The organism is Burkholderia sp. AU39826 (genome assembly GCF_020419965.1).
Lineage (GTDB): Bacteria > Pseudomonadota > Gammaproteobacteria > Burkholderiales > Burkholderiaceae > Burkholderia > Burkholderia semiarida.
Genome location: NZ_JAIZQG010000004.1, coordinates 1 through 56,201 on the forward strand (window position 1 = coordinate 1; position 56,201 = coordinate 56,201).

Annotated in this window: 51 protein-coding genes and 2 pseudogenes (1 of these 53 running past the window's edge); 28 read left to right on the plus strand and 25 right to left on the minus strand. The window is 67.0% G+C overall.

Annotation, left to right across the window (positions count from 1 at the left end):
* From LGM42_RS33030 to LGM42_RS11110, 6 genes and pseudogenes are all read right to left on the minus strand, one after another.
* Window positions 1–885: pseudogene (locus LGM42_RS33030) on the minus strand (hypothetical protein); the annotation flags it as partial.
* A 289-nt stretch (window positions 886–1,174) separates the two neighbouring features.
* On the minus strand, window positions 1,175–2,224 hold the full coding sequence (locus LGM42_RS11090; protein WP_059576889.1) for a HoxN/HupN/NixA family nickel/cobalt transporter: 1,050 nt from the start codon (window positions 2,222–2,224) through the stop codon (window positions 1,175–1,177).
* Between the two features lie 133 nt (window positions 2,225–2,357).
* Window positions 2,358–4,469, minus strand: coding sequence for an elongation factor G (fusA, locus tag LGM42_RS11095; protein WP_059576886.1), 2,112 nt, complete (start codon window positions 4,467–4,469; stop codon window positions 2,358–2,360).
* 215 nt (window positions 4,470–4,684) lie between these two features.
* A complete protein-coding gene (locus LGM42_RS11100; protein ID WP_226232235.1) occupies window positions 4,685–5,185 on the minus strand; it encodes a DUF192 domain-containing protein in 501 nt (166 codons plus the stop codon).
* 160 nt (window positions 5,186–5,345) lie between these two features.
* Window positions 5,346–5,558, minus strand: a complete 213-nt coding sequence (locus LGM42_RS11105) for a hypothetical protein (RefSeq protein ID WP_006398520.1) — start codon at window positions 5,556–5,558, stop codon at window positions 5,346–5,348.
* Between the two features lie 282 nt (window positions 5,559–5,840).
* Window positions 5,841–6,419, minus strand: a complete 579-nt coding sequence (locus LGM42_RS11110) for a pseudouridine synthase (RefSeq protein WP_059576881.1) — start codon at window positions 6,417–6,419, stop codon at window positions 5,841–5,843.
* Window positions 6,420–6,695: 276 nt separating this feature from the next.
* Here LGM42_RS11110 and icd point away from each other — a divergent pair, with 276 nt between their 5' ends.
* Both icd and LGM42_RS11120 read left to right on the plus strand, forming a co-directional pair.
* On the plus strand, window positions 6,696–7,952 hold the full coding sequence (gene icd, locus LGM42_RS11115) for an NADP-dependent isocitrate dehydrogenase (protein WP_006478026.1): 1,257 nt from the start codon (window positions 6,696–6,698) through the stop codon (window positions 7,950–7,952).
* A 282-nt stretch (window positions 7,953–8,234) separates the two neighbouring features.
* Window positions 8,235–10,463 carry an NADP-dependent isocitrate dehydrogenase gene (locus LGM42_RS11120; protein WP_226232236.1) on the plus strand — a complete coding sequence of 743 codons (2,229 nt, stop codon included), beginning with the start codon at window positions 8,235–8,237 and terminating at the stop codon, window positions 10,461–10,463.
* Window positions 10,464–10,586: 123 nt separating this feature from the next.
* On the opposite strand, the gene LGM42_RS11125 is transcribed toward LGM42_RS11120, so the two are convergent.
* The gene (locus tag LGM42_RS11125; protein WP_006490888.1) at window positions 10,587–10,811 is read right to left on the minus strand and encodes a hypothetical protein; all 225 of its coding nucleotides are present in this window, start codon (window positions 10,809–10,811) and stop codon (window positions 10,587–10,589) included.
* 599 nt (window positions 10,812–11,410) lie between these two features.
* Here LGM42_RS11125 and LGM42_RS11130 point away from each other — a divergent pair.
* The 3 genes and pseudogenes from LGM42_RS11130 (at window position 11,411) to LGM42_RS33210 (ending at window position 15,183) form a co-directional block, all read left to right on the plus strand.
* The gene (locus LGM42_RS11130) at window positions 11,411–13,018 is read left to right on the plus strand and encodes a multicopper oxidase family protein (RefSeq protein WP_226232237.1); all 1,608 of its coding nucleotides are present in this window, start codon (window positions 11,411–11,413) and stop codon (window positions 13,016–13,018) included.
* Window positions 13,019–13,452: 434 nt separating this feature from the next.
* Window positions 13,453–14,166: pseudogene (locus LGM42_RS33205) on the plus strand (hypothetical protein); the annotation flags it as partial.
* 6 nt (window positions 14,167–14,172) lie between these two features.
* On the plus strand, window positions 14,173–15,183 hold the full coding sequence (locus LGM42_RS33210) for a YadA family autotransporter adhesin (RefSeq protein ID WP_319001451.1): 1,011 nt from the start codon (window positions 14,173–14,175) through the stop codon (window positions 15,181–15,183).
* A gap of 272 nt (window positions 15,184–15,455) precedes the next feature.
* Here LGM42_RS33210 and LGM42_RS11140 read toward each other — a convergent pair whose 3' ends face one another.
* Complete coding sequence (locus tag LGM42_RS11140; protein WP_004196460.1) at window positions 15,456–15,659, minus strand: cold-shock protein; 204 nt, start codon at window positions 15,657–15,659, stop codon at window positions 15,456–15,458.
* A gap of 547 nt (window positions 15,660–16,206) precedes the next feature.
* Here LGM42_RS11140 and clpS point away from each other — a divergent pair.
* The 3 genes from clpS to LGM42_RS11155 all read left to right on the plus strand — a co-directional run bounded on the left by clpS (window position 16,207) and on the right by LGM42_RS11155 (window position 20,301).
* Window positions 16,207–16,521: an ATP-dependent Clp protease adapter ClpS gene (gene clpS / locus LGM42_RS11145; protein ID WP_006398529.1), complete on the plus strand. Its 315-nt coding sequence runs from the start codon at window positions 16,207–16,209 to the stop codon at window positions 16,519–16,521.
* Window positions 16,518–18,818, plus strand: coding sequence for an ATP-dependent Clp protease ATP-binding subunit ClpA (clpA, locus tag LGM42_RS11150; RefSeq protein ID WP_059576869.1), 2,301 nt, complete (start codon window positions 16,518–16,520; stop codon window positions 18,816–18,818). Before clpS ends, clpA begins: the two co-directional genes overlap by 4 nt.
* A 103-nt stretch (window positions 18,819–18,921) precedes the next feature.
* Window positions 18,922–20,301, plus strand: coding sequence for an amino acid permease (locus LGM42_RS11155; RefSeq protein ID WP_226232239.1), 1,380 nt, complete (start codon window positions 18,922–18,924; stop codon window positions 20,299–20,301).
* Between the two features lie 31 nt (window positions 20,302–20,332).
* Here the strand turns inward: LGM42_RS11155 and dut are convergent, their stop codons facing one another.
* The 5 genes from dut to LGM42_RS11180 form a co-directional block, all read right to left on the minus strand.
* On the minus strand, window positions 20,333–20,779 hold the full coding sequence (gene dut, locus LGM42_RS11160) for a dUTP diphosphatase (protein ID WP_060966753.1): 447 nt from the start codon (window positions 20,777–20,779) through the stop codon (window positions 20,333–20,335).
* Window positions 20,780–20,832: 53 nt separating this feature from the next.
* Complete coding sequence (gene coaBC, locus LGM42_RS11165) at window positions 20,833–22,044, minus strand: bifunctional phosphopantothenoylcysteine decarboxylase/phosphopantothenate--cysteine ligase CoaBC (protein WP_059576862.1); 1,212 nt, start codon at window positions 22,042–22,044, stop codon at window positions 20,833–20,835.
* Between the two features lie 67 nt (window positions 22,045–22,111).
* Window positions 22,112–22,612, minus strand: a complete 501-nt coding sequence (gene lspA, locus LGM42_RS11170; protein ID WP_226232240.1) for a signal peptidase II — start codon at window positions 22,610–22,612, stop codon at window positions 22,112–22,114.
* Window positions 22,613–22,614: 2 nt separating this feature from the next.
* A complete protein-coding gene (gene ileS, locus LGM42_RS11175) occupies window positions 22,615–25,452 on the minus strand; it encodes an isoleucine--tRNA ligase (RefSeq protein ID WP_059576856.1) in 2,838 nt (945 codons plus the stop codon).
* Between the two features lie 102 nt (window positions 25,453–25,554).
* Window positions 25,555–26,547, minus strand: a complete 993-nt coding sequence (locus LGM42_RS11180; RefSeq protein ID WP_059576853.1) for a bifunctional riboflavin kinase/FAD synthetase — start codon at window positions 26,545–26,547, stop codon at window positions 25,555–25,557.
* 122 nt (window positions 26,548–26,669) lie between these two features.
* Here LGM42_RS11180 and purN point away from each other — a divergent pair, with 122 nt between their 5' ends.
* The 6 genes from purN to nadC all read left to right on the plus strand — a co-directional run bounded on the left by purN (window position 26,670) and on the right by nadC (window position 33,682).
* Window positions 26,670–27,332 carry a phosphoribosylglycinamide formyltransferase gene (gene purN / locus LGM42_RS11185; protein WP_059646210.1) on the plus strand — a complete coding sequence of 221 codons (663 nt, stop codon included), beginning with the start codon at window positions 26,670–26,672 and terminating at the stop codon, window positions 27,330–27,332.
* Window positions 27,329–28,594, plus strand: coding sequence for an RsmB/NOP family class I SAM-dependent RNA methyltransferase (locus LGM42_RS11190; RefSeq protein WP_060966758.1), 1,266 nt, complete (start codon window positions 27,329–27,331; stop codon window positions 28,592–28,594). The genes purN and LGM42_RS11190 overlap by 4 nt, the downstream gene beginning before the upstream one ends.
* Before the next feature lie 18 nt (window positions 28,595–28,612).
* Complete coding sequence (locus LGM42_RS11195; protein WP_226232241.1) at window positions 28,613–29,995, plus strand: mechanosensitive ion channel family protein; 1,383 nt, start codon at window positions 28,613–28,615, stop codon at window positions 29,993–29,995.
* 214 nt (window positions 29,996–30,209) lie between these two features.
* Complete coding sequence (locus LGM42_RS11200; protein ID WP_059576842.1) at window positions 30,210–31,406, plus strand: acyl-CoA desaturase; 1,197 nt, start codon at window positions 30,210–30,212, stop codon at window positions 31,404–31,406.
* Between the two features lie 261 nt (window positions 31,407–31,667).
* Window positions 31,668–32,804 carry a quinolinate synthase NadA gene (gene nadA, locus LGM42_RS11205; protein WP_059646652.1) on the plus strand — a complete coding sequence of 379 codons (1,137 nt, stop codon included), beginning with the start codon at window positions 31,668–31,670 and terminating at the stop codon, window positions 32,802–32,804.
* The gene (gene nadC, locus LGM42_RS11210; protein ID WP_060311852.1) at window positions 32,801–33,682 is read left to right on the plus strand and encodes a carboxylating nicotinate-nucleotide diphosphorylase; all 882 of its coding nucleotides are present in this window, start codon (window positions 32,801–32,803) and stop codon (window positions 33,680–33,682) included. The genes nadA and nadC overlap by 4 nt, the downstream gene beginning before the upstream one ends.
* Before the next feature lie 95 nt (window positions 33,683–33,777).
* Here nadC and nadB read toward each other — a convergent pair whose 3' ends face one another.
* From nadB to radC, 4 genes are all read right to left on the minus strand, one after another.
* The gene (gene nadB, locus LGM42_RS11215; protein WP_059576836.1) at window positions 33,778–35,364 is read right to left on the minus strand and encodes an L-aspartate oxidase; all 1,587 of its coding nucleotides are present in this window, start codon (window positions 35,362–35,364) and stop codon (window positions 33,778–33,780) included.
* A gap of 161 nt (window positions 35,365–35,525) precedes the next feature.
* Window positions 35,526–35,693, minus strand: coding sequence for a 50S ribosomal protein L33 (gene rpmG / locus LGM42_RS11220; protein ID WP_006478046.1), 168 nt, complete (start codon window positions 35,691–35,693; stop codon window positions 35,526–35,528).
* A gap of 17 nt (window positions 35,694–35,710) precedes the next feature.
* Window positions 35,711–35,944: a 50S ribosomal protein L28 gene (rpmB, locus tag LGM42_RS11225; protein WP_004186391.1), complete on the minus strand. Its 234-nt coding sequence runs from the start codon at window positions 35,942–35,944 to the stop codon at window positions 35,711–35,713.
* A 237-nt stretch (window positions 35,945–36,181) separates the two neighbouring features.
* A complete protein-coding gene (gene radC / locus LGM42_RS11230; RefSeq protein ID WP_059646221.1) occupies window positions 36,182–36,955 on the minus strand; it encodes a RadC family protein in 774 nt (257 codons plus the stop codon).
* A 135-nt stretch (window positions 36,956–37,090) separates the two neighbouring features.
* On the opposite strand from radC, the gene LGM42_RS11235 reads away from it, so the two are divergent.
* The 7 genes from LGM42_RS11235 to LGM42_RS11265 all read left to right on the plus strand — a co-directional run bounded on the left by LGM42_RS11235 (window position 37,091) and on the right by LGM42_RS11265 (window position 43,309).
* Complete coding sequence (locus tag LGM42_RS11235; RefSeq protein WP_006488950.1) at window positions 37,091–37,546, plus strand: FKBP-type peptidyl-prolyl cis-trans isomerase; 456 nt, start codon at window positions 37,091–37,093, stop codon at window positions 37,544–37,546.
* 2 nt (window positions 37,547–37,548) lie between these two features.
* Window positions 37,549–38,529, plus strand: coding sequence for a 4-hydroxy-3-methylbut-2-enyl diphosphate reductase (gene ispH / locus LGM42_RS11240; RefSeq protein WP_059576830.1), 981 nt, complete (start codon window positions 37,549–37,551; stop codon window positions 38,527–38,529).
* Between the two features lie 268 nt (window positions 38,530–38,797).
* A complete protein-coding gene (locus tag LGM42_RS11245; RefSeq protein WP_226232242.1) occupies window positions 38,798–39,442 on the plus strand; it encodes an amino acid-binding protein in 645 nt (214 codons plus the stop codon).
* Window positions 39,443–39,653: 211 nt separating this feature from the next.
* Window positions 39,654–40,604, plus strand: coding sequence for a branched-chain amino acid ABC transporter permease (locus tag LGM42_RS11250; RefSeq protein WP_006478051.1), 951 nt, complete (start codon window positions 39,654–39,656; stop codon window positions 40,602–40,604).
* 19 nt (window positions 40,605–40,623) lie between these two features.
* Window positions 40,624–41,793, plus strand: a complete 1,170-nt coding sequence (locus tag LGM42_RS11255) for an ABC transporter permease subunit (protein WP_059576825.1) — start codon at window positions 40,624–40,626, stop codon at window positions 41,791–41,793.
* A 23-nt stretch (window positions 41,794–41,816) separates the two neighbouring features.
* Complete coding sequence (locus LGM42_RS11260) at window positions 41,817–42,593, plus strand: ABC transporter ATP-binding protein (RefSeq protein ID WP_059576822.1); 777 nt, start codon at window positions 41,817–41,819, stop codon at window positions 42,591–42,593.
* On the plus strand, window positions 42,593–43,309 hold the full coding sequence (locus tag LGM42_RS11265; RefSeq protein WP_060311854.1) for an ABC transporter ATP-binding protein: 717 nt from the start codon (window positions 42,593–42,595) through the stop codon (window positions 43,307–43,309). The genes LGM42_RS11260 and LGM42_RS11265 overlap by 1 nt, the downstream gene beginning before the upstream one ends.
* 182 nt (window positions 43,310–43,491) lie before the next feature.
* Here LGM42_RS11265 and LGM42_RS11270 read toward each other — a convergent pair whose 3' ends face one another.
* The 3 genes from LGM42_RS11270 to LGM42_RS11280 form a co-directional block, all read right to left on the minus strand.
* Window positions 43,492–43,947, minus strand: coding sequence for a GNAT family acetyltransferase (locus LGM42_RS11270; protein ID WP_059646226.1), 456 nt, complete (start codon window positions 43,945–43,947; stop codon window positions 43,492–43,494).
* Window positions 43,948–43,960: 13 nt separating this feature from the next.
* Window positions 43,961–45,145 carry an acetylornithine transaminase gene (locus tag LGM42_RS11275; protein WP_059576815.1) on the minus strand — a complete coding sequence of 395 codons (1,185 nt, stop codon included), beginning with the start codon at window positions 45,143–45,145 and terminating at the stop codon, window positions 43,961–43,963.
* A gap of 296 nt (window positions 45,146–45,441) precedes the next feature.
* The gene (locus LGM42_RS11280) at window positions 45,442–46,473 is read right to left on the minus strand and encodes a CDP-6-deoxy-delta-3,4-glucoseen reductase (protein ID WP_226232243.1); all 1,032 of its coding nucleotides are present in this window, start codon (window positions 46,471–46,473) and stop codon (window positions 45,442–45,444) included.
* 107 nt (window positions 46,474–46,580) lie between these two features.
* Between LGM42_RS11280 and LGM42_RS11285 the strand changes: the two genes are divergently transcribed.
* Window positions 46,581–47,615, plus strand: a complete 1,035-nt coding sequence (locus LGM42_RS11285) for an NAD-dependent epimerase/dehydratase family protein (RefSeq protein ID WP_059576812.1) — start codon at window positions 46,581–46,583, stop codon at window positions 47,613–47,615.
* On the opposite strand, the gene LGM42_RS11290 is transcribed toward LGM42_RS11285, so the two are convergent.
* The gene (locus LGM42_RS11290; protein WP_011546000.1) at window positions 47,598–47,786 is read right to left on the minus strand and encodes a hypothetical protein; all 189 of its coding nucleotides are present in this window, start codon (window positions 47,784–47,786) and stop codon (window positions 47,598–47,600) included. The two genes, LGM42_RS11285 and LGM42_RS11290, sit on opposite strands and share 18 nt — an antisense overlap.
* A 106-nt stretch (window positions 47,787–47,892) precedes the next feature.
* Entirely contained in the window at window positions 47,893–48,609 is a 717-nt protein-coding gene (locus tag LGM42_RS11295) for a 16S rRNA pseudouridine(516) synthase (RefSeq protein WP_226232244.1), read from the minus strand.
* A gap of 114 nt (window positions 48,610–48,723) precedes the next feature.
* Between LGM42_RS11295 and copC the strand changes: the two genes are divergently transcribed.
* The 4 genes from copC to LGM42_RS11315 all read left to right on the plus strand — a co-directional run bounded on the left by copC (window position 48,724) and on the right by LGM42_RS11315 (window position 51,716).
* Complete coding sequence (gene copC, locus LGM42_RS11300; protein WP_059576805.1) at window positions 48,724–49,098, plus strand: copper homeostasis periplasmic binding protein CopC; 375 nt, start codon at window positions 48,724–48,726, stop codon at window positions 49,096–49,098.
* A 66-nt stretch (window positions 49,099–49,164) separates the two neighbouring features.
* Complete coding sequence (locus LGM42_RS11305) at window positions 49,165–49,665, plus strand: DinB family protein (protein ID WP_059576802.1); 501 nt, start codon at window positions 49,165–49,167, stop codon at window positions 49,663–49,665.
* 179 nt (window positions 49,666–49,844) lie between these two features.
* Complete coding sequence (locus tag LGM42_RS11310) at window positions 49,845–50,618, plus strand: SDR family oxidoreductase (RefSeq protein ID WP_226232245.1); 774 nt, start codon at window positions 49,845–49,847, stop codon at window positions 50,616–50,618.
* Window positions 50,619–50,786: 168 nt separating this feature from the next.
* Entirely contained in the window at window positions 50,787–51,716 is a 930-nt protein-coding gene (locus LGM42_RS11315; protein ID WP_226232246.1) for a LysR family transcriptional regulator, read from the plus strand.
* Between the two features lie 73 nt (window positions 51,717–51,789).
* Here LGM42_RS11315 and LGM42_RS11320 read toward each other — a convergent pair whose 3' ends face one another.
* Window positions 51,790–52,677 carry a LysR family transcriptional regulator gene (locus LGM42_RS11320; protein ID WP_226232247.1) on the minus strand — a complete coding sequence of 296 codons (888 nt, stop codon included), beginning with the start codon at window positions 52,675–52,677 and terminating at the stop codon, window positions 51,790–51,792.
* A 106-nt stretch (window positions 52,678–52,783) separates the two neighbouring features.
* On the opposite strand from LGM42_RS11320, the gene LGM42_RS11325 reads away from it, so the two are divergent.
* Window positions 52,784–53,674: an alpha/beta fold hydrolase gene (locus tag LGM42_RS11325; protein ID WP_226232248.1), complete on the plus strand. Its 891-nt coding sequence runs from the start codon at window positions 52,784–52,786 to the stop codon at window positions 53,672–53,674.
* 30 nt (window positions 53,675–53,704) lie between these two features.
* Here LGM42_RS11325 and LGM42_RS11330 read toward each other — a convergent pair whose 3' ends face one another.
* On the minus strand, window positions 53,705–54,604 hold the full coding sequence (locus LGM42_RS11330; protein ID WP_226222723.1) for an SDR family oxidoreductase: 900 nt from the start codon (window positions 54,602–54,604) through the stop codon (window positions 53,705–53,707).
* A 43-nt stretch (window positions 54,605–54,647) separates the two neighbouring features.
* Window positions 54,648–55,385, minus strand: a complete 738-nt coding sequence (locus LGM42_RS11335; RefSeq protein ID WP_059576789.1) for an SDR family oxidoreductase — start codon at window positions 55,383–55,385, stop codon at window positions 54,648–54,650.
* Between the two features lie 120 nt (window positions 55,386–55,505).
* Between LGM42_RS11335 and LGM42_RS11340 the strand changes: the two genes are divergently transcribed.
* Window positions 55,506–56,201, plus strand: the 5' portion of a protein-coding gene (locus LGM42_RS11340; RefSeq protein WP_124861226.1) for a LysR family transcriptional regulator. It continues 207 nt past the right edge of the window; the window shows 696 of its 903 coding nt (coding positions 1–696); it begins with the start codon at window positions 55,506–55,508; the stop codon falls past the right edge of the window.

The window sequence follows — 56,201 nt, forward strand, 5'->3', positions numbered from 1 at the left end:
ACCGCCACCGCCACCGCCACCGCCACCGCCACCGCCACCGCCACCGCCACCGCCACCGCCACCGCCACCGCCACCGCCACCGCCACCGTGACCACCGCCGTGACCGCCGCCGTGACCGCCTCCGTGACCGCCGCCGTGACCGCCACCACCGCCGTCACCGTGGCCACCGCCACCCGAAGTACCGCCACCCGAAGTACCGCCACCCGAAGTGCCGCCACCCGAAGTGCCGCCACCCGAAGTGCCGCCACCCGAAGTACCGCCACCCGAAGTGCCGCCACCCGAAGTGCCGCCACCCGAAGTACCGCCTCCCGAAGTACCGCCACCCGAAGTGCCGCCACCCGAAGTGCCGCCACCCGAAGTACCGCCACCCGAAGTGCCGCCACCGGAAGTACCGCCACCCGAAGTACCGCCACCCGAAGAGCCGCCACCCGAAGAGCCGCCCCCTGAACCGCCGTTGCCCGACGCGTTGCCGCCGCGGCCCGTGCCGCCCGGGCTACCTGAGGTTCCCCCCGTCGTTCCGCCGACACCGGCAGGTCCGACGGCGCCGTTCCCGTTGTTTCCGCCGCTACCGTTCCCGTTGCCACTGCCGCTACCTGTCCCACCGCCATTCCCGCCGCCGCTGCCGCTCGCGCCGGGACCGCCATTACCGGCGCCCCGGCCGGCATAGACGTGCGCCGCGCATCCAGCCGGATCGGCGGCGCACGGCGAGGCGTTCTCGACCAGCGTCATGATGGTGTCCGCACTGGCGTTCGTGTCGGACGCGGAGTCGGGTGTCGTGTTCTGTGCGACGGCATACGAGCAGCAGCACGCCAACGCGGCTGCGGCCAGCAAGGTTGCACGAGGGCGCCGTCCCGCCGCGCGGAACGGTTGTGTCGTTTTATGCATCATGGCCTCCCCATGCGCGCGATGCCTCGTTGCCGCGCGACGATTTACGTGTAGTGCAGGGGGCTCAGAAGATTCGTTGTCCTATCGTCGGCCGATGGCGTTCGGGCCGGCGCTTGACGCCAGCCGCGGACGCGGATCGGCACGCGGGCCCGCCGTGCGGATCCCACTCTGCGAGATTCGTGCCATCGGCCGCTCAGGGCCGTGACGAAAGGCGTGCGCAGTCGCGCGAGCGCGCATGCAGCACCGTTGGGAGGCGTTTTGTTTCCGGAATGAAACGTAGGGGCGTCGTTCAGCGCGCCGGCGCGTCGGCCGCGCGTTGCCAGCGGTGGAACAGGATCGACGCGATCCAGCAGAAGAGGAACAGCGCGACGATGCCGTAGCCGATCGAGCCGAAGCGTTCGCCGATCGCATCGAGCGTGTCGCGCACGGGGCCCGACAGCGCCAGCTTGTCGGCCAGCAGGCCGGCCGCCTCGATCCCGCCGATCGCCAGCGCGACGGCCGCCGACACGAACGTGATGCTCGCGTTGTAGAGCAGCTTGCGCTGCGGATCGTCCATCGCCCAGCCGTATGCCCGGATCATCAGCACGTTGTCGGTCGAGTCGATCAGCGTCATGCCGGCAGTGAACAGCGCCGGAAACAGCATGACCGTATAGACCGGGAGGCCCTGGCTCGCCTGCGCGGCTGCGATCGCGAGCAGGCCGATTTCGGTTGCAGTATCGAAACCTAGCCCGAACAGCACGCCGACCGGGTACATGTGCCAGCTCTTCGACACGAACCGGAACAGCGGGCGCAGCAACCGCGATACGAGTCCGGCGGGACGATGGTCGTGCGCGCCGTCGTGCGTATGCCCGGATGCGCCGCGATAGCGTCGCCACACGTCGCGCAGGATCATCAGGTTCACGCACGCGAGCACCAGCAGGAAGGTGGCCGATACGGCCGTGCCGATCGTGCCGCCGATTTCGCGAAATGCGTCGAACCGGTCGCGCAGCGCGAACGCGGTCAGCGCGATGCCGAGCGTCGCGACGATCACGATCGTCGAATGGCCGAGCGAGAAGAACAGGCCGACGCTCACCGGACGCTGGCCGTCCTGCATCAGCTTGCGCGTCGCGACGTCGATCGCGGCGATGTGATCCGCGTCGACCGCATGACGCAGCCCGAGCCCGTACGCGATCGCCGCGGTGCCGAGCAGCAGCGGATGGTCGCGCAGCACCGCGAGCGCCCACAGCCAGACGGCGACGTTCGCGGCGATCAGGCCGGCATAGAGGGTCAGCAGGCGGCGCAGGGCAGGGGTGGGGGTGGGCGGCATCGGGCGGGTTCCATCTGACGAATCGCCATCCATTGTGGCACGCGAAAAAAAGCTCGGCGCGCCGATCAAAAAGGGCCGCGATTCGCCGTGTGCGCCGGACGAAAAAAAGCCCGTCCGGAACCGGACGGGCTTCGCGTACCCGCGACCGCGCGCGGGTGAGCAGTGCTTACTTCGTCTTCGCGTTGATCACGGCTTCCGACACGTTCGCCGGCGTTTCCGCGTAGTGCTTGAACTCCATCGTGTACGTCGCACGGCCTTGCGTGGCCGAGCGCAGCGACGTCGAATAGCCGAACATCTCCGCGAGCGGCACTTCGGCGCGCACCAGCTTGCCGCCGCCGCCCGCGATGTCCTCCATTCCCTGCACGATGCCGCGCCGGCTCGACAGGTCGCCCATCACGTTGCCCATGAAGTCCTCGGGCGTCTCGACCTCGACGGCCATCATCGGCTCGAGCAGCACGGGCTTCGCCTTGCGCATCGCCTCCTTGAACGCCATCGAGCCGGCCATCCGGAATGCGTTTTCGTTCGAGTCGACGTCGTGGTACGAACCGAACGTCAGATGCACCTTCACGTCGACGACCGGGTAGCCCGCGAGCACGCCCGACTTCAGCGTGTCCTGGATACCCTTGTCGACCGCCGGGATGTATTCACGCGGAATCACGCCACCCTTGATCTCGTCGAGGAACTCGTAGCCCTTGCCCGGGTTCGGCTCGAGCGTGATCACCGCGTGGCCGTACTGGCCGCGACCGCCCGACTGCTTGACGAACTTGCCTTCGACGTCGGCCGCCGTCGTGCGCACCGTTTCGCGATAGGCGACTTGCGGCTTGCCGACCGTCGCCTCGACGCCGAACTCGCGCTTCATCCGGTCGACCAGGATTTCGAGGTGAAGCTCGCCCATCCCCGAAATGATCGTCTGGCCGGACTCTTCGTCGGTCTGCACGCGGAACGACGGATCTTCCTGCGCGAGCCGGTTCAGCGCGAGGCCCATCTTTTCCTGGTCGGCCTTCGTCTTCGGCTCGACGGCCTGCGAGATCACCGGCTCCGGGAATTCCATCTTCTCGAGGATGATCGGCTTGGCCGGATCGCACAGCGTGTCGCCGGTGGTCGCCTCCTTCAGGCCGACGGCCGCCGCGATGTCGCCCGCGCGCACTTCCTTGATTTCCTTGCGCTCGTTCGCATGCATCTGCAGGATCCGGCCGAGCCGCTCCTTCTTGTCCTTCGTCGCGTTGAGCACCGTGTCGCCCGACTCGACGACGCCCGAATACACGCGGAAGAAGATCAGCTGGCCGACGAACGGGTCGGTCATGATCTTGAACGCGAGCGACGAGAACGGCTCGTCGTCGCTCGGGTGGCGTTCCGCCGGCTTCTCCGGATCGGCGAAGTCGTGCCCGAGAATCGCGGGCACGTCGACGGGCGACGGCAGGTAGTCGATCACCGCGTCGAGCATTGCCTGCACGCCCTTGTTCTTGAACGCGCTGCCGCACAGCATCGGCACGATCTCGTTGGCGATCGTGCGCTGGCGCAGCGCGGTCTTGATCTCGTCCTCGGTCAGCGATTCATGGTCGTGCAGATACTTCTCGAGCAGTTCCTCGCTCGCTTCGGCCGCGGCCTCGACCATCTTCTCGCGCCATTCGTGCGCGAGATCGACGAGGTTCGCGGGGATGTCCTCGTACGTGAATTTCACGCCCTGGCTTTCGTCGTCCCACACGATCGCCTTCATCTTCACGAGATCGACGACGCCCTGGAAATGGTCCTCCGCGCCGATCGGAATCTGGATCGGCACGGCGACGCCCTTCAGGCGCTCGCCGATCTGCTTCTGCACGCGGAAGAAGTCCGCGCCGATCCGGTCCATCTTGTTGACGAACGCGATGCGCGGCACCTTGTACTTGTTCGCCTGGCGCCACACGGTCTCGGATTGCGGCTGCACGCCGCCGACCGAGTCGTAGACCATGCAGGCGCCGTCGAGCACGCGCATCGAGCGCTCGACCTCGATCGTGAAGTCGACGTGCCCGGGCGTATCGATGATGTTGATCCGGTGTTCCGGATAGTTGCCGGCCATGCCCTTCCAGAAGGCCGTGGTCGCCGCCGACGTGATCGTGATGCCGCGTTCCTGCTCCTGCTCCATCCAGTCCATCGTGGCCGCGCCGTCGTGCACTTCACCGATCTTGTGGCTCACACCGGTGTAAAACAGGATGCGCTCGGTCGTCGTGGTCTTGCCGGCGTCGATGTGAGCGCTGATCCCGATGTTTCGATAGCGCTCGATGGGGGTTTTGCGGGGCACGTGAACCTCCTGGTGGTTCGGATCGTAAGGGGGCCGGCTGCGCCGGCCCGGACTGGAACAAGCGAGATTTAAAGGATAGCGCTTGTCCGTGGCTTTTGCAGATGCGGGCAGCGTGTGCCGAATCAAGGCGGGCGCCGCGGGCGGGCGAAAAAAAAGCCGGCGCGCTGCGAGCGGCCGGCTCGGGTCGACGCGCGGCGCCGCCGCGGCATGGTCGGTTACTGCGGCTTGGGCAGCCCGTCGAGCTTCATGCCCGGCTTGATGCCCTTCGCGGCGAACCATCCCTTGCTCATCTCGAGCGCATAGACGCCGTTGTTGCGCGGGCAGTGGTTGTCGGTCGTCTCGGCCTTCATCTCGTCGATGTCGGTGATCGTGCCGTCCGCGCGGATGAACGCGATCGACAGCGGAATCAGCGTGTTCTTCATCCAGAAGCAGTGCACGGCGTTCTCGTTGAAGACGAACAGCATGCCTTCGTTCGGCGCGAGCTGCGAACGGTACATCAGCCCCTGTTCGCGGTCGGCGTCGTTCGCGGCGACGGCCGCGTCGATCACGTACATGCCGGCGCGCAGCTTCACGCGCGGGAACTCGCTCGGCTGCTTGGCGCCGGGCGGCACTTGCGCGCCGGCGGCCTGCATGCCGAGCGCGAGAACGGCGAGCGCGGCGGGAAACACGGCGGCGCGCGCATGGCGGCCGAGCGACGGGCGCAGGGAGAATGGCACAGCATGGCTCCTGTCTGGAAAGCAAGACCCGCATGGTACGCGATGCGCGGCGGCGGGCACAAAAAAGAAAAAGGCAGATCGCCTTGCGGTGATCTGCCTTTCAACGCCGTAAGAACGGCAGGACTGCGTGTTCTTGACTGCGTTATTACAGCTTGCTTACTTAGTTCGAAGCAGCTGCCGGAGCTTCGGCTTCGCTAGCTGCCTTCTTCGCAGCGTGGTGCTTCTTGGCGTGGTGCTTCTTGGCAGCCTTGTGCTTTGCCGGTGCCGAAGCAGCTGCCGGAGCAGCAGCCGAAGCAGCTTCCGGAGCCGATGCTTGTGCGAAAGCAGCCGTTGCGAAGAGACCAGCGACCAGAGCGGCGATCAGTTTGTTCATGTTGTGTTCCTCAGCTTTAGTTAATTAACCAAATGACCCGGCAATAGGAGTCATGTCGTCTAACGGTGCCATCCACCTTTCGGTTGACAGACGCTTCGAGAAATTTCTCTTTGCGCTGCGGGCGCCGAATCGTATTCGAATAAAACGTCGCTTTCGTGACGCAAACACGGGGTTCGGCTGCCAATGCCGGATAGCTAAGGTTGGCATCTGCGTGGTTTAACGCGCGATCTGCGCGCGCGGTTGACGAAAAAGACGACGAAAAATTCGCGCGCCCTGGATTCGCTACCCGGCGGCCGCGAAACCGTCCCACGGCGCGCGCGGCGGCAGCGCGATTGTTTCGCCCGGCGCAATGCCGAGCGCGAATATATCGAGCGCGCCGATGCCGACGCGCACCAGGCGCAACGTCGGAAAGCCGACGGCCGCCGTCATCCTGCGCACCTGTCGGTTCTTGCCCTCGGTGATCGCGAGCTCGATCCACGTGGTCGGGATCGCGGCGCGGTAGCGGATCGGCGGGTTGCGCGGCCACAGCGTGTCGGGCGGCTCGATGAATTCGGCGCGGCACGGGCGCGTCACGTAGTCGCCGAGATCGACACCGCGCGCGAGCGCCTTCAGGTCGGCCGGCCCCGGCGCGCCGTCGACCTGCGCCCAGTAGCGCTTCACGAGCTTGTGGCGCGGCTCCGCGATGCGCGCCTGCAGCGCGCCGTCGTCGGTGAGCAGCAGCAGCCCCTCGCTGTCCGCATCGAGCCGGCCGGCCGCGTACACGCCGGGCGTTTTTACCCAGTCGCCGAGCGACGGCCGCGTCTCGTGCGCGGAAAACTGGCAAATCGTGCCGAACGGCTTGTTGAGGGCGATCAGGTTCATGGCAGGGCGCCCGCCCGGCGCCCGTACGGAGCGGGGGCGGGCGGTCTATGGCAAATGGCGGAATCTTAATGCATAATACGGAACGGCAAGTCCTCTGTCTTATATAAGACATAAGTGAGGTCTTGATACGCAGTGCCGCGGTTCGCGCCGAAGTGCCCGGTTGGGGCGCTAGAATAGCGGCTCGCTGTTGCCGTCACGGGGTGGCCATGCCGCGCCCCCGCCGCGCGCGCAGCTTCGACCAGCATCACCTGCTCAGCCACGTCACTGGAGTCGATCATGCCGTATCAGCACATCAAGGTTCCGGAGGGCGGTGACAAGATCACCGTCAACAAGGACTTCTCGCTCAACGTTTCCGATCAGCCGATCATTCCCTATATCGAAGGCGACGGTACGGGCTTCGATATCACGCCGGTCATGATCAAGGTCGTCGACGCGGCGGTCGCGCATGCGTACAAGGGCAAGCGCAAGATCCACTGGATGGAGATCTTCGCGGGCGAGAAGGCGACCAAGGTGTACGGCCCGGACGTGTGGCTGCCGGACGAGACGCTGCAGGTGCTGAAGGAATACGTCGTCTCGATCAAGGGGCCGCTCACGACCCCGGTCGGCGGCGGCATCCGTTCGCTGAACGTCGCGCTGCGCCAGGAGCTCGACCTCTACGTGTGCCTGCGCCCGGTCCAGTACTTCAAGGGCGTGCCGTCGCCGGTGCGCGAGCCGCAGAAGATCGACATGGTGATCTTCCGCGAGAACTCGGAAGACATCTACGCGGGCATCGAATGGGCCGCGGGCTCCGAGCAGGCGAAGAAGGTGATCAAGTTCCTGCAGGACGAGATGGGCGTGAAGAAGATCCGCTTCCCGGAAACCTCCGGGATCGGCGTCAAGCCCGTGTCGACCGAAGGCACCGAGCGGCTCGTGCGCAAGGCGATCCAGTACGCGATCGACAACGATCGCAAGTCGGTCACGCTGGTGCACAAGGGCAACATCATGAAGTTCACGGAAGGCCTGTTCCGTGACGCCGGCTACGCGCTCGCGCAGAAGGAATTCGGCGGCGAGCTGATCGACGGCGGCCCGTGGATGCGCGTGAAGAACCCGAAGACGGGCAACGAGATCGTGATCAAGGATTCGATCGCCGACGCGTTCCTGCAGCAGATCCTGCTGCGCCCGGCCGAATACGACGTGATCGCGACGCTGAACCTGAACGGCGACTACATCTCCGACGCGCTGGCCGCGCAGGTCGGCGGCATCGGGATCGCGCCGGGCGCGAACCTGTCGGATTCGGTCGCGATGTTCGAGGCGACGCACGGCACGGCGCCGAAGTACGCGGGCAAGGATTACGTGAACCCGGGTTCCGAGATCCTGTCGGCGGAAATGATGCTGCGCCACCTCGGCTGGACGGAAGCAGCCGACACGATCATCGCCGCGATGGAGAAGTCGATCCTGCAGAAGCGCGTCACGTACGACTTCGCGCGCCTGATGGAAGGTGCGACGCAGGTGTCGTGCTCCGGCTTCGGCGAAGTGCTGATCGAGAACATGTAAGACCCCTTCCGGGGTGGGCCGGCACGATGCCGGCCGCCCCGGCGCTGTCTGCCGGCGCCGGAGCGTTTCGTGGATGGCAGGTTTGTTGGCAGGGCGGCCCGGCATCCGGGCCGCGGCGCCGCGATGCGGCCCGCAGGCCCTGCAAGGTAGAACATGACGGCCCTCGCAACACCACCGCCCGGCTGAGCCGGCGCGCCCCTTTCGCGATCGACCCGGTCGCTCCCCGCCGGTTACCGCCGGCGCTCTTCAGTCCCACCATCACGTAGCAATGCTTTGACCACCATGTCCACTTCGCCCAAGATCATCTACACCCTCACCGACGAAGCGCCCGCGCTCGCGACCTATTCGCTGCTGCCGATCGTCAAGGCCTTCACGCGTTCGTCCGGCGTCGCCGTCGAAACGCGCGACATCTCGCTCGCCGGCCGCATCATCGCGGCATTCGCAGACATCCTGCCGTCGGAGCAGAAGGGTTCCGACGATCTGGCCGAGCTGGGCCAGCTCACGCTGAAGCCGGAAGCGAACATCATCAAGCTGCCGAACATCAGCGCATCGGTGCCGCAACTGAAGGCCGCGATCGCCGAACTGCAGGCGCAGGGCTACGCGCTGCCGGCCTATCCGGAAGATCCGTCGACGGACGAAGAGAAGGCCGTCAAGGCGCGCTACGACAAGATCAAGGGCAGCGCGGTGAATCCGGTGCTGCGCGAAGGCAACTCCGACCGCCGCGCGCCGCTGTCGGTCAAGAACTACGCACGCAAGCATCCGCACAAGATGGGCGCGTGGAAGTCCACGTCGAAGGCTCACGTCGCGCACATGACCGAAGGCGACTTCTACGGCAGCGAGAAGTCGGCGCTGATTGCCGCGGCCGGCAGCGTGAAGATCGAACTGACGACCACCGACGGCGCGAAGAAGGTGCTGAAGGAAAAGACGGCCGTGAAGGCCGGTGAAGTGATCGACGCATCGGTGATGAGCCGCAACGCGCTGCGCAGCTTCATCGAAGCGCAGATCGCCGACGCGAAGGCGCAGGACGTGCTGTTCTCGGTGCACCTGAAGGCGACCATGATGAAGGTCTCGGACCCGATCCTGTTCGGCCACTTCGTGTCGGTGTTCTACCGCGACGCGCTGACGAAGCACGCGGACGTGCTGGCGAAGGTCGGCTTCAACCCGAACAACGGGATCGGCGACCTCTACGCGCGCCTGAAGGATCTGCCGGCCGACACGCGCGAGGCGATCGAAGCGGACGTCAAGGCCGAGTACACGGTGCGCCCGCGCCTCGCGATGGTCAACTCGGACAAGGGCATCACGAACCTGCACGTGCCGAGCGACGTGATCGTCGACGCGTCGATGCCGGCGATGATCCGCGATTCGGGCGGCATGTGGGGCCCGGACGGTCAACTGTACGACGCGAAGGCCGTGATTCCGGACCGCTGCTACGCGGGCGTGTACCAGGCCGTGATCGAGGACTGCAAGCAGCACGGCGCGTTCGATCCGGTCGCGATGGGCAGCGTGCCGAACGTCGGCCTGATGGCGCAGGCGGCCGAGGAATACGGTTCGCACGACAAGACGTTCCAGATTCCGGCGGACGGTGTCGTGCGCGTCATCGACGAAGCCGGCAACGTGCTGCTCGAGCACGCGGTCGAGTCGGGCGACATCTGGCGCATGTGCCAGACGAAGGACGCACCGGTGCAGGACTGGGTCAAGCTCGCGGTCAACCGCGCCCGCGCGACCGGCGCCCCGGCCGTGTTCTGGCTCGATCCGGCACGCGCGCACGATGCGCAGATCATCGCGAAGGTCGAACGCTACCTGAAGGATCACGACACGAACGGCCTCGACATCCGCATCATGACGCCGGTCGAAGCGACGCGTTTCTCGCTCGAGCGCATCCGCGCGGGCAAGGACACGATCTCGGTCACCGGCAACGTGCTGCGCGACTACCTGACCGACCTGTTCCCGATCATGGAACTCGGCACCAGCGCGAAGATGCTGTCGATCGTGCCGCTGATGGCCGGCGGCGGGATGTTCGAAACGGGGGCGGGCGGCTCGGCGCCGAAGCACGTGCAGCAGTTCGTCGAGGAAGGCTTCCTGCGCTGGGATTCGCTCGGCGAATTCCTCGCGCTGGCCGCGTCGCTCGAACACCTCGGCAACGCATACCAGAACGCGAAGGCGCTCGTGCTCGCGAAGACGCTCGACCAGGCGACCGGCAAGTTCCTGGACGAGAACAAGTCGCCGGCGCGCAAGGTCGGCGGCCTCGACAACCGCGGCAGCCACTTCTACCTGTGCCTGTACTGGGCGCAGGCGCTGGCCGAGCAGAGCGAGGACGCCGCGCTGAAGGCGCAGTTCGAAGGTGTGGCGAAGGCGCTGTCGGACAACGAGGCGCGCATCCTGGAAGAACTGGCGGCCGCGCAAGGCAAGCCGCAGGCGATCGGCGGGTACTACCGTCCGAACGTCGAGCTGACGAGCCAGGCCATGCGCCCGAGCGCGACGCTGAACGGCATCGTCGACGCGGTCGCGTGACGCCGGCCGCGCACTCGCGCGAGCCGATGCATGTGCCGGTGCGGCGGAGTGAACCGTTCGCCGCCCGGCACTCAAGAAAAACGCCCCGGTCGCCCGGGGCGTTTGTCGTTGCGGGGTTGCCATTCAGACGTGAACGATTTCCCATTCGGCGATTTCATGCGGCACTTCGAGCGTCGCGGTGTCGAGTTCGGACAGTTGCTCGCAGTCGCCGCGCGAGATGTGGTCGGCCGCGACTTCGGGGCACGAGAATGCGCCGAGCAGGGCGTTGCCGAACGTCGCTTCCCAGCCGCCGTTACCCGGCAGGATGTAGAACGACCCGAGCGCTGAACCAAAGCGAAATCCCTTCATTTCCGTTCTCCCTTTCTGATCACAAGCGATTCTGTTGCGCCGTCCGCCGGTTCGCCCGGCTGTGGCCCGACTGGCTGCTTGCGCCGGATTCCGTGTCGAACGTCGTGGCGAAGCGTCAGTGCATGGAACCAAGTCTACGTCCGGGCTCCGCTCGAATGGTGCGCGTAGAGCGACTTCTCGAAACAAAAATTCCCTTTTAAAAACAATTGATTATTTTCGTCGTTTTGTATTGCGGAACGTTTTTCGGCATCGCGAAACGGGAAATTTGTGCCCTGCACCACGAATTTTTATAACGCAGTGACTTGTTCCGCATCGTGAAAAATCGGCGGGTGCGAGCATCCGGCTGCAGCGGCGGAGAGCGCGAGGGCCGAGTGGAAGGCGCACAGCGCGTTCGCTGGAATGTGCGAAGGGGCGGCGCCATGCGTGCCGAAACACCGCCCGGCGATGGCCGTCGTGACGCCGTCCGGCGCGGTAACGATGCGTGCTGCGGCGTATCGCCACCCGTCCCGCGGCGGCGTTTTTCGATCGGGCCCTGCGGTTATGATGACGCGATCGCCGCGGCTCTCGCGCGGCGCCGCACGGATAACGAGGATCGATTGATGAGACGGAGAACCTTCCTGTCGCGCACCATCGGTGTCGCGGCCGCGTCGCTGTTCGCGCGCGCCGCATCGGCGCAGCATGCCGGTCACGCGGGCATGGCCGGCATGGATTCGATGGACGACATGCCGGGCATGTCGGGTATGTCAGGGATGTCGGCGCACGCGCAGCACGGCAAGCCCGCGCCGGCTGCACTGGCGGCCGCCGACGCGCTGCCGGCCGGCGCGCCGCTCGCGACGTTGCGCACGCTGGCCGACGAAAGCCGCGAGCCGGGCACATTCCGGGCCACGCTGGTCGCTCAACCGGTGGCGCGAGCGCTGCTGCGCGGTGCGCGGCCGACCCCGTTCTGGCAGTTCGGCCCGGGCACGCAAGGCCCCGTCGTCGGCCCGCTGATCGACGTGCGCGAGGGCGATACGGTCGAGATCCGGTTCGTGAACAAGCTGCCGCAGCCGTCGACGATCCACTGGCACGGCCTGCCCGTGCCGCCCGACCAGGACGGCAACCCGTCCGATCCGGTCGCGCCCGGCGCGTCGCGCGTGTATCGCTTCACGCTGCCGAAGGGTAGCGCCGGTACGTACTGGTACCACCCGCATCCGCACATGATGACCGCCGAGCAGGTGTTTCGCGGGCTGGCCGGCCCGTTCGTCGTGCGCGCCGCGGAGGATCCGCTTGCCGGCTGGCCCGAGCGCCACCTGTTCGTGTCGGATCTGAAGCTTGCGCGCGACGGCACGATCGCGCCGAACGACATGATGGACTGGATGAACGGCCGCGAAGGCCAGTTCGTACTGGTCAACGGTGCGCGCCGGCCGCGCATCGACGTCGCGGGCGACGAACGCTGGCGTGTCTGGAACGCGTGCAGCGCACGCTACCTGCGCATCGCGTTCGACGACGGTCGCGCGTTCGAGCAGGTGGGCACCGACGGCGGGCTGTTCGACGCGCCGCGGCGCGTGACGTCGCTGCTGATTGCGCCGGGCGAGCGCGCGGAACTGTTGGTGCGTGCCGGCGATCGTGTGTCCCGCGCGGTGCTGCAGGCGGCCGAGTACGACCGCCGCAAGATGGCGATGTCGCACGACGACGGTCACGGCAGCCTGCCGCCCGATCCGGCGCTGGCGCTGGCCGATGTCGCGTTCGCGCCCGCCGAGGCCCGCGCGCTGCCTGCCACGCTGCGCGCGGTGCCGCCGCTGGGCGACCCGGTCGCGCACAAGACGGTCGCGTTCGGCGAGGAAATGGACATGGACGCGATGATGAAGAGTGCGGCGCACGGCCGCCCGGCGGGCATGCGCTTCACGATCAACGGCGATACGTACGCGCCGCATCGCGCGACGCTGACGAGCCGCCGTGGCGACGTCGAGCGCTGGGAGATCCGCAACGCCACCGACATGGATCACCCGTTCCATTTGCACGGCACGCAGTTTCAGGTGATCGAGCGCGCGTCGAACGGCTCGCGTATCCCCGAGCCGTTCCGCGCATGGCGTGATACCGTGAACGTGCGTAGCGGCGAGACCGTGACGATCCTCACCACGCAGGAGATGTCCGGCGAGCGCATGTTTCACTGCCACATCCTCGAACACGAGGATCTCGGGATGATGGGAACGCTGAAGGTGATGTGATGCCGGATCGATCCGCCGTCGGGCTGGTTTGACGGCGGATCGATCGTCCCGCGAGCGCACAGCGGCCATTCCTGTTCAGACGCATCCGATGTTCGATATCCACGCAATCGGACAGCGCTTAATTTCGTACTTGGCTCATATTCTTTTGAGTTGACGGTCCCTATACTCGATCGAGTGCAATTTCCATGACGCGCTACGGTGCCGGCCCATGCGGGCGGGCATCGCCGGTGTCGCCATGACGTTGCGCGGTATTGACGCGGGCGCAAGACGATATCCGTTTCTCTCGAATTCAAACGATGTCGCGCCATGAGTGACGAAATCAAGTATTTAGGACTCTTATGAAATTAATAAGAAACCCGATGGGCGGTCTGATGAACGAAAAGCGTGCCGTGCGCGTTCTGACCTTGCGTACCATCGCGGCAAGTGTGATCGGTATGTCGAGTCTGTTGGCCACGGATGCGCGCGCGCAACTGTCGTTGCAGGAGCAGATCGATCAATTGAGCAACGCAGTCGGCCGGTTGGGCGCGACGGCCGATTCGCTGGCCGGATCGATCAACAACATCAACGACAGGCTTGCAAATTCTTCGTTGCCGTCACCCGGCACGGGGCAAAACAGCGTCGCGCTCGGGAAAAACTCGAACGCGTCCGCCACGGACAGCACGGCGCTCGGCAATTCGGCGTCGGCGACGGGCGACGCGAGCGTCGCGCTGGGCAAGGGCGCGAACGCGAGCGCCGACCAGAGCATGGCGGCAGGCACCGGCGCGACGGCATCAGGCGCGAACAGCTCCGCGGTCGGCGTGAACGCGTCGGCGACGGGTGTGGATAGCACGGCGCTCGGCAATTCGGCATCGGCCACGGGCGATGAGAGCATCGCACTCGGCAAGGGCGCGAACGCAAGCGCCGACCAGAGCATGGCGGCCGGCACCGGCGCGACGGCATCGGGCGTGAACAGCTCGGCGGTGGGTGTGCACGCGTCGGCGACGGGCGTGGACAGCACGGCGCTCGGCCATTCGGCATCGGCGACGGGCGATGAGAGCATCGCACTCGGCAAGGGCGCGAACGCAAGCGCCGACCAGAGCATGGCGGCTGGCACGGGCGCGACAGCATCGGGCGTGAACAGCTCGGCGGTCGGCGTGAATGCGTCGGCGACGGGTGTGGACAGCACGGCGCTCGGCAATTCGGCATCGGCCACGGGCGGCGCGAGCATCGCGCTGGGCAAGGGCGCGAACGCAAGCGGCGAGCAGAGCATGGCGGCCGGCACCGGCGCGGCGGCGTCGGGCGTGAACAGCTCGGCGGTCGGCGTGAACGCGTCGGCGGCGGGCGTGGACAGCACGGCGCTCGGCAATTCGGCATCGGCCACGGGCGACGCGAGCATCGCGCTGGGCAAGGGAGCGAACGCAAGCGGCGAGCAGAGCATGGCGGCCGGCACCGGCGCGACGGCGTCGGGCGTGAACGGTACGGCGCTCGGCGCGCAGGCCGCGGCGGCCGGCAATGCGAGTCTCGCGGCCGGAGCCGGTGCGTACGCATCGGGTGCGAACAGCACCGCGGTGGGTGTCGGCGCGCTGGCGGGCGCGGACAACAGCATGGCGCTGGGCGCGGCAGCGGCGGCAACGGGCGACGCGAGCATGGCGAACGGCGTGCGCGCCCAGGCGCTCGGCGCGCGCAGCGTCGCGGTTGGCACGGGCGCGGTCGCGGCCGGCAACGGCAGCGTGACGCTCGGCTCTGGGGCATCGGCGGCCGGCGCGCACAGCACGGCAATCGGTACGGACGCGGTCGCGACCGGCGCGAACTCCGTGGCGCTGGGGAGCGGCTCGGTGGCGGATCGTGACAATACCGTGTCGGTGGGTACGCCGACGAACGAGAGGAAGATCGCCAACCTCGCGGACGCCGTGCTGCCTTCGGATGCCGTGAACCTGCGTCAACTCAACGCGGTCGCGCGACGTGCCTACAGCGGCGTCGCGGCGGCCACCGCGCTGACGATGATTCCGGATGTCGATCCCGGCAAGACGATTGCCGTCGGCATGGGCTTTGGCAGCTATCTCGGCTATCAGGCCGGCGCGTTCGGCGCGTCGGTCCGGCTCCGCGAGAACCTGAAGATGAAGATCGGCGCCGGCTTCAGCTCCGCGGCGACGACGTGGGGCGCGGGCGCGTCGTACAGCTGGTAGCGAATGGCGCCGGCGGCGTTGCCGGGGTGTCGGATCCGGTACGCCGCACGTGTCGCCAGCAAGTGCGGGTATCGGGCGGGCGCGGCGCTTCGGCGGCGCGCCCGTTTTTCATGAGCCGCGCATTCGCATCTTTGGCGCGACAATCGTATATTGCGCGCCGCGATTGTATGAAAACGGCAATCAAATCGCCGATGCATTGGCGCTTTGAAAGATGCGCCACAAAAAAAGAAACCCGGCATATGCCGGGTTTCTTCATCCGAAATCCGTTGCCTTCAGGCAGCCTGGATATTCGAAGCCTGCTTGCCCTTCGGGCCTTGGACGACCTCGAAGCTTACCTTCTGGCCTTCCTTGAGGGTCTTGAAACCCTGCATGTTGATGGCCGAGAAGTGCGCAAACAGATCTTCACCGCCCTCGTCGGGAGTGATGAAACCGAAGCCCTTCGCGTCGTTGAACCACTTAACGATACCAGTTGCCATTTTCCTACTTCCCCTGTCACACAGTCGCTGCTACTTACCACGAGCACGCTCGAAAAGCTAAACGACCGGAAAATACAGCCGTTCCCCCCTCACAAGCTCACCTTCGGCCTCTTTCATTTCGCCGTCAGACGAATTGAAAAAAGTGCCAGCTTGATTGTTGGCGCTCTTTATTGGAGTGTCAAGTGGAATTTTTAGACGGTTGGAGGGTCGTTGTAAAGAACCCATTTTCAGGGTTTTTCCGGCTTTGCTTTGCAGCATGTGGCCAAGCGCGGGGGCTTGAAAAGCCGCATAATCGGCTCATATACCAGGCTCGAGTGACACGCGTTCGAGTCGTCCCGGCTTGTGGGATACTGGATGCGGACACGACGTTCCGGTGCGACTCCCACTGACGGTTCGTGTTCCGCGCCATGCGTGAAAGCCGGCACCGCAGCCGGCTTTCGTATGGCGCGAGGGCGATCGCGTGTTCCGGGATACCGGGGAGGGCGCCGGCCGGTCGGTCGGGTAATGGCAGGATTGCGGGCCTGTCCGAGTTGTTTAGAATGGGTGTATGGCGATTATCCCGGACAAGCAGGACAGTACCGTCCTGGAACGCAAGCAGCAGAAGCTCAAGCCGCCTTCGATGTACAAGGTGGTGCTGCTGAACGACGACTTCACGCCGATGGAATTCGTCGTGATGGTGGTCCAGGAGTATTTCAAGAAGGATCGCGAGACGGCCACGCAGATCATGCTGAAGGTCCATCGCGAAGGGCGAGGGGTTTGTGGGGTCTATACGCGGGACATCGCGTCGACCAAGGTTGAGCAAGTCGTTACCCATGCGCGGCAGGCAGGGCATCCGCTGCAGTGCGTGATGGAGGAAGCATGATTGCCCAGGAATTGGAAGTCAGCCTGCACATGGCGTTCATGGAAGCACGCCAGGCGCGCCATGAGTTCATTACGGTCGAGCACCTGCTGCTGGCCCTGCTGGATAATCCGACGGCAGCCGAGGTGTTGCGCGCGTGTGCGGCCAACATCGAGGACTTGCGTCAGAACCTGCGCAATTTCATCCACGACAACACACCTACCGTCCCGGGCACCGACGATGTCGATACCCAGCCGACGCTCGGGTTCCAGCGCGTGATCCAGCGCGCGATCATGCACGTCCAGTCGACGTCGAACGGCAAGAAGGAAGTCACCGGCGCGAACGTGCTGGTCGCGATCTTCGGCGAGAAGGATTCGCACGCCGTCTACTACCTGCAGCAGCAGGGCGTCACGCGTCTCGACGTGGTGAACTTCATTTCGCACGGCATCGCGAAGACGAACAGCGGCGAAGCCGCGAAGTCGACCGACGCGAACGCGGAAAGCGAGGACGCGAACGCGCAGAAGGAAACGCCGCTCGCGCAGTTCACGCAGAACCTGAACCAGATGGCGAAGGACGGCCGCATCGATCCGCTGATCGGCCGCGAGCCGGAGGTCGAGCGCGTCGTGCAGGTGCTGTGCCGTCGCCGCAAGAACAACCCGCTGCTCGTCGGCGAAGCCGGCGTCGGCAAGACCGCGATCGCCGAAGGGCTCGCGTATCGGATCACGCGCGGCGAAGTGCCGGACATCCTCGCGAACGCGCAGGTGTATTCGCTCGACATGGGCGCGCTGCTCGCGGGCACCAAGTATCGCGGCGATTTCGAGCAGCGTCTGAAGACGGTGCTGAAGGAACTGAAGGAGCGTCCGCACGCGATCCTCTTCATCGACGAAATCCATACGCTGATTGGCGCGGGCGCCGCGTCGGGCGGCACGCTCGATGCATCGAACCTGCTGAAGCCGGCGTTGTCGTCGGGCACGCTCAAGTGCATCGGCGCGACGACGTTCACCGAGTACCGCGGCATCTTCGAGAAGGATGCGGCGCTGTCGCGGCGCTTCCAGAAGGTCGACGTGACGGAGCCGAGCGTCGAGCAGACGGTCGCGATCCTGCGCGGGCTGAAGTCGCGCTTCGAGGAGCATCACGGCGTCAAGTACTCGTCGGGGGCGCTGTCGGCCGCGGCCGAGCTGTCGGCACGCTTCATCACCGACCGTCACCTGCCGGACAAGGCGATCGACGTGATCGACGAGGCGGGCGCCGCGCAGCGTATCCTGCCGAAGTCGAAGCAGAAGAAGACGATCGGCAAGGGCGAGATCGAGGAAATCATCTCGAAGATCGCGCGCGTGCCGGCGCAGAGCGTGTCGCAGGACGATCGCAGCAAGCTGCAGACGCTCGATCGCGACCTGAAGAGCGTCGTGTTCGGCCAGGATCCGGCGATCGATGCGCTCGCGGCCTCGATCAAGATGGCGCGCGCGGGCCTCGGCAAGATGGACAAGCCGATCGGCGCGTTCCTGTTCTCCGGCCCGACGGGCGTCGGCAAGACCGAAGTGGCGCGCCAGCTCGCGTTCACGCTCGGCATCGAGCTGATCCGCTTCGACATGTCGGAATACATGGAGCGTCACGCGGTGAGCCGGCTGATCGGCGCGCCGCCCGGCTACGTCGGGTTCGACCAGGGCGGCCTGCTGACCGAAGCCGTCACGAAGAAGCCGCATTGCGTGCTGCTGCTCGACGAAATCGAGAAGGCGCATCCGGACATCTTCAACGTGCTGCTGCAGGTGATGGACCACGGCACGCTGACGGACAACAACGGCCGCAAGGCGGATTTCCGCAACGTCATCATCATCATGACGACGAACGCGGGCGCCGAGTCGATGCAGAAGGCGACGATCGGTTTCACGACGCGCCGCGAAACGGGCGACGAGATGACCGACATCAAGCGCCTGTTCACGCCGGAATTCCGCAACCGCCTGGATGCGATCATCAGCTTCCGCTCGCTCGATGAGGAAATCATCATGCGTGTGGTCGACAAGTTCCTGATTCAGCTCGAGGAACAGCTGCACGAGAAGAAGGTCGACGCGCTCTTCACCGACGCGTTGCGCAAGCATCTCGCGAAGCACGGCTTCGACCCGCTGATGGGCGCGCGGCCGATGCAGCGGCTGATCCAGGACACGATCCGGCGCGCGCTGGCCGACGAACTGCTGTTCGGCAAGCTCGTCAACGGCGGTCACGTGACCGTCGACGTCGACGAAAGCGACAAGGTGCAGTTGTCGTTCGACAAGCTGGCGAATCCGCCGCACAAGCCGAACGAAGAGACGGTCGAAGTCGAGTAAGCGATCATTCGTTGTTCATGTGAACGGCGCGGGAAGTTCTCCGCGCCGTTTCGTTTTATCCGGCGCCGGCGGCGCGATGGTGGTGCAGGGGAGTGGTAACGCAGTGACACAACAACAACGGTCGTTCGACGATATCGTCGCGCGCGAACAAGGGTTGCGCCACGCGCTGACGTCGGGGCAGATGGCGATGATCGCGATCGGCGGCGCGATCGGCACGGGGCTGTTCCTCGGCAGCGGGTTCGCGATCGGGCTCGCCGGCCCTAGCGTGCTGGTCTCCTATGCGATCGGCGCGCTGATCGCGCTGCTGCTGATGGGCGCGCTCGCGGAAATGACCGCCGCGCATCCGACGGCCGGCTCGTTCGGCGCGTATGCCGAGCATTACGTCGGCCCGCTCGCGGGCTTCCTGGTGCGCTATGCGTACTGGTTCGCGGTCGTGTTCGCGATCGGCACCGAGATCAGCGCGATCGCCGTGTTCATGAAGTACTGGTTCCCGGCCGTGCCCGGCTGGTACTGGGTGATCGGCTTCTCCGCGCTGCTGATCGCGGTGAACCTCGCGAGCGTCACGCTGTACGGGACGGTCGAATACGCGTTCTCGTTGCTGAAGATCGCGGCGATCGTCGTGTTCATCGTGCTCGGCGCGTTTCTCGTGTGGTCGGCGCCGGCCGCATCGGGCGTCGGTTTCGCGAACTACACCGCGCATGGCGGCTTCATGCCGAGGGGGCCTTGGGGTACCTGGGTCGCGGTGATCGTCGCGATCTTCAGCTACATGAGCATCGAAGCCGTCGCGATCGCGACCGGCGAGGCGCGCGATCCGCAGCACGCGGTCACGCGCGCTTTCCGCTCGACCGTGTTCCGGCTCGTGCTGTTCTACCTGCTGACGCTCGCGCTGATGCTCGCGATCGTGCCGTGGACGCAGGCCGGCACCGACGAAAGCCCGTTCGTGAAGGTGATGGCCGCGACGCACGTGCCGTACGCGGCCGGCGTGATCAACTTCGTGCTGTTGATCGCGGCGCTGTCGGCGATGAACAGCCAGCTCTACGTGACGACGCGGATGATGTTCAGCCTGTCGCGCGCGCGCCTCGCGCCCGCGGTGTTCGGCCGGCTCGGCGCGAATGGCGTGCCGCGCGCGGCGCTGTGGATCTCGACGAGCGGCGTCGCGGTGGCGGCCGTGCTGGTTGCGCTCGCGCCCGACACCGCGTTCACGGTGATGATGGCGATCGCGATGTTCGGCGCGCTGTTCACCTGGCTGATGATCTTCGTCACGCACCTGCGGTTCCGTGCCCAGTATCGCGGCCCCGCGCTCGCGTTCCGGATGTGGGGGCACCCGTTCGGCAGCCTGCTCGGCGCGGCGCTCGTCGCGGCGATCCTGCTGACGACCGCTTTCACGCGCGAATTCCGGATGACGATGGTGGTCGGCGTCGTGTTCGTCGTGCTGCTGACGCTCGCCTACGCGCTGCATTACCGGCACCGGCACGCGCGCTGATCGCGCGGCCCCGTTTTTCGTGCCGCGTGGCTCAGTGGCGGCCGGTGCTGCCGAAGCCGCCTTCGCCGCGATCGCTCTCGGTGAATTCGTCGACGATGTTGAACTGCGCCTGCACGACCGGCACGATCACGAGCTGCGCGAGCCGTTCGAACGGGTTCAGCACGAATTCGGTCTGGCCGCGGTTCCACGTCGAGACCATCAACTGACCCTGATAGTCGGAGTCGATCAGGCCGACGAGATTGCCGAGCACGATCCCGTGCTTGTGGCCGAGGCCCGAGCGCGGCAGGATCAGCGCCGCATAGCCGGGATCGGCGAGGTGGATCGCAAGGCCCGTCGGCACGAGCGTGGTTTCGCCCGGCTTCAGCGTGACCGGGGCGTCGAGGCACGCGCGCAGGTCGAGGCCGGCGCTGCCGGTGGTCGCGTAGGCGGGCAGGTAGTCGCGCATGCGCGCGTCGAGAATCTTCAGGTCGAGTTTCATGCAGTCGTCGAATCGGTCGGGAAGGGCGCGGCGGCCAGTGCCGCCGCGCGGGATCAGATCAGGCGGTTGTCGGGCAAGCGCTTCGCGATTTCCGCGACGAGCGCATGCGCGAGTTCGTCCTTGGGCGCGCGCGGCAGGCGCGTGAGGCCGGCGGCCTCGAACAGCACGACTTCGTTGTCGTCGCGGCCGAACGTCAGCGGGCCGAGGTTGCCGACGAGCAGCGGCACGTTCTTGCGCTTGCGCTTCTCGTCGCCGTGCACGTCGAGGTCGCCGCTTTCGGCCGCGAAGCCGACGCAGAACGGCGCATCGGGCAGCGCGGCGACCGACGCGAGGATGTCGGGGTTCTCGACGAACGCGAGCGCCGGCATCTTGCGGTCGGCCGTCTTCTTCATCTTGTGCTCGGCCGGCTGGTCGACGCGCCAGTCGGCGACCGCCGCCACCGCGATGAAGATGTCGGCATCGGCGACCGCCTGCATCACCGCGTCGTACATTTGCTGCGCGGTCTGCACGTCCTGGCGGGTCACGCCCCACGGCGTGTCGAGCGCGACCGGCCCGGCGACGAGATGCACGTCGGCGCCCGCCTGCTGCGCGGCCCGCGCGAGCGCGAAGCCCATCTTGCCGCTGGAGCGGTTCGTCAGGCCGCGGACCGGGTCGAGCGGCTCGAACGTCGGCCCGGCCGTGATCAGCACGCGCCGGTGCGCGAGCACCTTCGGCGCGAAGTGCGCGACGATCGCTTCATAGATCGCCTCGGGTTCGAGCATGCGGCCGTCGCCGACTTCGCCGCATGCCTGCGCGCCCGAGTCCGGGCCGAGCACCGATACGCCGTCCGCGCGCAGTTGCGCGGCGTTGCGTTGCGTGGCCGGGTTCTGCCACATCTGGCGGTTCATCGCGGGCACGACGAGCAGCGGGCAGTCGCGTGCGACGCACAGCGTCGACAGCAGGTCGTCGGCGAACCCGTGCGCGAGCTTCGCGAGGAAATCCGTCGACGCGGGCGCGATCACGATCGCGTCGGCTTCGCGCGACAGGTCGATGTGCGCCATGTTGTTGTCGATGCGCGCGTCCCACTGGCTCGTATAGACGGGCCGCCCCGACAGCGCCTGCATCGTGACGGGCGTGATGAACTGGGTGGCGGCGTCGGTCATCGCGACCTGCACGGTCGCGCCGGCCTTCACGAGCAGCCGCGTGAGTTCGGCGATCTTGTAGCAGGCGATGCCGCCCGTCAGGCCGAGAACGAGGTGTTTTCCTGCGAGTTCTGCGTGTGCCAACTCAGGCCTCCTGGGATCAAACGGAACGGCCGGCGCGAAGCCGGCCGTCGACACGGAGTATGCGCGCTCAGCGCGTGCCGCGCACGCGCCGCAGCTCGTCGTAGACCAGCAGCACCGCGCCCACCGTGATCGCGGAGTCGGCGAGGTTGAACGCCGGGAAGTGCCACGCGCCGAGGTGGAAATCGAGGAAGTCGATCACGTGACCGTAGACGAGCCGGTCGATCACGTTGCCGAGCGCGCCGCCGAGGATCAGCGCGAGCGACAGGCTGAACAGGCGTTGCTGGCCGTGACGGCGCAGCAGGAAGCAGATCACGAGCGTCGCACCGATGCCGAGCGCGGTGAACGCCCAGCGCTGCCAGCCGCTCGCGGCCGACAGGAAGCCGAACGCGGCGCCGCGGTTGTACACCAGCACGAGATTGAAGAACGACGTCAGCGCATGCTGCGCGCCGTACGCGAACGTTTTCAGGATCGCGATCTTCGACAACTGGTCGAACAGGATCACGATCAGCGAAATGCCGAGCCAGGGCGCGAGCGCGCCGCTGGCCGGTTTCGACAGGGTCTTCGCCATATTTATGCAGCGCTCCGGATTTCGCCGTTTTCAAACAGGTTCGAGAAGCAGCGGCCGCACAACGTCGGATGATCGGCGTGCGCGCCGACATCTTCGCGGTAGTGCCAGCAGCGTTCGCACTTCTGGTACTTCGACGCGGCCACGTCGACGCTTTCCTGCGCGTCGTCGTCGACCTTGACGACCGTCGCGGCCGACGTGATCAGCACGAACTTCAGATCGTCGCCGAGGCTCGTCAGCGCGTCGTAGCGCGCGCCGCTCGCATGCACGGCCACTTCGGCCTGCAGCGACGAACCGATGCGGTTCGCGGTGCGCGCTTCCTCGAGCGCCTTCGTCACGTTGCCGCGCACGTCGCGCAGCAGCGCCCACTTCTCGATCAGCGCGGCCGCGCCGGCGACTTCCGGATACGCATAGTAGGTCTCCGTGAAGATCGTGTCGCTCGCCGGCTGGAACACCTTCCACGCTTCTTCCGCCGTGAACGACAGGAACGGCGCGAGCACGCGCAGCAGGCCTTGCGTCAGGTGGTACAGCGCCGTTTGCGCGGAACGGCGCGCGCGCGAATCGGCGGCGCTCGTGTACAGGCGATCCTTCAGCACGTCGAGGTAGAAGCCGCCGAGATCCTCCGAGCAGTACGTCTGCAGCTTCGCGACGACCGGGTGGAACTCGTACTTCTCGTAGTGGCCGAGCAGTTCCGTCTGCAGCTGCTGCGAGAACGCGACCGCGTAGCGGTCGATCTCGAGCCATTCGTCGACCGGCACCGCGTGCTGCGCGAAGTCGAAATCCGACAGGTTCGCGAGCAGGAAGCGCAGCGTGTTGCGGATGCGGCGATAGCCTTCGGTCACGCGCTTCAGGATTTCCTCGGAGATCGCGAGCTCGCCCGAATAGTCGGTCGACGCGATCCACAGACGGATGATTTCCGCGCCGAGGCGGTTCGCGACTTCATGCGGGTCGATGCCGTTGCCGAGCGACTTGCTCATCTTGCGGCCTTCGCCGTCGACCGTGAAGCCGTGCGTGAGCAGGCCCTTGTACGGCGCGCGGCCGTCGAGCATCGATGCCGTGAGCAGCGACGAGTGGAACCAGCCGCGGTGCTGGTCGGAGCCTTCGAGGTACAGGTCGGCCGGGAACTGCAGCTGATCCTTGTGCGAGCCGCGCAGCACGTGCCAGTGCGTCGTGCCCGAGTCGAACCACACGTCGAGCGTGTCGCGGTTCTTTTCGTACAGGTTCGCGTCGTCGCCGATCAGCTCGCGCGGGTCGAGCGACTGCCATGCCTCGATGCCCGACTGCTCGACGCGCTTCGCGACTTCCTCGAGCAGCTCGAGCGTGCGCGGGTGCAACTCGCCGGTTTCCTTGTGCACGAAGAACGCCATCGGCACGCCCCACTGGCGCTGGCGCGACAGCGTCCAGTCGGGACGGTTCGCGATCATGCTGAACAGGCGCTGCTTGCCCCACGACGGGTAGAACGCGGTCGCGTCGACGCCTTCGAGCGCCGTCTCGCGCAGCGTCTTGCCGCCGTCGCGCGGCGCCACGTCCATGCCGGCGAACCATTGCGACGTCGCGCGGTAGATGATCGGCGTCTTGTGGCGCCAGCAGTGCATGTAGCTGTGCGTGTACTTCTCGCTGCGCAGCAGCGAGCCGGCCGCGTTCAGCGCGTCGACGATCTTCGGATTCGCGTCCCAGATCGACAGGCCGCCGAACAGCGGCAGCGACTCGATGTAGCGGCCGTCGCCCATCACCGGGTTGATGATGTCGGAATCGGTCATCCCGTGCGCCTTGCACGACTGGAAGTCCTCGATGCCGTACGCGGGCGACGAGTGCACGACGCCCGTACCCGTATCGGTCGTCACGTAGTCGCCGAGGTAGACGGGCGCGGTGCGCTGGTAGCCGGGGTGGGCCGACGCGAGCGGGTGGTGGAAGCGCAGGTTCGCGAGCTTCACGCCGGGCGCGGTCGCGACGACGCGGCCGGTCAGCTTGAAGTCGGCCATGCAGGCTTCGACGCGCTCCTGCGCGATGATCAGCAGCCCGCGCTCGGTGTCGACCAGCGCGTAGACGATTTCCGGGTGGAGGTTCAGCGCCTGGTTGGCGGGAATCGTCCACGGCGTGGTGGTCCAGATCACGATGCCGCCTTCGGCGCGCGGCAGCGCCGGCAGGCCGAACGCGTGCGCGGTCTTTTCCGGCTCCGCGAACGCGAACATCACGTCGATTGTCGGGTCGGTGCGGTCCTTGTACTCGACCTCCGCTTCCGCGAGCGCCGAGCCGCAGTCGAAGCACCAGTTCACCGGCTTCAGCCCGCGATACACGTAGCCCTTCTCGATGATCTTGCCGAGCGCGCGGATCTCTTCCGCCTCGTTCACGAAGTTCATCGTCTTGTACGGGTTGGCCCAGTCGCCGAGCACGCCCAGGCGCTTGAAGCCGACCTTCTGCTTCTCGATCTGCTCGGTCGCGTACGCGCGCGCCTTGCTCATCACTTCGGCCGCCGGCAGCGACTTGCCGAACTGCTTCTCGATCTGGATTTCGATCGGCATCCCGTGGCAATCCCAGCCCGGCACGTACGGCGCGTCGAAGCCGGCCATGTTGCGCGACTTGACGACGATGTCCTTCAGGATCTTGTTGACCGCGTGGCCGAGGTGGATGTCGCCGTTCGCATACGGCGGGCCGTCGTGCAGGATGAACTTCGGCCGGCCCTTGCTGGCCGCGCGGATCTTGTCGTAGATGCCGCGCTCTTCCCACTCCTTGACCCACTGCGGCTCGCGCTTGGGCAGGTCGCCGCGCATCGGGAACGGCGTGTCGAGCAGGTTGACCGGATACTTCGCCTGCGGTTTCGAATCGGCTTTCTTGTTGCTCATGATGGGATCGCTATCTAAATCGGGGGACGCTCGGGCGTCGTGAATCGGGTAGGCGCGCGAGCAGGCGCGCGAGGGTGCGGCGCCAGGGCGCCGCCGTCCGGATCAGCTAATTCGGTCGGTGGCCGACGTCGCGAAGCCCGTCGCCCGGCTGCCCGGCGCACGGTCGCGCTCGACGAAGTACGCGCGCGCGTTCGCGACGTCCAGCGCGATCGCGCGCGACAGCGCCTCGAGATCGTCGAACTTCGCCTCGTCGCGCAGCTTCTTCAGGAATTCGACACGGATCAGCTTGCCGTACGCGTCGCCGTGCCAGTCGAGCAGGTGGACTTCGAGCAGCACGCGGCCCGAATCGTCGACGGTCGGACGCAGCCCGAGGCTCGCGACGCCCGGCAGCGGCTCGGGGCCGAGGCCGTGCACCTGCACGACGAAGATGCCCGCGAGCGCCGGCCGCTTGTGCGCGATCGGCAGGTTCAGCGTCGGGAAGCCGAGATCGCGGCCGAGCTTCAGCCCGTGCGCGACGTGGCCGCTGATCGCATAGCCGTGGCCGAGCGCCTGCGCGGCCGCGTCGAGATCGCCCGCGGCGAGCGACGCGCGCACGCCGGAGCTGGAAATGCGCGTGCCGTCGCTGCCGGCCACCGTGCCCATCTGCTCGACCTCGAAGCCGTGCTGCTCGCCGGCCGCCTTCAGCGTGTCGAAGGTGCCCGCGCGCTTCGCGCCGTAGCAGAAATCGTCGCCGACCATCATCCAGCGCGTGTGCAGCCCGTTCACCAGCGTGCGCTCGACGAACGCCTGCGGCGACTGGCTCGCGAACGTGTGATTGAAGTGCTCGACGACGACGCGGTCGACACCGTGCTCGCGCAGCGCCTCGAGCTTGTCGCGCAGCATCGCGATGCGCGGCGGCGCGCCGGCCGGATTGAAGAATTCGCGCGGGTGCGGCTCGAACGTCATCACGCACACGGGCAGGCCGCGCGCGTCCGCCGCCGCGCGCACGCGCGCGAGCAGGGCCTGGTGGCCGCGATGGACACCGTCGAAGTTGCCGATCGTCAGCGCGCACGGGGCGCGGCTCTCGGCGTTGGGCAGGCCGCGGAAGACTTTCACGATAGCGGATGCAGCGTCGGGGAATGAGCGGTGGAATGCCGCAAAGCAGAAGATTATAAACGTTCGGGCGGGCCGACGGCCGAGAAGGCGGGAAACGCGAGGGCGAATGGTAAAATTCGCGGATGAAAAAACTCGTGATCCTGATTTCCGGTCGCGGCAGCAACATGGAGGCCATCGTCCGCGCGTGCGCGCAGGAACGCTGGCCGGCCGAGATTGCCGCCGTGATCGCCAACCGGCCCGATGCGGCCGGACTGGCTTTTGCCGCGTCGCACGGGGCGGCGACGGCGGTGGTCGACCACCGGTCGTTCGACGGCCGCGACAGCTTCGACGCGGCGCTCGCCGCCGAGATCGACCGTTTCTCGCCCGATCTCGTCGTCCTCGCCGGCTTCATGCGCATCCTGACGCCCGCATTCGTCAGACGATACGAAGGCCGGCTGCTCAACATCCATCCGTCGCTGCTGCCGAGCTTCAAGGGCATCCACACGCACCAGCAGGCGCTCGACGCCGGCGTCGCGCTGCATGGCGCGAGCGTGCATTTCGTCATTCCGGAGCTCGACAGCGGCGCGATCGTCGCGCAGGGCGCGGTGCCCGTGCGCGCCGGCGACGACGCGGCCGCGCTCGCGCGGCGTGTGCTGGCGGTCGAGCATGTGCTGTATCCGCGTGCGGTGCGCTGGTTCGTCGAGGGGCGGCTGCGCCTCGAGAACGGCCGCGCAGTGGTGGCGCCCGACGAGGCGCGCTGGATTTTCGCGGATCAACCGCATACCGAAACGAGTGAGGGCGTATGAAGCTGCACGGATTCCTGATCGGCCAGACCGAGACTTTGCTGGCCGAGGTGCTGAAATTCGCCGGCCCCGCCGACGCGACGACGAGCCGGTTCTTCCGTGCGCACCCGAAGCTCGGGCACGCGGAGCGCGGCGTGATCGCCGAGGCCGTGTTCGCGGTGCTGCGCCGGAAGATGGAGTTTTCGCATCTGGCCGAGAGCGGCACCGGCACGCCCGCGCGGCGCCTCACGCTGCTGGGCCTGATGCAGACGGTCGGTCGCAATGCGCTGAAGCCGTTCCTGTCCGACACCGAGTCGGCATGGCTCGAACACGTGTCGAAGATCGATCCGGCGAGCCTGCCAGTGCGCATCCGCACGAACCTGCCCGACTGGATTCACCAGGCGCTGTCGGCCCGTTTCGACGCCGAGGAGCTCGCGCAGCTCGCCGCCGCGCTGAACTACCCGGCGCCGCTCGACCTGCGTGCCAACGCGCAGAAGGCGAGCCGCGACCAGGTGATCGACGCGCTGCGCGCGAGCGGCATCGATGCGGGCGCGACGCCGTTCGCGCCGTTCGGCGTGCGCGTGGTCGGCAAGCCGGCGCTGACGCGCCTGAAGCTGTTCGAGGAAGGCGCGATCGAGGTGCAGGACGAAGGCAGCCAGCTGCTGTGCTCGCTGGTCGCGCCGCGGCGCGGCGAAATGGTCGTCGATTTCTGCGCGGGCGCGGGCGGCAAGACGCTCGCGCTCGGCGCGATGATGCGCTCGACGGGGCGCCTCTATGCGTTCGACGTGTCGGAGAAGCGCCTCGCGAAGCTGAAGCCGCGCCTCGCGCGCAGCGGGCTGTCGAACGTGAACCCGGTGCTGATCGACAGCGAGCACGACGCGAAGATCAAGCGGCTCGCCGGCAAGATCGACCGCGTGCTGGTCGACGCGCCGTGCAGCGGCCTCGGCACGCTGCGCCGTAATCCCGACCTGAAGTGGCGCCAGACGCGCACCGCGATCGACGAGCTGACGCCGAAGCAGGCGTCGATCCTCGCGAGCGCCGCGCGCCTCGTGAAGAAGGGCGGCCGGCTCGTCTACGCGACCTGCAGCGTGCTCGATGCCGAGAACGAGCGCATCGTCGAACAGTTCCTCGCCGATCATCCCGAGTTCGTGCTGGTGCCGGCGCAGAAGGTGCTGGCCGACCAGCGCGTCGAACTCGAGACGGGCGACTACCTGTCGCTGTGGCCGCACCGTCACGCGACGGACGGCTTCTTCGCCGCGGTGCTCGAACGCCGCGCCGCGCAGTAACGGCTGGCCGGACGGACGATGGAGAGTCTGCAGAGCCGCCTGCTGTCGCGCCGGCTGGCATCGGTGATTCGCGATTTCCACCAGCCGGTGATGATCTGGCAGGCGGCGATTCTCGTCGGTGCGCTGTGTCTCGCGTGGGTGGCCGCGCGCTTCGTGCACGCTCGGATCGATGCGCGGCGCCGGGCAGCCGGACGCGCGCCGGGCGCGGGCGCGCAAAGCCTGAAGCGTGCGTTGTTTCCGTTGTTCGGCGGCGTGTTCGTCGGCGGCGCGCAGCTCGCGTTCGAGCCGTTCATGTCGACGTCGCTGCTGTCGCTCGCGCTCGTGCCGCTGTTCGGCATCGGGCTGATCTACGTGCTGTTCTTCTTCGCGCGGCGCGTGTTCGCGCGCGACGGCCACACGCACGCGTGGCTGTCGGTCGTCGAGAAGATCGTGTCGACCGTCGTGTGGGCCGCGATGGTGATGACCGTGCTCGGCATCCAGCGCGACGTGCTCGGCTGGCTCGACAGCGTGCAGTTCCGGGTCGCGACCGCGCACCTCACGCTGCTGTCGGTGATCTCCGGCGCGCTGTGGGTGTGCGTGACGCTGATGGTCGCGATGTGGCTCGGCTCGGTGCTCGAGGATCGCCTGTCGCGCGCGAGCACGCTCGACGCGAACCTGAAGGTCGTGCTGTCGCGGGTCGGCCGCGCGCTGCTCGTGTTCGCGGCGATCCTGATCGGGCTGTCGCTCGTCGGCATTGACGTGACGGTGCTCGGCGTGTTCGGCGGCGCGGTGGGCGTCGGCCTCGGGTTCGGGCTGCAGAAGATCGCGAGCAACTACGTGTCGGGCTTCATCATCCTGCTCGACCGCTCGCTGCGGCTCGGCGATGCGATCAGCGTCGGCGGGCTGCAGGGCGTCGTCACGCAGATCCGCACGCGCTACACGGTCGTGCGCGGCCTCGACGGCAACGAGACGCTGATCCCGAACGAGAAGCTGATCACCGACGTCGTGCAGAACCAGTCGTCGTACCTGACGCGCGGCTACGCGAAGGTCGCGGTGCAGGTCGCCTACACGAGCGACGTCGAGCAGGCACTCGCATTGCTCGCCGAAGCCGCGAAGGACGTGCCGCGCGTGCTGGCCGAGCCGGCGCCCACGCCGTACCTCGTGAGTTTCGGCGCGGACGGGATCGACCTGGAGCTCGGCTTCTGGATCGAGGATGCGGCGAAAGGCACGTCGGGTGTGCGCTCGAGCGTGAACCGCAACATCTGGCGGCTGTTCGGCGAGCACGGCATTTCCATTCCGTTTCCGCAGCGCGAAGTGCGCGTGGTCGGGCTGCCGGACGGCTTTCCCGCGGCCGGCGCGGCGGCCGGGCGCGATCCGGCTGCCGCCAACGGTGCGCTGGACGGGCGCGCGCCGGCGGCATAGCGCTCGCGGCCGGTCAATCGTACCGATTTCGCGGTCGAAACCGGATCGCGGGCCTTTCCCAGTCCGCCCATGGACCGCGCGGATTGCGTGAGGGCAAGAAAATGTTCATTTTTTACAAAGACTTGGAACGGTTGAAGTAAAATTCTGGTCTACACGCGGTATGCTTTCATTTTTCTGACGCCAACGGGCGTCGCTCTCATCACAGGTAACTGCCTTGTTGAATTCCCTGCTCGATTTTCTTTCCCACGGGCTCCTGCATTTTTCGTGGTGGCAGGTCGCGTTGTTCGCGCTCGCCGTCACGCACGTCACGATCATCGGCGTGACGGTCTACCTGCACCGCTGCCAGGCGCACCGCGCGCTGGAGCTGCATCCGATCGCGAGCCACTTCTTCCGCCTGTGGCTGTGGATGACCACCGGCATGCTGACCGGCCAGTGGGCCGCGATTCACCGCAAGCACCACGCGAAGTGCGAGACCGAGGAAGATCCGCACAGCCCGCAGACGCGCGGCATCTGGAAGGTGTTCCTCGAGGGCGCCGAGCTGTATCGCGCGGAAGCGAAGAACGAAGAGACGATGCGCAAGTTCAGCCACGGCACGCCGAACGACTGGATCGAACGCAACGTCTACTCGAAGTACCCGATTCTCGGCGTGAGCCTGATGATGGTCATCGACGTCGCGCTGTTCGGCGTGCTCGGCCTGACCGTGTGGGCTGTGCAGATGGTGTGGATTCCGTTCTGGGCGGCGGGCGTCGTCAACGGCTTCGGTCACTTCTGGGGCTATCGCAACTTCAACTCGGCCGACGCGAGCACGAACCTGTTCCCGTGGGGCATCGTGATCGGCGGCGAGGAACTGCACAACAACCACCATACGTTCGCGACGTCGGCGAAGCTGTCGAACAAGTGGTACGAGTTCGACATCGGCTGGATGTACATCCGCATCATGTCGGCATTCGGTCTCGCGAAGGTGAAGAAGGTCGCGCCCACGCCGCGCCTGAACAAGCCGAAGACGGTGCTCGACCAGGAAACGCTGCAGGCCGTGCTGTCGAACCGCTACGAAGTGATGGCGCGCTACGGCAAGGCCGTCAAGCGTGCCTACCGCCAGGAGCTCGCGCACCTGAAGGAACTCGGTTCGAGCGAGAAGTACCAGTTGATGCGCAGCGCGCGCAAGTGGTTCCACAAGGACGCCGACGGCCTCGACGAGCCGCAGAAGAAGCTGCTGCCGGAAATCTTCGCGAACAGCCAGAAGCTGCATACGTACTTCCAGCTGCGCCAGGATCTCGCCGCGATCTGGGACCGTTCGACCGCGTCGCGCGAACAGCTTCTCGCGCAATTACAGGATTGGTGCCATCGCGCAGAACAAAGCGGCATCAAGGCGCTGCAGGAATTCGCGACGCGCCTGCGCCGCTACGCCTGATTCGAAATCGATTAGAATCTCAGGACGTCACAAACCCCGCGTTGGCGGGGTTTTTTCATTTGGGCGGCTCGTTTTTGCAGGATGGCCCAGGCGCCGGAATTGGTGTGAAGTTTGGGCGCCGCGTCAGGGCCGAAAAACCGCTCACACCGACCGCGAAGCATGGACCCAAGTAAGCGTTAAAGCGCTAACTTGGGCCGACCGCGTAGCATGGGGCCCAAGTAAGCGCTAAAGCGCTAACTTGGGCCGACAGGAGATATGGAGATGCAATCGACGATCAAATCCGTCGAGTACGACCGGCCGGTGTCGGCAGGCACCGTCTGTAGCGTCGGTCAAGCATGGGCCAAGGTGCCCGATGCGCCGTCCGCCGAGGAGCGCGCTGCGCTGAAGGCGCGCATCAAGGCGTTGCTCGCCCGTGAAAAGGCCGTGCTCGTCGCCCACTACTACGTGGATGCCGAACTGCAGGAACTGGCCGACGAAACGGGCGGCTGCGTGGCGGATTCGCTCGAAATGGCTCGCTTCGGCCGCGATCACGACGCGCAGACGCTAGTCGTCGCCGGCGTGCGCTTCATGGGCGAGACCGCGAAGATCCTGAGCCCGGACAAGCGAATCCTGATGCCCGATCTCGACGCGACCTGTTCGCTCGACCTCGGCTGCCCTGTCGACGAATTCTCGGCGTTCTGCGATGCGCATCCGGACCGTACCGTGGTCGTCTACGCGAACACCAGCGCGGCCGTGAAGGCGCGCGCGGACTGGATGGTCACGTCGTCCATCGGCCTCGAGATCGTGGCCGACCTGCACGCGCGCGGCGAAAAGATCATCTGGGCGCCGGACCGCCATCTCGGCAGCTATATCCAGAAGAAAACCGGCGCCGACATGCTGCTGTGGCAGGGCTCGTGCCTCGTCCACGACGAGTTCAAGGGCATCGAGCTCGACCTGCTGCGCGCCGAATATCCGGACGCGAAGGTGCTCGTGCATCCGGAGTCGCCGGAAAACGTCGTCGCGCAGGCCGACGTCGTCGGCTCGACCACGCAGCTGATCGACGCGGCCGTCAAGTTCGACGCGAAGCGCTTCATCGTCGCGACCGACCTCGGCATCCTGCACAAGATGCAGCTTGCCGCGCCCGGCAAGACTTTCATCGCCGCGCCGACGGCCGGCAACAGCGCGACCTGCAAGAGCTGCGCGCACTGCCCGTGGATGGCGATGAACGGCCTCGCGAACCTCGCCGACGTGCTCGAGCGCGGTCACAACGAGATCTTCGTCGATCCCGCGATCGGCGAACGCGCGCGCTTGCCGATCGACCGGATGCTCGAATTCGCGGCCGCGCACAAGAAGCGCGTGCAGGCGAGCGGCGACCTGCAGCGCGACCAGCAGCTGTTCGCAAACGTGGGGGCCGCATGAGCAACGCCGTCTCCCCGCTGTTCGACGCCGTCCGCGCCCAATACGGGGCGGCATTCGACGAAGCGATCGCGCGCAACGTGGCCGACGCGATCGCCGAGGACGTCGGTGCCGGCGACCAGACCGGGCGGCTCGTGCCGGCCGGCGAGCGCCGCCGTGCGCGGATCATCGTGCGCGAGGAAGCCGTGCTGTGCGGCGTGCCGTGGTTCGAGGCCGTGATCGCGCGGATCGATCCGTCGATCGTCGTGCAATGGCGCTATCGCGAAGGCGACCGGATGATGCCCGATTCGGCCGTGTGCGAACTCGAGGGGCCGGCGCGCGCGTTGCTGACGGCCGAGCGCAACGGGCTGAACTTCCTGCAGCTGCTGTCGGGCGTCGCGACGGCGACGCGCCGTTACGTCGATCGTGTCGAAGGTACGCGCGCGAAGATCCTCGATACGCGCAAGACGCTGCCGGGGCTGCGGCTCGCGCAGAAGTACGCGGTCCGGGTGGGCGGCGGCGAGAACCAGCGTCTCGCGCTGTACGACGGCATCCTGATCAAGGAGAACCACATCGCGGCGGCAGGCGGCGTCGGTGAAGCCCTCGATGCGGCGTTCGCGCTCGAATCGGGCGTGCCGGTGCAGATCGAAGTCGAGACGCTTGCGCAGCTCGACGCGGCACTCGCGCATGGCGCGCAATCGGTGCTGCTCGACAACTTCACGCTGGACATGATGCGCGAAGCGGTACGCGTCGCGGCCGGCAAGGCCGTGCTCGAAGTGTCCGGCGGCGTCAATTTCGATACGGTGCGTACGTTCGCGGAGACGGGCGTCGATCGCATCTCGATCGGCGCGCTGACGAAGGACGTGCGGGCGACGGACTATTCGATGCGGATCGTCGACTGACCGATTCGCGTCCGATCGGACAAAAAGGCCGTTGGCGCGCAAACGCCAACGGCCTTTTTCTTGTGCGGGCGCAGCCGGGAAGGGCGGCGCGCCGCTCAGCGGCGCGAGCGCGGCGTGAGCACGCTCGGAAGCGCCTTCGGCAGCGTATGCGGCCAGTCGCGGCTGTAGTGCAGCCCGCGGCTTTCGCGGCGCGAGTACGCGCTCTTCACGATCAGCGTTGCCACGTCGACGAGGTTGCGCAGTTCGAGCAGATCGCGCGTCACGCGGAAGTTCGCGTAGTACTCGTGGATTTCGTCGCGCAGCAGCGACAGCCGGTGCTTCGCGCGTTCGAGACGCTTGTCGGTGCGCACGATGCCGACGTAGTTCCACATCAGGCGGCGCAGTTCGTCCCAGTTGTGCGCCACGACGACTTCCTCGTCCGCGTCCGACACGCGGCTTTCGTCCCAGGCGGGCAGTGCGGCCGGCGTGTCGGCGTCGAAGCCGGCGGCCTCGATCGCCCCGGCTGCCGCGCGGCCGATCACGAGGCATTCGAGCAGCGAGTTGCTCGCGAGCCGGTTCGCGCCGTGCAGCCCCGTGTACGACGTTTCGCCGACCGCATACAGGCCGGCGAGATCGGTGCGGCCCGCGAGATCGGTGACGACGCCGCCGCACGTATAGTGCGCGGCCGGCACGACGGGGATCGGCTGTTTCGCGATGTCGATGCCGAATTCGAGGCAGCGCGCATGGATCGTCGGGAAGTGCTCGCGCAGGAATGCTTCCGGCTGATGGCTGATGTCGAGATACACGCAGTCGATCCCGCGCTTCTTGATCTCGAAGTCGATCGCGCGTGCGACGATGTCGCGCGGCGCGAGTTCGGCGCGTGGATCGTGCGAGGGCATGAAGCGCGTACCGTCGGGCAGCTTCAGCAGGCCGCCTTCGCCGCGCACGGCTTCCGAAATCAGGAACGATTTCGCGTACGGATGGAACAGGCAGGTGGGGTGGAACTGGATGAATTCCATGTTCGACACGCGGCAGCCGGCACGCCATGCCATCGCGATGCCGTCGCCGGTCGCGGTATCGGGGTTCGTCGTGTACAGGTAGACCTTGCCCGCGCCACCGGTGGCGAGTACCGTGTGCGGCGCCTCGATCGTGATCGTGCGGTCGTTGTCGACGTCGAGCGCATACAGGCCGTGACAGCGGCGACCGGGCAGCCCGAGCCGGTCCGACGTGATCAGGTCGATCGCGTGGTGGTTTTCGAGGAACGTGATGTTCGGATGCTGGCGCGCCCGCTCCGACAGTGTCGCGAGCACCGCATGGCCGGTCGCATCGGCCGCATGGATGATCCGGCGGTGGCTGTGACCGCCTTCGCGCGTCAAGTGAAAGCCGAGTTCGGCCGCGTCGTCCTTCGTGAACGGCACGCCTTGCGAGATCAGCCATTCGATCGCTTCGCGGCCGTGCTCGACGATGTAGCGCGTCGCGCCTTCGTCGCACAGGCCGCCACCGGCGACCAGCGTGTCGTCGACGTGGTTCTCGATGCTGTCCGCCGAGTCGAGGACCGCCGCGATGCCGCCCTGCGCGTTATCGCTCGCCCCCTCCATCATCGAACGTTTCGCGATCAGCGCGACACGTCGCGTGCTGGCCAGATTGAGTGCGACCGACAGCCCTGCCAGGCCGCTGCCGACGATCGCCACGTCGAATTTCATGCTGCATCTCCATCGTTACGCTTTTTGATCTTGCGTTCCGTCGGCTGTCGCCGCGGAAAGGGGAGAGCATACCGCGTCGGGGGGCCGCGCGTGCGCGCAAAACAAAAAGCCCCGCATGTGCGGGGCTTTTCGGTCACCGTCAAGCTGGCAGAAACCGGAGATTACTTGATCTTGGTTTCTTTGTATTCCACATGCTTGCGGACGACGGGATCGAACTTCTTGATCGCCATCTTTTCCGGCATGTTGCGCTTGTTCTTCGTGGTCGTGTAGAAGTGACCCGTACCAGCGGTCGACTCGAGCTTGATCTTGTCGCGGGCGCCTTTTGCCATGATTGTGCTCCTTGGGCTTAGGCTTCGCCGCGTGCGCGCAGGTCAGCGAGCACGGAATCGATGCCGTTCTTGTCGATCAGGCGCAGGCCGGCGTTCGAGACGCGCAGACGCACCCAGCGGTTTTCGCTCTCCACCCAGAACCGGCGGTTTTGCAGGTTCGGCAGGAAGCGGCGCTTCGTCTTGTTGTTGGCGTGGGAAACGTTGTTGCCGCTCATCGGCGCTTTCCCAGTTACTTGGCATACGCGTGCCATGAGAGCACTCCTAATACGCTAAATTCGGGGTTCGATCGCCGGTGAAGGTTCCATCGCACCGCCACGTGATCCATGGCTGCACTCAGAACGCCGTAGCCCTTACAGACAAGGCCCTTCGATGGCTAGAACTGGTTGGAAAAAAGACAGACGGCGATTCTAGCAGAAAAAGTTCAGAAAAATCAAACCTAATTTCGCTTCGCCGTTGCGGCGCCCTGGGACGGGCCGCCGCGCCACAGTCTACAGCCAACCGGCCCGCGCGAACGAGAAAGTATCGCTGACGCCGACGACGACGTGATCGAGCAGCCGCACGTCGACAAGCTCGAGCGCGTCTTTCAGCACGCGCGTCAGGCGGCGGTCTTCCGCGCTCGGCTGCACCGCGCCCGACGGATGGTTGTGCGCGACGATCAGCGCCGCGGCGTTCTGTTGCATCGCGCGGCGCACGATCTCGCGTGGATAGACGGCCATCCGCGTGAGCGAGCCGCGCGCGAGTTCCTCCATGTCGATCATGCGGTTGCGGGCGTCCAGATAGACCGCGACGAATACTTCGTGCGGGAGCGTGCCGATCTTCATTCGCAGGCAATCCTCGACGGCGCCGGGCGAATCGATCTGCATGCCGTCCCGTGCCTTCTCCTCCAGCATGCGCCGGGCGATCTCGGTGACCGCGACCAGCCGCGCGGAGCGTGCGGGGCCGATGCCGGGGTGCGCCTCGAAATCGTCGGCGCCCGCTTCGAGCAACCCGCGCAGCGACTTGTACTGCTTGATCAGATCGCGGGCGATGACGAATACGTCGTGACCGGGCTTGCCCGTGCCGAGCAGCAGCGCGATCAGTTCGTCGTCGGTCAGCGCGGCCGGCCCGCGTTCCAGCAGCCGCTCGCGCGGCCGCTCCGGCCGCCAGTCGCCCGGGCGGCGCCTGCGCCGGTTGATCGGGATGACGCGGGCGGGCGGATCGGCCGGCGCATCGGTGGTGTCGCGGCATTCGGCCGACGGCAGGATGAGGCGGGGTGACAGCATGGTCTGAACTCCATTGGCGGCGGGCGGCGTGCGCGACGTCGTCGCACTTTCCGCCTTGCACGCTCAGGTGACTTACAATATTGGCTTTGCGCCGGGCCATTCGGCCGTAGCGGGCGCCGACCGAACGAGTAATTCATGAGCCTCATCGATCTATCCGAAGTGAAGCCCGGTTCCCACGTCACGTTGCATTACCGGCTGGCACTGGCCGACGGCGCCGACATCGTCAACACCTTCTCGGACAAGCCGGCCACGCTGTTGCTGGGCGCGGGGCAACTGGCGCCGTCGCTGGAACAGATTCTGCTCGGGCTCAGGGTCGGCGACCACTCGACTTTTCAGCTAGCGCCCGATCAGGGGTTCGGCCCCCGCAATCCCGACATGCTTCAGCGCGTGACGCTGTCGACGCTGCGCGAGAACGGGATGGTCGGCGACGATTTCACGCCGGGCGAGCTCATCGAGTTCAACGCACCGGATGGCGGCCGCTACGCGGGGGTGCTGAAGGAAGTCAGCGAGACCTCGGCGCTGTTCGACTTCAATCATCCGCTCGCGGGCCAGGCGCTCACGTTCGAAGTGAAAATCATCGGAATCCTGTAATCATGAGTACCACCGATACGCTGTCCGCGCAGACCGTCGCCGCCGACGCCGAAATCCTGCTGGCCCAGCCGCGCGGTTTCTGCGCGGGCGTCGACCGCGCGATCGAGATCGTCGAGCGCGCCATCGCGATGCACGGTGCGCCGATCTACGTGCGTCACGAAATCGTCCACAACAAGTACGTGGTCGAGGATCTGAAGAAGAAGGGCGCGATCTTCGTCGAGGAACTCGAGGAAGTGCCGGCCGGCAACACCGTGATCTTCAGTGCGCACGGCGTGTCGAAAGCCGTGCGCGACGAGGCGGACGTGCGCGGGTTGCGCATTTACGACGCAACCTGCCCGCTCGTCACGAAGGTGCACGTCGAAGTGGCGAAGATGCGCCAGGACGGCGTCGACATCGTCATGATCGGGCACAAGGGCCATCCCGAGGTCGAAGGCACGATGGGCCAGGTCGAGCGGGGCATGCACCTCGTCGAAAGCGTCGAGGACGTGCAGAAGCTCGAGCTCGCCGATCCCGAGCGCATCGCGCTCGTCACGCAGACGACGCTGTCCGTCGACGACGCGGCCGAGATCATCGGCGCGCTGAAGGCGAAGTATCCGAAGATCCGCGAGCCGAAGAAGCAGGACATCTGCTACGCGACGCAGAACCGGCAGGATGCGGTGAAGTTCATGGCGCCGCAGTGCGACGTCGTGATCGTGGTCGGCAGTCCGAACAGCTCGAACTCGAGCCGGCTGCGCGAAGTGGCCGAAAAGCGCGGGGTGGCCGCGTACATGGTCGATGCGCCGGATCAGATCGATCCGGCATGGGTTGCCGGCAAGCGCCGCATCGGCGTGACGGCCGGCGCGTCGGCGCCCGAGGTGCTCGCCCAGGCCGTGATCGCGCGGCTGCGCGAGCTCGGCGTGCGCAACGTCCGCGCACTCGAGGGCATCGAGGAAAACGTGTCGTTTCCGCTGCCGCGCGGGTTGAACCTGCCGCCCGCGGCCTGATTGCCGCATCGCACCCTGCGGAATACCGAAGCGCGCCCGTCGGCGCGCTTTTTTTGTGCCTCGAAATTCACATCGCAACCGTTATTCCCAAGCGTGGTGCAACCCGGTTGCTCCGGGCGCGCCCAATCGTGTCTCAAAATTGGTTGCAATGCAGGAAAACCCCATCGAATCAGGATTATTGGCGTCCTATAAATGGAGTTACAATGCGCCCGTTTTCAAGCCGGAATGGCTTTGAAACGGGTTTTGGCAAGGCGCGGGAGACCATTCGATGCATGTGAAGTTGGCTTACGCCGTGTCCGTCGCCGCACCGGTTGCAATGTTTGCCGGCTGCAGCAAAAAGAGCGACGGCGGGGCGGCCAGGGAGGCTGCGGTGTACGCGGCACCGCCGGCCAGCGGCGTGCGCGTCGCCGGAACCGGACCTGCGGCGCCATCGGCGCGCCGTATCGCGCAACTGGGCAGGGACAAGGAAAACGGGGCACGTTTGACGATCGAGGAAATCAACACGCATGGCCTGGTGATCGGGCCGGCAGCGGGCATGCAGGTTGTAGCGCGGCAAGTGGCGGGTCCACGGATGGCGGACGATCGCGGCGCTGCCGGTAGCGTGCCGAAGCCATTGTCTCCCCTTCAATTCGATTCGACGAAACAGCGCGCTGCCGCGACCGACCGTGTCGCGGTGCGCAGCCTGGTTCGTACGATGGATTCCGATGCAGTCCTGACGAAAGTCGGGCGCGGCTGTCGCAACGCCTTCCCGGGCGACGCGGCGCGGAATCCGATCCGTCCTGGCGCGATGCTTGCATGGCACTGGACGGGCCAAGGCACGGATGCCGGGAAACCGGATGACGGCCGTCTCGGCATGCTGCCCCACGACTTCAAGGAGGCCACGAACACCGTCCTCGATGTCGTGACGATTTAGCGACGGGACTCATGACGGCACCGGAACAGTGCGGTGCCGTTTTTGTATCCGCTCCGGCGGCAGGTCCGGCCGTACAGGCCGGGCGGCGCGCGCCGGGACGATCCACCCTTACCGGTATCGACTAGTACCCGCAGTGCCGCCGAGAAGGCGCGATTCCTCGCTTACCCGCGGGGCGCAACGTCCTCCGGCAGCACGGGCCAAGGAGCTTTAAATGGATATTTTCGTCCAGCAGGTTCTCAACGGGCTGGTGCTCGGCAGTGTGTACGCCATCATCGCGTTGGGATACACGATGGTGTACGGCATTCTCGGCATCATCAACTTCGCGCACGGCGACGTGCTGATGATCGGCGCGATGGTCGCACTGTCGGCCATCACCGTGCTGCAGAACCACTTTCCCGGACTCGGCAACGTCGCGACGCTGACGATCGGCCTGGGCATCGCCGCGGTCGTCTGCGCGTTCGTCGGCTTCACGATCGAGCGCGTCGCGTACCGGCCGTTGCGCCGCGCGCCGCGCCTCGCCCCGCTGATCACCGCGATCGGCGTGTCGATCCTGCTGCAGACGGCCGCGATGATCATCTGGTCGCGCAACCCGCTGCCGTTCCCGCAATTGCTGCCGACCGACCCGATCAACGTGATCAAGGCCACCGACACGACGCCCGGCGCCGTGATCTCGGTCACCGAAATCGTGATCATCGCGGTTGCGTTCATCGTGATGGGCGGCCTGCTGCTGCTCGTGCACAAGACCAAGCTCGGCCGCGCGATGCGCGCGATCGCCGAAAGCCCGAATACGGCAAGCCTGATGGGCGTGAACCCGAACTTCGTGATCTCCGCGACGTTCATGATCGGCTCCGCGCTCGCCGCGCTGGCCGGCGTGATGATCGCGTCCGAATACGGCAACGTGCACTTCTACATGGGCTTCATCCCCGGCATGAAGGCGTTTACGGCCGCGGTGCTCGGCGGGATCGGCAACCTCGGCGGCGCGATGGTCGGCGGCGTGCTGCTCGGCCTGATCGAGCAGCTCGGGGCCGGCTACATCGGCAACCTCACGGGCGGCGTGTTCGGCAGCAACTACCAGGACGTGTTCGCCTTCGTCGTGCTGATCATCGTGCTGGTGTTCCGTCCGTCGGGCCTGCTGGGCGAACGTGTCGCGGACCGCGCGTAACGGAAGGGGAGCAAACAACATGACATCCATTCAACCGATCGAATCGTCGACGTCGCTCGTCGAAGAGCGCAACACCGCCAAGACCGTCGTCATCGGCCTGCTCACTGCCGTCCTCGTGATCGCCGCGCCGATCGTGATCGGCTCGGCCGGCGGCAACTACTGGGTCCGCGTGCTCGACTTCGCAATGCTGTACGTGATGCTCGCGCTGGGCCTGAACGTGGTGGTGGGCTTCGCCGGCCTGCTCGACCTCGGCTACATCGCGTTCTACGCGGTGGGCGCCTATACGGCCGCGCTGCTGAGCTCGCCGCACCTGACCTCGCAGTTCGAGTGGATCGCGGCGCTCGCGCCGAACGGGCTGCACGTGCCGTTCCTGATCATCGTGCCGATCGCGATGGCGCTCGCGGCGACCTTCGGGATCCTGCTCGGTGCGCCGACGCTGCGCCTGCGCGGCGACTATCTGGCGATCGTCACGCTCGGCTTCGGTGAAATCGTCCGGATCTTCATGAACAACCTCGACCGTCCGGTGAACATCACCAACGGCCCGAAGGGGATCACGGGCATCGATCCGGTGCACGTCGGCGGCTTCAACCTGTCGCAGACGCACTCGCTGTTCGGCTTCCAGCTGCCGTCGGTGTACATGTACTACTACCTGTTCGTGCTCTGCTCGCTGCTGGTGATCTGGGTGTGTACGCGTCTGCAGCACTCGCGCATCGGCCGCGCGTGGGCCGCGATCCGCGAAGACGAGATCGCGGCGAAGGCGATGGGCATCAACACCCGTAACGTGAAGCTGCTCGCGTTCGCGATGGGCGCGTCGTTCGGCGGCCTGTCGGGCTCGATGTTCGGCGCGTTCCAGGGTTTCGTGTCGCCCGAGTCGTTCACGTTCTGGGAATCGATCGTCGTGCTCGCCTGCGTGGTGCTCGGCGGCATGGGCCACATCCCGGGCGTGATCCTGGGTGCGGTGCTGCTCGCGATTTTCCCGGAATTCCTGCGCTCGACGATGAGCCCGCTGCAGCATGCGCTGTTCGGTCATGACATCGTCGATACGGAAGTGATCCGTCAGGCGCTGTACGGCCTCGCGATGGTCATCATCATGCTGTACCGCTCGGAAGGCCTGTGGCCCGCGCCGAAGCATGAGGACAAGATCGCGAAACTGGCGAAGCGCAACAGCAAGAAGCCGGTGCGCGCTTAACCTACGGACAAGGGGATAACCACATGAGCGACAAGCAAATCCGACTGTCCGTCTCGGGCGTGAACAAGCGCTTCGGCGGGCTGCAGGCGCTGTCCGACGTCGGCCTGCAGATCAAGGAAGGCGAGATCTACGGGCTGATCGGCCCGAACGGCGCCGGCAAGACCACGTTCTTCAACGTGATCACGGGCCTCTACACGCCGGACTCCGGCGACTTCAAGCTGGACGGCCAGAACTACACGCCGACGGCCGTGCACCAGGTGGCCAAGGCCGGCATCGCGCGCACGTTCCAGAACATCCGCCTGTTCGGCGGGATGACGGCGCTCGAGAACGTGATGGTGGGCCGCCACGTGCGCACCAAGCACGGGCTGCTCGGCGCGGTGTTCCAGACGCCGGCCGAACGCCAGGAAGAGCGCGAGATCAAGGAACGCGCGATCGAGCTGCTCGACTACGTCGGCGTGCTGCAGTACGCCGACTACACGTCGCGCAACCTGTCGTACGGCCACCAGCGCCGTCTGGAAATCGCCCGTGCACTGGCCACCGACCCGAAGCTGCTCGCGCTCGACGAGCCGGCAGCCGGGATGAACGCGACCGAGAAGGTCGAACTCACGCGCCTGCTCGACAAGATCCGCTCGGACGGCCGCACGATTCTGCTGATCGAGCACGACGTGAAGCTCGTGATGGGGCTGTGCAACCGGATGACGGTGCTCGATTACGGCAAGGTGATCGCCGAGGGTCTGCCGCAGGACGTGCAGAAGAATCCGAAGGTGATTGAGGCATATCTCGGCGCAGGGGTGCACTGATGGCAGCGGCAATGTTGAAAATCAAGGGCTTGCAGGTCAACTACGGCGGCATTCAGGCCGTCAAGGGCGTTGACATGGAAGTCCGTCAGGGCGAGCTCGTGACGCTGATCGGTGCGAACGGCGCCGGCAAGACCACGACGATGAAGGCGATCACGGGCCTGAAGCCGTACTCGGCGGGCGACATCGAGTACGACGGCACGTCGATCAAGGGCATCCCGCCGCACGAGCTGCTCAAGCGCGGCCTGGCGATGGTGCCGGAAGGCCGCGGGATCTTCGCGCGGATGTCGATCATCGAGAACATGCAGATGGGCGCGTACCTGCGCAACGACAACGAGCAGATCAAGAAGGACGTCGACCGGATGTTCGGCTTCTTCCCGCGCCTGAAGGAGCGGGCGACGCAGCTCGCGGGCACGCTGTCGGGCGGCGAGCAGCAGATGCTGGCGATGTCGCGCGCGATTCTGTCGAAGCCGAAGCTGCTGCTGCTCGACGAGCCGTCGATGGGTCTGTCGCCGATCATGGTCGAGAAGATCTTCGAAGTGGTGCGCGAGATCTCGAAGGAGGGCATCACGGTGCTGCTGGTCGAGCAGAACGCACGCCTCGCGCTGCAGGCGGCCGACCGCGGCTACGTGATGGATTCGGGTACGGTCACGATGGAAGGCGACGCGAAGCAGATGCTCGACGATCCGAAGGTGCGCGCCGCGTATCTGGGCGAGTAAGCGATCGAATGAACGGGCCCGGCCGCGCACGTCGCAGCCGGGCTGTCGAAAAGCCGTCACGGGAAACCGTGGCGGTTTTTTTTCGTGTGGCGGGTCCGATCGTGCCGACCGACGTGCTCGGCGATCCGCTGCCGGACGCGGGGCCGACCACGCGCCGAATCGCGCCGCGGCCGGCGGCGGTCTTACGCGGCCGGCAGCGTCTTGCCGAACGAGATGCGCTCCTCGACGCGATAGCCGAGCGCCGCATAGAAGCGGCATGCGTCGTCGTTGCCGGGCAGGACCTGCAGGTTGATCTTCAGGCAGCCGCGCGCGGCGAGCGCGCGTTCCGCATGCGCGATCAGCGCGCGGCCGACGCCGAGCCGGCGCGCGTCGTTCGCGACGCCGAACGAGTAGAGCCAGCCGCGATGTCCGTCGAAACCGGCCATCAGCGTGCCGACGACGCGCGCCCCGCAAGTCGCGACGAAGAACAGTTCCGGCTGCGTCGCGAGCTTCAGCTCGATCGATCGCAGCGGATCACGGTGCGGCGGCGCGCCGGCTTCGTCGTAATGCGGGAACGCGTCGCGCCATACCGCGAGCACGGCATCGGTGTCGGCGCGTTCGAACGGGCGGATAGCGACAGCATCGGCGGCGGCATCCATCGCGGCGGTCTCCTTACAGCGTGTCGAGGATCGACCGCAGCATCGCCATCATCTGGTCGATCTCGTCGGTCGTCACGTTCAGCGCTGGCATGAAGCGCAGCAGGTTCGGCCGTGCGGCGTTCAACAGCAGGCCGTCGGGCTGCATGTCGCGCGCCTTCTCGACGATCTGCGGGCCGATGTCCTTGCCGAGCAGCAGCGCGCGCAGCAGGCCTTCGCCGCGTTCGCCCTCGAAGCCGCGTTCCTCCGACAGCTCGAGCAGCTTGCGCTTCAGATACTCGCCGCGCGCGCGCACGCCTTCGAGGAAGCCGGGCGCGACGAGCTGCGAGATCACCGAATAGCCGACCGCCGTCATCAGCGGGTTGCCGTTGTACGTGCCGCCCTGGTCGCCGGCCTCGAACACCGCGACGTCGGCCTTCGACAGCAGCGCGCCGAGCGGTGCGCCGCCGCCGATGCCCTTCGCGAGCGTCATGATGTCCGGCTCGATGCCGGACAGCTCGTACGCGAACAGCGTGCCCGCGCGGCCGCAGCCGCTCTGCACTTCGTCGACGATCAGCAGCAGGTTGTGCTGCTTCGTCAGCGCGCGCAGCGCCTGCATGAATTCGCGCGTCGCCGGGATCACGCCGCCTTCGCCCTGGATCGGCTCGAGCATGACGGCGACGGTCTTGTCGGTGATCAGCTTCTCGACCGAGTTGATGTCGTTCAGCTCGGCCTTCGGGAAGCCCGGCACCTGCGGCGCGTAGATCGTGTCCCAGCCCGGCTTGCCGCTGGCCGACATCGTCGCGAGCGTGCGGCCGTGGAAGCTGTGGTCGAACGTGATGATCTCGTACGCGCCGTTCTTGAACTTGCGGCCCCACTTGCGCGCGAGCTTGATCGCGCCTTCGTTCGCCTCGGCGCCGCTGTTCGTGAAGAACACCTTGTCGAACACGCTGTGCTGCGTGAGCAGGCCCGCGAGCTTCGCCATCGGCTCGTTGTAGAACGCCGGCGACGGGTTCAGCAGCTTTTCGGCCTGCGTCTTCAGCGCCTCGACGATGCCGTCGTTGCAGTGGCCGAGGCTGTTGACGGCCCAGCCCTGGATGAAGTCCAGATAGCGCTTGCCCGTGTGATCGTAGAGCCACGAACCCTTGCCGTGCGTAAACACGATGTCGGGGCGGTTCGTGATGTACATCAGCGAGTCGATCGGGTAATCGTTCAGGGGCATGGCAGCAGACTCCAGCGGGCGTTGAAAGGGAAACGGGCAATAAAAAAGCCACGGACGGCCGTGGCTGGTGGGTCGAACAGCTTGTGCGTAACCGGTGAAGCGGAGGAGGGTTACGCGCGAGTCCGTGACGAGCCGGCGGCATCCGGGCGGAGCGGCGAGCGGCGACGTCGGAGAGCGGACAGGAAGCGGTTCATGTGCGCAAGCATAAGGCATCCCGCGCCCCACTGTAAACCGCCGCGATGCCACGGATGTGACACGGGCGGCGCGCAGCGGGGGCGCGTTCGGGCGCCCTGCGCTCAGACCGGATGCGCGAGATCGGCGGCGCTCGTGAACGAGTCCGCGTAGAACTCGTCGGCCGGCAGCGCGTGGTGCTGCGTGAAATCGCGCTGCGCGGATTCGACCATCACCGGCGCGCCGCACGCGTACACCTGGTGGCCGGACAGATCGGGCAGGTCCTCGATCACCGCGCGATGGACGAAGCCCGTGCGGCCGGTCCACTGGTCGGCGTCCTCCGGTTCGGAGAGGACCGGCACGTACTTGAAGTTCGGGATCTCGCGCGCCCATTGCTCGGCGAGTTCGGCGAGGTAGATGTCCTTCTTGCGGCGCGCGCCCCAGTAGAGCGTCATCGGGCGCGTGATGCCCGAATGCTTCACGTGCTCGATGATCGCCTTGATCGGCGCGAAGCCGGTGCCCGACGCGAGCAGCACGATCGGCTTGTCGGAATCCTCGCGCAGGAAGAACGTGCCGAGCGGGCCTTCGAAGCGCAGGATGTCGCGCTCCTTCATCGCGCCGAACACGTGGTCGGTGAACTTGCCGCCCGGCATGTGGCGGATGTGCAGCTCGATCGGGCCTTCCTCGTGCGGCGCGTTCGCCATCGAGTAGCTGCGGCGCGAGCCGTCCTTCAGGATGAACTCGACGTACTGGCCCGCGAGGTACTGCAGGCGTTCGTTGGCAGGCAACTGCAGCTTCACGACCATCACGTCGTCCGCCTTGCGTTCGAGCGCGGCGATGCGGCACGGCAGCTTCTTGACCTGCACGCCGTCGACGCCGGCGATTTCACGCACGTCGACCTCGAGATCGCATTGCGCCTTCGAGCAGCACAGCAGCGCGAGGCCGCGCGTGCGTTCGTCGTTGGACAGCGCCGACGCGGCGTGCGGGCCCTGTTCGATCTGGCCCGACACGATCTGGCCCTTGCAGGAACCGCACGCGCCGTTCTTGCAGCCGTACGGCAGATGGACGTTCTGGCGCAGCGCGGCCGCCAGCACGGTTTCGTCCGACTCGACCTGGAATTGACGGCCGCTTTGCTTGAGAGTGACGTTGAATGCCATAGAACCAAACTAGAACAAAATGGGGGGACCGTGCATGTCGCGCACGGCAGCTACAATGCAAAACCGTTGCGCGTCGCGCAACGGCGGCTACTGATCTCGCAACCAACATGATCGCGACACGAATCCTGCGCCGGCCGCGCGTATTGATCGTCGGCTGCGGCGACGTCGGCATGCGCTGCGTCGCGCAATGGCGTGACGCGCGCCCCGACCTGCGCATCCTCGCGCTGACGAGCCACCCGGCTCGTCGCAGCGAATTGCGCGCCGCTGGCGCGACGCCGATCGTCGGCGATCTCGATCGCCCGGCGACGCTCCGTCGCCTCGCGGGCGTCGCCCGCACGATCCTGCATCTCGCGCCGCCGCCATCCGACGGCCGCGACGACCGGCGCACGCGTGCGCTGATCGCCGCAACGTCCATGCCCGCGCGTCGGCCGTCTCCGACGGCACCGGCGGTCGGTCGGCTCCGACGGCTGCGCACCGCGGCGCGACAGGCCGGCGCGCCCGTTCGGGCAGCGCGTATTGTACCCGACGGTCTTCGCGCGCCGAGGCTCGTCTATGCCAGCACGACGGGCGTCTACGGCGACTGCGGCGGCGCGCGCATCGACGAAACGCACCCGCTGCGCCCCGCGAACCCGCGCGCGTTCCGGCGCGTGTCGGCCGAGCGGCAACTGCGTGCGGCGACGGTGCGCGGCGTGCTGTCCGCGCGCATCGTGCGCATTCCGGGCATCTACGCGGCGAACCGCCTGCCGGTTGCGCGGCTCGAGCGCGGCACGCCGGCGCTCGAGCCGGCCGACGACGTCTACACGAACCACATCCACGCGGACGATCTCGCGGCGATCCTGCGTCGTGCGGCCGAGCGCGGCAAGCCGGCGCGCGTCGTGCACGCGTCGGACGACACCGAACTGCGGATGGGAGAGTATTTCGACCGGGTCGCGCAGGCGCTGGGTCTGCCGAGGCCGCCGCGCGTGAGCCGCGCGGACGCCGAACGCCTGCTCGAGCCGACGCTGCTGTCCTTCATGCGCGAGTCGCGGCGCCTGTCCAACGCACGGCTCAAGGCCGAATTGTGCGTGACGTTGCGCTATCCGACCGTAGACGATTTCCTTCAAACGCTCGCGCCGGGCAGCGCGTCAGGTGAGCGCCGGTAACGCCTCGATCAGCAGGAAGCACAGCAGCGCACCGATCAGCGCGCCGATCAGGTTCGGGTGATATTTGTGCTTCAGATGCATCGTGGCCAGCAGCCCGCCGATCACGATGACGCCGATGACCGCGAACGCGATCATCACGGACGACAGTTCGAAAGAATGGTTGATGTTCATGATGTCTCCCCCTGCATCGCCGCTCTTGCAGCTTGTGATTTCAGTATAGCGGGGGAACCTGCGGCCGAGAGGCGGCCGGACACCGAACGGTCGTGCGGATTTTCCCTTACAGGGTTTCGACGGGATTGCGCAGCGCGGAAAGGTCGGCTTCGTCGAGCCAGCGCCATGCGCCGGGCGCGAGATCGGCCGGCAGCGTGAAGCCGCCGATGCTTTCGCGGTGCAGCAATTCGACGCGGTTGCTCGCTGCCGCGACCATCCGCTTGACCTGGTGGTACTTGCCTTCGAGGACGGTCAGCGCGAGCGTGTGCGGGGTGCGGGCGTCGGCGGCGACGGCCGCGATCGGCTTCGGCTCGCCATGCAGTTGCACGCCGGTGCGCAGCGCGTGCAGTTGCGCGTCGTCGAGCGGGTGGCGCACGGTCGCGACGTAGGTCTTCGGCACCTTGCGCTTCGGCGACGTGTACGCGTGCACGAACTGGCCGTCGTCCGACAGCAGCAGCAGGCCGGTCGTGTCCTGGTCGAGCCGCCCGACGCACTGCACGCCGCGCGCGACGAGCGGCGCCGGCAGCAGGCTGAAGACGCTCGCATGGTGCTGCGGATCGCGCGAACACTCGTAGCCGGCCGGCTTGTTGAGCGCGAGATACGCGCGCGCATGGAACGGCCATGCGGCCTCGTCGACCTCGAACACGAGGCCGTCGGTGTCGAAGGTGGCGTCCGGGTCGGTCGCGGCGGCGCCCGCGACGGCGACGCGGCCCGCCTCGATCAGGCCGCGGCACTGGCGGCGCGAGCCGAAGCCCTGGGTGTAGAGAATGCTTTCGAGATCCATAGCGCGCGCATTCTATCAAGCGGCGGCGTAGGGCCGGCATGAACGCGCATGCGCTGGTAAGCTGCCGGAACGCCGTGCGGTGCGCGGCGCCCGCCCATTCTTCACGGACAGTTCATGCGTTTCGATTCATTCCCGTTCGGCCGTCACGCGGCCGCCGTCATCGTCGCAGCAACCGTTTCGTCGGCCGCGTTCGCGCACGCGCATCTCGCGAAGAGCGACCCGGCGTCGGGCGCGATGCTGGCTGCCGCACCGGCCGCCGTCACGATCGACTTCACCGAGCCGCTGGAGCCGGCATTCAGCTCGATCGTCGTCGTCGACGCCGACGGCAAGACGGTGTCGAACGGCCGCGCGCGCATCGACGCGTCGAACCGCAAGCGCATGACGGTGCCGCTCGCGGCGCTCGCCACCGGCGCGTACACGGTGAAGTGGGTGGCCGTCGCGACCGACGGGCATCGCACGCAGGGCGCGTACGGCTTCGGCGTGAAGTGACGCAACCGGGGCGGCAGGCCTGTGCCAGGGTTGCTGCCCGCCTCTATCCGACAGGGAGTCTTCCGCATGAATCCGACGACGCTCGACGCACTCGCCGATTTCCCCCGTCAACTCGAAGCGCATTTCGCGGCCGTGCCCGACGGCTATGCGCGGTGGACGCCCGACGACTGGGCCGGCATACCGAGCGAGCATTTCTCGCCGCTCGGGCAGCTCTGCCACGTGCGCGACATCGAGATCGACGGCTATCACGTGCGGCTGCGGCGCATGCTCGACGAAGACCGGCCGCTGCTCGTGTCGATCGACGGCGACGCGCTCGCGGTTCAGCGGCGCTACGACGACGCGTATGCGTCCGACGTGCTCGCGGCGATCCGCGACGCACGGCGCGAGACGCTGGCGCTGCTGTCGCGCCTCACGCCCGAACAGTTCGAGCGTACCGGCGAGTTCGACGGCTACGGTTCGCTGACCGTGCGCGGGCTCGTCCATTACCTGTGCAGCCACGACCAGCAGCATCTGGCCGGCATGCAGTGGCTGCTCGGCAAGATCGACGCGGCGCTGTACGCGCGCTGAGCCGGCCGGCGGGCGCGCAATCGACCGCCGATTCTGGCGCTGCCGTCGGTGCGGCAGACCACCTTGCGCGGCTTCGATTGGATCGATTTTCTGGATAATCCATCCAGCCGCAGCCGGCTGATCGGCACGTCGCGCATGCCTACACTCCTAGCTTCGTTCAACGAAAAAAGGAGTCAACCGTGGCAACTCATACGCTCGCGGACAAGGTCGTCCTGATCGCAGGCGGCGCAAAGAATCTCGGCGGCCTGATCGCCCGGGACCTGGCGGGCCACGGCGCGAAGGCGGTGGCGATTCACTACAACAGCGCGGCGTCGCAGGCGCAGGCCGAGGAAACGGCCGCCGCGGTGCGCGCGGCCGGCGCGGAGGCCGCGACGTTCCAGGCGGACCTGACGACGGCGGCCGCGGTCGAGAAGCTGTTCGCCGACGCGAAGCAGCGCTTCGGCAAGATCGACATCGCGATCAACACGGTCGGCAAGGTGCTGAAGAAGCCGTTCACCGAGATCAGCGAAGCCGAGTACGACGAGATGTTCGCGGTCAACAGCAAGTCGGCGTTCTTCTTCATCAAGGAAGCCGGGCGGCATCTCGAGGATCACGGCAAGCTCGTCACGCTCGTGACGTCGCTGCTCGGCGCGTTCACGCCGTTCTATGCGGCATACGAAGGATCGAAGGCGCCGGTCGAGCACTTCACGCGCGCGGCGTCGAAGGAGTACGGCGCACGCGGCATTTCGGTGACGGCCGTCGGGCCGGGGCCGATGGACACGCCGTTCTTCTATCCGGCCGAAGGCGCCGACGCGGTCGCGTATCACAAGACGGCCGCCGCGCTGTCGCCGTTCAGCAAGACGGGGCTGACCGACATCGAGGACGTCGTGCCGTTCATCCGCCATCTCGTGACCGACGGCTGGTGGATCACGGGCCAGACGATCCTGATCAACGGCGGCTACACGACCAAGTAACCGGGAGCCGCTTGCGGCCGCGCGGCGCACCGCACTGGCGCGTTTGCGTGGACAATGGACGGGCGCGCAGCCACGAGGCCGCGCGCCCGTTTTCTCCGTGCCGCCGAAGCCGGCCGCGATGCGCGGCGAGCCGGCGGCGACCGCCGTTCGAACCCGGGTTTCCCGCCGATGGACAAGCTGGATCAGGTCAGGATCTTCCTGCAGGTTGCCGAGATGGGCAGCTTCATCAAGGCCGCGCATGCGCTCGACGTGCCGCGCGCGACCGTGTCGGCGGCCGTCCTGCAGCTCGAGACGGCGCTCGGCACACGGCTGCTGCACCGCACGACACGCCAGGTGCAGCTGACCGCCGACGGCGCGCTGCTGGTCGAACGCGGCCGGCGCCTGCTCGCGGAAGCCGACGATCTCGACCGCCTGTTCCGGCGCCGCGACCGCGACGTGGTCGGGCGGCTGAACGTCGATGTGCCGAGCCGGATCGCGCGCCGCGTCGTGGCGCCCGCGCTGCCGTCGCTGTTTCGCCGCCACCCGAAGCTGCAATTGTCGCTCGGCTCGACGGACCGCGCGATCGACCTCGTGCAGGAGGGCGTCGATTGCGCGATCCGCGTCGGGCGGCTCGCGGACAGCAGCCTCGTCGTGCGGCCGCTCGGGCAGTTCACGCTGATCAACTGCGCGAGCCCCGACTACCTGCGCGAATGCGGCGTGCCCGAGCATCCGGATGCGCTCGCGCGCGGGCACTGGGCGATCGGCTATGCGTCGCCGACGACGGGGCGCGAGCTCGGCTGGGAATACCGCGCCAACGGGCAGCGGCACGTGCTGACGCTGCCGAGCCGCGTGATCGTCAACAACGCCGAAACCTATATCGCCAGCTGTATCGCCGGAATGGGGCTGATCCAGATTCCGCGCTTCGACGTCGAGCATCTGCTGGCAAGCGGCGCGCTCGTCGACGTGATGCCCGGCCACCGCGCCGAGCCGATGGACGTGTCGGCCGTGTATCCGCACCGGCGGCACCGCTCCCGGCGGCTCAACGCGTTCGTCGAGTGGTTCGGGGAGTTGATGGCCGATGCATTGAACGGCGCGGGCGCGAGCGGCAGCGGCGATTGAAGGCGACAACGCGCGGGTTTCCGCCGGCCGTGCCGCCGTTCGTCGGCCCGTGCGCCGAGCGCGCCGCGGGCGCTCAGGCGGCGAACTGCCGTGTGCGCCCGGTCGCCCGTACCGCGTCGATCAACGCGGCGCCGACGCCCGCGGGCTTCGACGCGAACGCGTAAAAGCGCGCGGCCGGCAGCGCCGGCAGGCCGTCTTGCGGCCCGCACGCGCGCAGGCCGTCGCGCAACTGGCTGCGCGCGAGCGCCGTGACCGCGAAGCCGGCGAGCGCGGCCGACATGCAGCCGGCCATGCTCGCGCTTTCGAACAGCACGCGAAACGGCCGTAGCGCCGCCGCGAGCGCGGACACCGCGGCTTCCCGGTACACGCACGGCTCCGGAAACAGCGCGAGCGGCACGCGTTCCTCGGCGTCGAGCGCCGTATCGGCCGCGAACGCCCACACGAGCGGCTCTTCCCACAGCAGCTCGCCGCGCGTGTCGACCTGTCGGCATTGCTTGCCGAACACGACGTCGAGCCGGCCGAGCGATTGCTCCCGCAGCAGCGACGCGGTGATGCCGACCTTCAGTTCGATCGAGGTGTGCGGATGGTTGTTGCGGAACGTGCGCAGCACCTGCGGCAGCCACGTGCCGGCGAAATCCTCGGACGCCCCGACCCGCAGCGGCCCGTGCGCCGGCGCGCCGCGCAGCCGGGCGCGCACTTCGCGCTCCATGTCGACGATGTTGCGCGCGTACGCGTACAGCGTGTCGCCGGCCGGCGTCAGCGCGATCCGGCGGGTCGTGCGCGCGAGCAGCACGGTGCCGGCCGCCTGTTCGAGCCGCTTGATGTGGCCGCTGACGGCAGACGGCGTCAGCGCGAGGCGCTCCGCGGCCGGCGCGAACCCGCGGCTGTCGACGACTTCGAGAAACGTGCGCAGCAACGCGATGTCGAGCGCGGTCGAGGGGGGGGAGGGCGACGGTTCCATGGATCGATTCGACGCGATATATGAGTAATGAATGATGATACTCCGTGAATCGTGATGAAATGCCGGCCTACCATCGTATGTTCAAGCCCCTCTGGCGGAGTACACGATGACGACCTATGCGCATGCGACGACCGCGTCGCTCGACATTGCCTATCTCGAATGGAACCCGCGCGGCGAACGCGTGGCCGTGCTGCTGCATGGCTGGCCGGACAGCCCGGTCGGCTGGGAGCCGGTGGCATCGGCGCTCGCCGCGCGCGGCTATCGCGTGCTGGCGCCCGCATTGCGCGGCTTCGCGCCGACGCGCTTTCGCGACGCGTCCGTGCCGCGCAGCGGCCAGCTCGCGGCGCTCGGGCGCGACCTGCTCGAATTCGTCGATGCGCTCGGTATCGAGCGGCCCGTGCTGGTCGGGCACGACTGGGGCGCCCGCGCGGCCGCGAACGCGTGCGGGTTGCGCGACGGTGTTGCATCCCAGCTCGTGATGCTGTCGGTCGGGTACGGCACCAACGATCCCGCTCAGCCGCTGTCGCTGCAGCAGGCGCGCAACTACTGGTATCACTGGTTCATGGCGACGCCGCGCGGCGAGCAGGCGCTGCGCGACGATCGGCGCGCGTTCGCGCGCCTGATGTGGGATACGTGGTCGCCGCCGGGCTGGTATCGCGACAGCGATTTCGACGCAGCGGCCGTCGCGTTCGACGGGCCCGACTGGGTCGACGTCGTGCTGCATTCGTATCGGCAGCGCTGGGGCTTCGCGCCGGGCACGCCGGCCTATGCCGACGACGACGCGCGGCTGAACCCGGCGCCCGTGCTGGCGGTCCCGACGCTCGTGCTGCACGGCGGCGCGGACGCCTGCAATCATCCGGACAGCTCGGCCGGGCGCGAGCGGTTCTTCGCCGGGCGCTACGCGCGGCAAGTGCTGGACGGCGTGGGGCACTTCCCGCAGCGGGAGGCGCCGGCGGCGGTCGCGGACGCGATTCTCGGGTTCTGCGAGCCGGGTTGACGCGCGCCGGCCGGCCCGGCGCGCGAAGGATTAGCCGCCGACGCGCGGCGCGAGCAGGTCGGCGAGCCCGATGTTCCTGAACATTTCGCGGCGAATGCGATCGCCGACGCGGAACACTTCCTCGGCGCCGTCCTGCGACGGATCGACGAACACGCGGTAGGGGCGCTTGCCGGCCGGCGCCGCGACGAGCTCGGCAATCGCCGTGGCGACGGCGCCGGCGTCTGCGTCCGCCGGCTCGAGCGCGGCGAGGCCCGTCAATGCCTGGTCGGCGACGCCCGCGTACGGCCCGCTGTCGTAGGCGGCCTGCACGGCGGTATCGGCCGGTTTGCCCGCGTGGAGAAAGTGATTCGTGCCGCGGGTGAACGCGCCCGGCACGACGATCGACGTTTCGATGCCCCAGCGGGCGAGTTCGGCCGCGTAGGACACCGCGAGCGAGTCCATCGCGGCTTTCGCGGCGAAGTAGGGCGCGAGGAACGGTGGGGTGCCGCCGCGCGCCGACGAGGACGACACCCACACGAGCAGGCCGCGGCCTTGACGGCGGAGGTGCGGCAGCGCCGCGCGGTTCACGCGCTGGGTCGACACGACGTTGACGTCGTAGAGCTGCGCGAGCTGTTCGGGCGTGAAGGCTTCGGCCGGCCCGAACACCATGTGGCCGGCGTTGTGGACGACGACGTCCAGACGGCCGTGGTCGGCGATCACGCGCTCGATTGCGGCATCGACCGATGCGTCGTCGCCGACGTCGAGTTCGATGGTGCGCAGATCGACGCCGTGTTCTTGCGCATAGGCGGCGACGGCGGCGGCGCGCGGCGCGTTGCGCCCGGCGAGCTCGCGCATCGACGCGTAGACCGTGTGACCGGCGCGGGCGAGCGCCTGGGCCGTCAGCAAGCCGAAGCCGCTGGACGCGCCGGTGACGAGGACGACTTCCTTCATGAGCGATCTCCTGGCGAAAAGACGAATGGCCGCGAGCGGTCGGTCAGCACATGCCGCCGTTGGCGCGCAGGATCTGGCCGTTGATCCACGCGCCGTCCGGGCCGGCGAGGAATGCAACGACGCGCGCGATGTCGTCGGGCTGGCCGAGCCGCTCGAGCGGGTTCAGCTTCGCGAGCCGATCGACGAGTTCGGGACTCTTGCCCTGCAGAAACAACTCGGTCGCGACGGGCCCCGGCGCGACGGCGTTCACGCGGACGCCGCGCCCGCGCATTTCCTGCGCCAGCACCTGCGTGAGGCTTTCGACCGCCGCCTTGCTGGCGACGTACACGCCGTAAGTCGGCATGCGCATGCCAATCACGCTGGTCGACAGGTTGATGATGCGGCCACCGTCGCGCACCCGCCTGGCCGCTTCGCGGCAGACGTTGAACGTGCCTTTCACGTTGATCGCGAACGTTTCGTCGAACAGCGCATCGTCGCAGTCGGCGATGGCCGCCAGCTTCATCACGCCCGCGGAATTGACCACCACGTCCAGGCCGCCGAATGCGTCGTGGGCGGCGTCGAACAGCGCGGCCACGGCCGCCGGGTCGGCGACGTTCGCCTGCACCGCGACGGCATGGCCGCCGTCGGCGACGATCGCGTCGACCACTTCGCGGGCCGGGCCGGCGCTGCCGGCATAGTTGACGACGACCCGGAAGCCGTCCCGGGCGAGCTGGCGGGCGATTTCCGCGCCGATGCCGCGCGACGAACCCGTGACGAGGGCGACCTGTTCCGATGTGCTCATGTCCTGCTCCTGGTGAATGGATGAATGCCGTTCGATCCGGCGACAGGACTACTGTAGGCTTCCTCGATCAATAAAAATAATGAATAATGATCAGTCAATGAATGACTAAAAGTATGTCTAATGGGATTCGACAGCAGGTTGCTCAGTGGTATCGGCGTGCTCTCGGCGGTGATCGAGGCCGGCACCTTCGCGCGGGCGGGCGAGGCGATGGGGCTGACGCAACCGGCAGTGAGCCGCGCGGTCGCGCGACTGGAAGAGCGGGTCGGCATCCGGATCTTCAACCGGACGGCGCGCGCGATCACGCTGACCGACGAAGGGCGACGCTTTTACGAGGCGGTCGCGCCGCTGCTGGCCGGTATCGAGGAGGCGGCGCTCGACGCCGGCCAGTCGAAGGCGCGCGTGAGGGGGCGGCTGCGGGTCAACGTGGACGGCACGTTCGGCCACTACGTGCTGGCGCCGCGGATGGCGGAATTTCTCGACCGCTTTCCCGATCTGTCGGTCGAGATCAGCGTGCGGGACCGGATGGGCGACCTCGTCGCCGACGGCTTCGACGTGGCCGTGCGCTTCGGCATCCCGGAGCCGTCGTCGTATCGAGCGCGACTGCTGCTCGAGACGCGCGTGCTGACCTGCGCGTCGGCGGCCTACGTCGCGCGTCACGGCGAGCCGCGGCACCCTCGGGATCTCGCGGACGGTCACCGGTGCGTGCTGATCCGCGATCCGGTGACGGGGCGACCGTACGAATGGGAATTTCATCGCGGCAAGGAAGTCGTGCCGGTCGACGCCGCCGGCAGGCTGATGGTCAACGATACGGGCGGG

Excerpts from the sequence above, each read along its gene's own strand:
- LGM42_RS11090 (WP_059576889.1), bottom strand. The coding sequence starts at position 2,224 with ATGGATGGCGATTCGTCAGATGGAACCCGCCCGATGCCGCCCACCCCC.
- LGM42_RS11105 (WP_006398520.1), bottom strand. The coding sequence starts at position 5,558 with ATGAACAAACTGATCGCCGCTCTGGTCGCTGGTCTCTTCGCAACGGCT.
- LGM42_RS11110 (WP_059576881.1), bottom strand. The coding sequence starts at position 6,419 with ATGAACCTGATCGCCCTCAACAAGCCGTTCGGCACGATTTGCCAGTTT.
- icd (WP_006478026.1), top strand. The coding sequence starts at position 6,696 with ATGCCGTATCAGCACATCAAGGTTCCGGAGGGCGGTGACAAGATCACC.
- LGM42_RS11120 (WP_226232236.1), top strand. The coding sequence starts at position 8,235 with ATGTCCACTTCGCCCAAGATCATCTACACCCTCACCGACGAAGCGCCC.
- LGM42_RS11125 (WP_006490888.1), bottom strand. The coding sequence starts at position 10,811 with ATGAAGGGATTTCGCTTTGGTTCAGCGCTCGGGTCGTTCTACATCCTG.
- LGM42_RS11130 (WP_226232237.1), top strand. The coding sequence starts at position 11,411 with ATGAGACGGAGAACCTTCCTGTCGCGCACCATCGGTGTCGCGGCCGCG.
- LGM42_RS11140 (WP_004196460.1), bottom strand. The coding sequence starts at position 15,659 with ATGGCAACTGGTATCGTTAAGTGGTTCAACGACGCGAAGGGCTTCGGT.
- clpS (WP_006398529.1), top strand. The coding sequence starts at position 16,207 with ATGGCGATTATCCCGGACAAGCAGGACAGTACCGTCCTGGAACGCAAG.
- clpA (WP_059576869.1), top strand. The coding sequence starts at position 16,518 with ATGATTGCCCAGGAATTGGAAGTCAGCCTGCACATGGCGTTCATGGAA.
- dut (WP_060966753.1), bottom strand. The coding sequence starts at position 20,779 with ATGAAACTCGACCTGAAGATTCTCGACGCGCGCATGCGCGACTACCTG.
- lspA (WP_226232240.1), bottom strand. The coding sequence starts at position 22,612 with ATGGCGAAGACCCTGTCGAAACCGGCCAGCGGCGCGCTCGCGCCCTGG.
- ileS (WP_059576856.1), bottom strand. The coding sequence starts at position 25,452 with ATGAGCAACAAGAAAGCCGATTCGAAACCGCAGGCGAAGTATCCGGTC.
- purN (WP_059646210.1), top strand. The coding sequence starts at position 26,670 with ATGAAAAAACTCGTGATCCTGATTTCCGGTCGCGGCAGCAACATGGAG.
- LGM42_RS11190 (WP_060966758.1), top strand. The coding sequence starts at position 27,329 with ATGAAGCTGCACGGATTCCTGATCGGCCAGACCGAGACTTTGCTGGCC.
- LGM42_RS11195 (WP_226232241.1), top strand. The coding sequence starts at position 28,613 with ATGGAGAGTCTGCAGAGCCGCCTGCTGTCGCGCCGGCTGGCATCGGTG.
- nadA (WP_059646652.1), top strand. The coding sequence starts at position 31,668 with ATGCAATCGACGATCAAATCCGTCGAGTACGACCGGCCGGTGTCGGCA.
- nadC (WP_060311852.1), top strand. The coding sequence starts at position 32,801 with ATGAGCAACGCCGTCTCCCCGCTGTTCGACGCCGTCCGCGCCCAATAC.
- nadB (WP_059576836.1), bottom strand. The coding sequence starts at position 35,364 with ATGAAATTCGACGTGGCGATCGTCGGCAGCGGCCTGGCAGGGCTGTCG.
- rpmG (WP_006478046.1), bottom strand. The coding sequence starts at position 35,693 with ATGGCAAAAGGCGCCCGCGACAAGATCAAGCTCGAGTCGACCGCTGGT.
- rpmB (WP_004186391.1), bottom strand. The coding sequence starts at position 35,944 with ATGGCACGCGTATGCCAAGTAACTGGGAAAGCGCCGATGAGCGGCAAC.
- radC (WP_059646221.1), bottom strand. The coding sequence starts at position 36,955 with ATGCTGTCACCCCGCCTCATCCTGCCGTCGGCCGAATGCCGCGACACC.
- LGM42_RS11235 (WP_006488950.1), top strand. The coding sequence starts at position 37,091 with ATGAGCCTCATCGATCTATCCGAAGTGAAGCCCGGTTCCCACGTCACG.
- ispH (WP_059576830.1), top strand. The coding sequence starts at position 37,549 with ATGAGTACCACCGATACGCTGTCCGCGCAGACCGTCGCCGCCGACGCC.
- LGM42_RS11245 (WP_226232242.1), top strand. The coding sequence starts at position 38,798 with ATGCATGTGAAGTTGGCTTACGCCGTGTCCGTCGCCGCACCGGTTGCA.
- LGM42_RS11250 (WP_006478051.1), top strand. The coding sequence starts at position 39,654 with ATGGATATTTTCGTCCAGCAGGTTCTCAACGGGCTGGTGCTCGGCAGT.
- LGM42_RS11255 (WP_059576825.1), top strand. The coding sequence starts at position 40,624 with ATGACATCCATTCAACCGATCGAATCGTCGACGTCGCTCGTCGAAGAG.
- LGM42_RS11260 (WP_059576822.1), top strand. The coding sequence starts at position 41,817 with ATGAGCGACAAGCAAATCCGACTGTCCGTCTCGGGCGTGAACAAGCGC.
- LGM42_RS11265 (WP_060311854.1), top strand. The coding sequence starts at position 42,593 with ATGGCAGCGGCAATGTTGAAAATCAAGGGCTTGCAGGTCAACTACGGC.
- LGM42_RS11270 (WP_059646226.1), bottom strand. The coding sequence starts at position 43,947 with ATGGATGCCGCCGCCGATGCTGTCGCTATCCGCCCGTTCGAACGCGCC.
- LGM42_RS11275 (WP_059576815.1), bottom strand. The coding sequence starts at position 45,145 with ATGCCCCTGAACGATTACCCGATCGACTCGCTGATGTACATCACGAAC.
- LGM42_RS11280 (WP_226232243.1), bottom strand. The coding sequence starts at position 46,473 with ATGGCATTCAACGTCACTCTCAAGCAAAGCGGCCGTCAATTCCAGGTC.
- LGM42_RS11285 (WP_059576812.1), top strand. The coding sequence starts at position 46,581 with ATGATCGCGACACGAATCCTGCGCCGGCCGCGCGTATTGATCGTCGGC.
- LGM42_RS11290 (WP_011546000.1), bottom strand. The coding sequence starts at position 47,786 with ATGAACATCAACCATTCTTTCGAACTGTCGTCCGTGATGATCGCGTTC.
- LGM42_RS11295 (WP_226232244.1), bottom strand. The coding sequence starts at position 48,609 with ATGGATCTCGAAAGCATTCTCTACACCCAGGGCTTCGGCTCGCGCCGC.
- copC (WP_059576805.1), top strand. The coding sequence starts at position 48,724 with ATGCGTTTCGATTCATTCCCGTTCGGCCGTCACGCGGCCGCCGTCATC.
- LGM42_RS11305 (WP_059576802.1), top strand. The coding sequence starts at position 49,165 with ATGAATCCGACGACGCTCGACGCACTCGCCGATTTCCCCCGTCAACTC.
- LGM42_RS11315 (WP_226232246.1), top strand. The coding sequence starts at position 50,787 with ATGGACAAGCTGGATCAGGTCAGGATCTTCCTGCAGGTTGCCGAGATG.
- LGM42_RS11320 (WP_226232247.1), bottom strand. The coding sequence starts at position 52,677 with ATGGAACCGTCGCCCTCCCCCCCCTCGACCGCGCTCGACATCGCGTTG.
- LGM42_RS11325 (WP_226232248.1), top strand. The coding sequence starts at position 52,784 with ATGACGACCTATGCGCATGCGACGACCGCGTCGCTCGACATTGCCTAT.
- LGM42_RS11330 (WP_226222723.1), bottom strand. The coding sequence starts at position 54,604 with ATGAAGGAAGTCGTCCTCGTCACCGGCGCGTCCAGCGGCTTCGGCTTG.
- LGM42_RS11335 (WP_059576789.1), bottom strand. The coding sequence starts at position 55,385 with ATGAGCACATCGGAACAGGTCGCCCTCGTCACGGGTTCGTCGCGCGGC.